Source organism: Enterococcus malodoratus (assembly GCF_027659535.1).
GTDB classification, from domain to species: domain Bacteria; phylum Bacillota; class Bacilli; order Lactobacillales; family Enterococcaceae; genus Enterococcus_A; species Enterococcus_A malodoratus.
Genome location: NZ_JAQDPG010000003.1, coordinates 57,672 through 115,342 on the forward strand (window position 1 = coordinate 57,672; position 57,671 = coordinate 115,342).

Sequence of the window (57,671 nt, forward strand, 5' to 3'; positions counted from 1 at the left end):
CAGCAGTGGCCGAATACTACGGCGTTTCAAAGGATAAAATCAAACGTGGTTTAGGTTACGATGAGAAAGTCTTTGGCCGCCAAGAAGAGTTTGAGATCGAAGGCAAAAAATGTACGCTGGTTTTAGTTAAGAATCCGGTCGGCCTGAACCAAGTCATCGATATGATTGGTTTAGCTCCTTATCCTTTCTCACTGGTTTCCTTATTGAATGCGAACTACGCAGATGGTATCGACATCAGCTGGATCTGGGACGGTAATCACGAAGCCTTCGCTGACATGGACATTCCAGCCGTGATTGCAGGCGGCGATCGTCATGAAGATATGGCGCTGCGGTTACGTGTTGCGGGCATTCCTGGCGAAAAATTGACCGAGACAGAAAGCTTGACGGACGTGATTGAAAAGATCAAACTATTGCCGACGGAACATGTATATATCTTAGCGACTTACACAGCCGTCTTGCAACTACGGAAAGAATTGGCCCAAAAAGGCTACATCGATGGGGGTATGGATCGTGGCTAAATACGAATTGAACTTAGCTCATTTATACGGAAACTTATTAAACACTTACGGCGACAACGGCAATCTCTTGACCTTGAATTATTACGCCAAACAAATGGGCATCGAGATCCATTCAGAGATCGTTAGTATCTATCAGGACTTCGATCCTGATAAATTCGATTTTGTTTTTATCGGCGGCGGACAAGATTATGAACAAGTTATCGTCTCAAAAGATATTCAAGATAAAAAAGAAGCATTGACTAAATACATCGAAAACGACGGTGTGCTGTTGTCGATCTGCGGTGGCTATCAATTATTAGGTCACTATTACATCGGTGCTCACGGCGAGAAAATCGATGGTATCGGCGCTTTGGATCACTACACCTTGAGCCAAGATAATCATCGTTTTATCGGCGACATCGAGATCCACAACGAAGAATTTGGTGAAACCTACTATGGTTTTGAAAATCATAATGGCCGTACCTTCTTAGGTGAAGGTGAACGTCCGCTGGGTACAATCGTCAAAGGCAACGGCAATAACGGTGAGGACCAAGGTGAAGGCGTCATTTATAAAAACGTCTATGGTTCTTACTTCCACGGACCAATCCTGGCCCGCAACAAATCTTTGGCAGTGCGTTTACTCCACACTGCTTTAAAAAATAAATACGGTGAATCAGTAGAATTGCCGCAATTACCATAAAACAAAAATGCCCATCAGCTGCTGGCTGATGGGCATTTTTTATTGCTTTATTTTGTGCCTGGAGTGGAAGCAATGATCTTCATTTCACCTTCAACGGTCCATTCCGTTACTTGTGCTGGCAAAATGCAGCTTGTGCCTGGTTTCATTTCGTAGCTTTGACCGTCAACGATCAGATTGCCATAGCCCTCAACTACCGTTACTAAAGTATAGTCCCCTGCTTTTTTAAGAGAAAGTTCTCCAACAACATCCCATTCATAAACATTGAAAAAGTCTGTCTTCAGGTAAGTGATCACTGAGGAGTCGCCTTTTTTACTTTCAGACACTTCTAACTCAGGACTGATCGCCGGAACGGTAGTCACATCGACTGATTGTTGGATGTGCAATTCACGGGTGTTGCCTTGATCATCTTTACGATCGTAATCATAGACACGGTATGTCGTATCCGAACTTTGCTGCGTTTCTAAAATCATGATTCCTTTACCAATGGCATGAATCGTACCGCTTGGTACATAGAAAAAGTCGCCTTTTTTAACTGGAACATGACGTAATAGATCATCCCAGCGTTCATCTTTAATCATTTCCGCTAATTCATCACGATTCTTAGCATTGTGTCCATAAACGATTTCTGAACCGGGCTTAGCATTGATGATGTACCAGCATTCCGTTTTTCCTAATTCGCCTTCATGTTTCAATCCATAGCTATCGTCTGGATGAACTTGAACAGACAAATCATCTTCCGCATCCAAAATCTTGGTCAACAATGGGAACACATCTCCTTCCGCGTTGTCGAATAATTCACGGTGTTCATTCCAAAGATCACTGACTTTCCAGCCTTTGTATGGACCGTTTTCTACGATACTGACCCCATGAGGATGGCCGCTGATCGCCCAATCTTCTCCGATTTTATCGTTGGGAATATCAAAACCAAATACAGTGTGCAGTTGATTGCCGCCCCAAATTTTTTCTTGAAAAACTGGTTTTAAAAATAATGGTTCCATGCTTCTTGCTCCTTTTTCGTTTTAATGTATTTTATTTTCAAGCCGTCTATCATCCAATTAGGTCTTTGTGACTTGATTTGTGAAGACATTTTTATCTTCGCGCTAAGTAACCGGCGAAAGAATGATCAACTATTTTATAGAAACGTTCCTTTATATTCGATAAAGTCTTGCCCGCTCATTTAAATAGCAGCTTAAAATCTCATCCCGCTGGGCCACATAGCTAGCCCGATGGTCTTCGGGGTGAACGCGATTTGACAGAAAAATGAATGCGGATTTCTTTACGACATCCAACAAAAGAAAGGTGCCCGTATAGCCCGTATGAAAAAGCAAAGGCGATTGATCAACGGGACTTGCTTTTAAATCCCAGCCGATTGAACGTTTTCCTTTTCCAGTCGGTGTTTGATCCTTCAGCAGCTCTTGAACTGTCTTGTCATGCAAATAAATCATATCTCTTACGCGCCCAAGATTCAAATACATTTTTGCAAATTTACTTAAATCTTTCAGATTGGTAAAAAGACCCGCATTGCCAGCATGTTCTGCTAAGACTCGCGCTTTCGGATCATGAGTTATGCCCTTTAGAACCGTACCATCTGCTTGTTTTTGCGTTGGCACGATCCCATCATATGGCGGCTGAGGTAAAAAACCGCTGTCAGTCATCTCCAAAGGTGCTAAAACTTCTTCTTTGAAAACTTCAATCAGGTCTTTCTGATAAAGCTCCTCGATTAAAAAGCCCAATAAAATTGTTCCTGCATCTGTATATTTTACAACCGTTCCAAGTTCAGCGCCCGGCTGCAAAGTCAAATAGGCCGCCCTCAATTCCTCCGCATTCAACTGATCACGGTTAGGAATATACGTCTGGATATCGGACGTATGAGTCAATAAATGCCGTAAAGTAATTATTTCATTTTGAAATTCCGGCAGCAGCTCATGAAGCGGCTGATCCCAAGCAAGTTTGTCTGCTTCCTCTAATTTCAGCATAACCGTCGTTGTACAGACAACTTTCGTTAATGAGGCGACGTCAAAAAGATCTTCTTCTCGCATCGCTTCTGTTGTCGGCTCGACCTGTGCATTTCCTAAAACATGAATTCCATCCTCTTGCCCTTCAATAAAACCAAGGACGGCACCAGGAAAAACGCCCTCTTGCATTTTTTTTTCAATCAATCGAAGTGTTTCAGGATACATGACAATCCTCCTTAAAAATAGTACCTCAAAAAGTATAGCATAAAAGAGAAAATGAAAACTTTTTGAGTATTTAAAAAATATGAATCGAATGAGAAAAAAATTTGGCGTAAACTATTAAGAAAGCTCATTCTCTCAAAGGGAGCTCTTCGCTATGAAACGAAGAAGAAAAAAATTCTTAGAACGAATCACACAGCCTCAACGACTAGTGCTCCTCGCCCTTTCCTTGTCAGCACTTCTTTCTTTGCATCAATTCGTAACTGACTGGCAGCTCCAAACACTAGGTTTATTTCTAGTGCTAGTATGTGACAATCTGTTCATCTATTTTTACACGGACGACTTTATCGAGGACGGCATTTTTACTGTGCCAGTCTACAACCTCGTAGCAAGTCTTGCTGGTAATGTCTTGATCTGTCTGGCGCTTTACTATAGCCAACTGCTCTCTCCCTTCAGCCGCTTTTCCAATGTGAATTTACCTTTTCTGCTCACAAAATTATTTTTTGTTTTTGTAACCTTGATAGATGAAAAATAGCAGCCAACTACAATATCTAGCTGACACTTCCACATTTTAATCGAAAAAAAAAGCCGCGATTTCTCGCGACCTTCTCCATTACTATTTTAATACGAACCACCATTCGATCCCGGCAGCATCATAAAGTGTGATCAACGATTCCTTTTTGTCGCAGAAATAGTCTAACTGTTCTTCACTTAGATGCTTACACAATTCTTGCAGTTTTGCTTTTGAAACGATGAATTGCAGAAAATCCAGCCCCAGCACTTTATCTGTTGGCAGATCGATCGTGCCACCTGTCGCATTCGTCAATCCCACGTTAAATTCACCGCGGTTCAGCAATAGCTCCTCTTTACTTTCATCATGCACTTCCAACCCTAGAATATCTGCGAGGAATGCTTGCTGTTTTTTCACGTCGCTGAAATTTAAATGAATTTTGTCAAAATACGCGTCATGAATTTTTTCACGTTTCGTTGCTTTCTTCGCTAATTCCGCAAAATCAATATTGATTGGTTCAGACGTTGAACGCTCTTTACTAGGAGCAAAGAAAATCTCAATCTCATTTCCTTCAGGGTCTTCAAAAAGCAGTCCCTTTTCATCGTCAGCTTGTAGCGCCGATTTAACTGGATAGTCTTCTTTTTCTGCACGGTAATACACGTTCGCTAATTCTTCGATATTAGGGACAACCAGTGAAACTCGTTGCATTTTCTTGATTTCCCCATTGTGTTCATCGGCTCTTGGACTTTCTTCAAGCCAAAGCAATTCACTTGCTGGATCTTTGTATCCTAGAATCGCTAATTCATTTTCTTCACGCAATAGATGCAGTCCGATGATGTCGCGGTAGAAATGGATCATACCATCACGATCCCGAACGCGAATAGCGATTGTTTTTAAATTCAGTTTCCCTAAATGAAAATTTCCCATTATTCTCTTCCCTCCGTCACTACTATTTTAACGATGCCTATTGATTCGCGCAAGCAATATCCTTTTATTATTGAACAACTTTGAAACCAGCTCATTCAACAATGATTACTTAATTAACAAAAATAGATATTTTCGTCGCATTACAAGTAAAAAGATCATCAATAATTTCCTTATTTGAAAATTTTTTGAATGATTTCTTTACTTTTCATCAAAATGCTTTAAAATATCTATGATAACACTTGTAATCAGACAATAAATAGATTAAAGTTGGAATCAATCTTAAGAAAGAAAAGGCTGTTGAAAAAAGATGAATTATTCAGTTACAACGAAAGAATTTATGATGCTTGCTGCGAAAGAACCCGTGGATGTTTTAGATTTGAGAGACCCTGAATTTGTTGATTCTTTTGACTTATCAGAAGGATCGAACGTAACCCATATCCCACTAACTCAATTGCCAAATCGTTTAGGCCAACTTGACAGAGGTAAAACGTATTACCTATTTACTCAATTCGGTGGTCGTTCGAAAACGATGGCGCAATTTTTACGAAACGAAGGCTTCCAAGTGGTCAATGTCATTGGCGGTACTTCTGCGTATAAGCAATACCTTGCTAGTTAATGAAAATTGTTTTTATTGATTGTTTTGAGCAGATAAATTGTTTGTTTTAACTATATTGTGTACGATTCGTCTGTAACTAAATTTAAGGAGTGTTAGTTTTGGCAAATGTTCTAGTAGTGAATGCTCACCCGTTAGCCGCAGAAGACTCACAAACTGTAACTATCTTGGATACTTTTATTGAAGCACATCAAGCAAGTCACCCGGAAGATGTTTTCACCATGTTAGATTTGTATTATACAGATATCCCTGAGATCGACGGCGATCTTCTATTAGCTTGGAAGTCGTTGCAAAAGGGTGCTGATTTTACTGATTTGAGTAATGTTCAACAAGAAAAAGTTCGTGTTTTCAATGAATTTACCGATCAATTTTTAGCTAGTGAAAAAATCGTTATCGCCAATGCTTTATGGAACCTGAATGTTCCAACGAAATTAAAAGCTTGGTTCGATACAATCAACGTTGCAGGTAAAACCTTCAAGTATACCGCAGAAGGTCCTACCGGTTTGATTACTGATAAAAAGGCTCTCCACATACAATCAAGTGGCGGTACATATAACGGTCAAGATTTCTCAGCACAATATGTCAAAGGAATTTTGAATTTTATTGGTATCTCTGATTTTGATTCCATTTATATCGAAGGTGCGGATTACGATCCAGCTAGAGCGCCTGAGATTATGGCTGCGGCAAAAGAAAAAGCCAAATCATTGGCTGCACAGTTTTAGGAGTCTTGATTTTTCAAACGAAAAATCAGATTGCGGAAAAAAATCCTGTCGATTATTCATCGACAGGATTTTTTTCGTCGTCTTCATAAAACCTTGAGACTCTTTTATACCATTCAAATACATGGATCGCGATAACCTTCGCCACCGCATAAAACGGAATCCCCAAAATCACGCCAGCGATACCGAAAATCTTTCCGGCTGTCAATAAGACAAACATAATCGTTACTGGGTGAATTTCTAATTGGTTTCCTAAAACAAGTGGTGAAACGATCCGTCCTTCAATCGTTTGTTCAATCGCAAAGACGATAATAACTTTGACCAGCATGATCGGACCAGTAACAATGGCGATAAAGACCACCGGTACCATCGCTAAAAATGATCCTAGATAAGGAATCAAGTTCAGGAAGCCCGCTAAAATCCCCAATGTGATCGCATAATTCATACCCACCAGTGAAAATCCGATAATGAACATCACCGCCACCGCAAAAGCGACCGTCAACTGTCCGCGAATATATGAAGCCAGTTGCGAGTTCATTTCAGTCATGACCCGCAGCGTAGGTTTCCGCGTTCTAGTTGGTAAAAATTTAAGAATATAAGGCGCCAATTGATCGCCGTCTTTCAATAGGAAGAATAAAATGATTGGTGCTGTGATCAAAGCAATCACTACTGTCGCTAATGTCGAAACGACACTGCCCAATCCTTGCAAGGTCACTCGAGAGATGTTTTGCGCCGTCTCTGTCAAGGACTCTAATATCTTCTGCAAGCTGTTGTCAATGTGCTGCTGGAACGGCTTGAAAGATGGATCTTTGAAGATTTCACTCGCTTTATCACTGATCGTATCGAAATAGCCTGGCAAGCTTTTGATCATCGAACCGATTTGTTCGCGAATCTGTGGAATAATTACCACGATTCCCCAAATGATCAATGCTACCACTACAATAAACAGCAAAATAATCGCTAACGTACGATTTAGACCTTTTTTCTCTAAGAAATTGACTACCGGGTTCATCAAATAGTAGAGGATTCCCGCAATCACTATCGGCAGTCCAACGATCGCAAAAAATTGCCCGACTGGTTCAAAAAGGTAGGATACTTTTGTGAAGACCAACGCGATCAACAGCAGCAATAATACAATGATCAGTGCCACGACGACTTGGCTGTTTAAAAACCATTTCCAAAACCAAGACGTTTTTTGCGTTAATTTCTTTTTATCCACTCACTCACGCTCCTATTAAAATGTAATTTTCATCCCGACTTCCAAATCTGGAAGTACCTCTGGGGTGACATAGATCGCATTTGGAATTACGCCAACTTCTTCTTGAAAGAAAATGGTCGCATGTCCGATCTCATTTAAATTTTGATTAGCCAATGGTCCTACACCGTTTATTTGATAGGTTTGGTCGCCAAAAATCAGTTCTCCGCCCTCTTCTATCGCAATTGGCTCATCGCTGATCGTTTTTTGAACGATCGAAACGTCCAACAAATCTGGTGTAATAGTTTGACCAAAAAGGACTAAAATGTTTTCATCATTAACCGCATTTTTTCCAATTTGAGTAATTTCTGTTACTGTCATATGTCACGCTCTTTTCTAGTTTATTTTTCAATTATATCATAAAGTTAGCGCTATCCAAGCGGGAATAAACTTGCTAAAATGGACTTATAATGAAGGAGGTTTTTCCATGATCCACAAAATAATCTTAGGAACCTACACACGACGCGTCAGCGAAGGCATCTATCAAATTGATTTAGATACTGCGACTGAAACGTTAAACAATTTGGAGTTGGTAACAAAAGAAAACAGTCCGACCTATCTTGCAAAAAGTAATGAAAATTTTCTTTACTCAGTAACAAGTCGCGAAGGTCAGGGTGGAATGGCGAGTTACGATCCCCAAAATAAATTTTTGAATGCGGTGACAGAAGAAGGCGCTTCGCCTTGTTACGTCGCTGTCGATGAACCGCATCAATTAGTCTATGGCGCCAACTATCACAAAGGCGAACTGAATACCTATAAGATCCAACTTGACGGCTCTCTTGAGGCCGTGGCTACTCTTTTCCATAAAGAACCGACTGGACCTCATAAAAACCAAGACAAGGCTCATACACACTATACAGACCTTGCTCCAGATCAGCGCTTAGTTGTCTGCGATCTTGGAACGGATCGGGTTTACACTTATGATGTGACCGAAGCGGGCGAAGTTGAAGAAGTCGCTGTCTACGTGGCAGAGCCAGGGACTGGCCCTCGTCATTTAGTTTTTCATCCAACGAAAAGAATCGCTTATCTTTTTGGTGAATTAGACAGCAGCGTCAGCGTCTTGACCTATGACGAGACTGATGGCAGCTTTACTCAAAAACAAAAAATTTCTACCTTGCCAAAAGATTTTGACGGTGAAAATGGCGGCGCAGCGATTCGTGTATCCGCTGATGGTCGTTTCTTGTATGCGTCAAATCGTGGCCACAACTCGATCGCTGTCTTCTCTATTGACGAAGACGGCTTGAGCATTGACTTGATCCAATCGATTGCAACAGAAGGCGACTTCCCAAGAGATTTCGCTTTGAGTCCAGATGATGCTTATGTCGTTGCCGCCAACCAAAACAGCGACAACTTAACACTTTATCGTCGTGATAGCGAGACTGGCTTATTGACGATGATCCAAAAAGATGTTTTCGCACCAGAAGCAGTTTGTGTTTCTTTCAACTAAAAGTTTGTCATTGACGTCGCAGCAGAAAGGAGATGTCTATGGATAAAGAGGCAGTCATCGAACGCCTGAAAAAAGATTTGGATTTGCCAAATTTTAAAGGCCGACTAGAGGAAAAAGAATATACCGAAGAAGAGTATCAGAAAATCAAAAAAGATCTGAACGATTACTTTGAAAATTATGTACGAAATATCGAAAATTAGGAATACAAAGAAGCGGCTGAATTTAAAATTCGGCCGCTTCTTTTATTGATCTATATAATTTCCTTAGCTCAGATTATCTTTGCGTCGAAAAGCAGAACTGACAGCTATCTCGTTTACAAGGAAATCATTTCCCCAAAACCGGGAAAATGAATTTATTCTCGTTGCGCATATGATTCTACTTAGCCAGCTGAAGCTGGCAGTAGAACTCACAAAAAAGCACCGATCGGCAAATCGGTGCTAAAGGAGTATTACCTAAATGCAATGAAAAAGAAAAGGTTGTTATTGGTTATGAGTTAATCATACTCGATTCTTTTTCATTTGTATTTAAAATAACGTTACAATAAAATTAGAAAACCTTTGTTCTCTTTGAATTTTTGGCTTGTTTACTATTTCAATAACAAATTAGTAATTTTTTGAATTGTTTTATAAATGATATCCGTTGCAGCGTCTTGTTTTTTTTCAGCAGCATCAAAGGCTTCTTCGTTTACTTCCGGCAACAAACTATCCGTCATTTCTTGACAGCCCGCTACATATTGAGTATAAGCTTTCTGGAAGCTTTTGTGATTTCCCATCACTTTGGCCGGTGCTTTTAACATCCCGATTTTTTCCAGATTTAATTGGTAAAATTGAGTCCCCTCTTTGAACAGTTCATGAATTTCAGATAAATGTTCTTGATCAAAGTCGGCCATTTTCTTTTCATCTAAGGCCGTACGGATTTCTTCATAACTTGGATGCAGACGCTCACCCATTTTTTCTGTATTTTGGACGATTTCATTGATTTCTCTCGCATAAAAACCTGTGTTAGATCGCATTGATCGATTCCTACTTTCTTTCATTTGATACCTTCATTTTACCGATTTTCCGCCAATATGCAAAGCTGCTCAGAAAACATTAAAACTTTCCTTCATTTTTGATTTATTTGATGTTACGGTGAAAGTAACAGCTTTTATAGGAGGAACGACTATGGATAAGATTATCAGAAAATGGCGTACGGAAGATGCGGAGCAATTAGCGAAAATCCTGAGTAATAAAAAAATTCAGGATAATCTGCGTGACGGCCTTTCCTACCCGTATACAGAAAAGGACGCGCAGGACTTCATTAACAGCATGCTGGAAAGCGATGCGACAAAAACATTCGCCTTTGCGATTGTTAACAAAAAGGATCAGGTAATTGGCAGCATCGGGGCCTTTCGCTGTGAGAATATTCATCGCCAAACGGCCGAAATGGGCTACTATTTAGCTGAGGATTACTGGGGACAGGGCCTTGGGACAAGCGCTGTGAAGCAGCTGACAGACTACGTTTTTAAAGCGACTGATATTATGCGTATTTTTGCGGAACCTTTTACAACCAACCGAGCTTCTTGTCGCCTACTAGAAAAATGCGGCTTCCAATTAGAAGGGACGTTGCGTAAAAATGCGGTGAAGAATGGTGAAATAAAAGATATGTGCATGTATGCTTTAATCAAATAAAAAAACTTCGCATGACGATCAACAGCTGATCGCATGCGAAGTTTTTATTTCTTTATTTTTTTAGTGCACTTCGTTGGAAAACTTTTACGATTTCAACGATTGGAATGATCGCAAATGACGCTCCGATCACGATTCCCCATTGATATAAATCAAGATGAGCAACTCGGAAGATATCATTCAGTCCCGGTACAATGATGATGATCATCATCAATGCAAAGGACAGTAAGATCGCCCAGTTGAAGCTCTTATTGCGGAAAGGTCCAACTTTAAATAATGATTGGTGAACAGATTTCACGTTGAAGGCATGGAACAGCTGCATTAATCCTAATGTCGCAAATGCCATCGTCAACGCGTCTGAATGAATGTCGCCGTAGCTTGTGTGAACTGGCCATTGAATCGCAGACCAATAAACGAACAACACCGTTGCAGCTTCTAAGATCCCTTGATAAATGATACTTGAGAAGACGCCTCCTGAGAATAAGTTTGAGCTGCGGCCGCGTGGTTTATGCTGCATCAAATCTTTTTCTGCTGGTTCCATCCCTAGCGCAATCGCTGGGAACGTATCGGTTACTAAGTTGATCCACAATAAGTGAATTGGCAGCAATGTATCCCAGCCAAGCAGTGTCGCGATAAACAGAGTCAATACTTCACCCAAATTGGCTGCTAATAGATATTGAACCGCTTTTTGGATATTTGAGAAGACTTTACGTCCTTCTTCCACCGCAACAACGATTGTCGCGAAGTTGTCATCCGCAAGAACCATATCAGAAGCGCCTTTAGAAACTTCCGTCCCTGTGATCCCCATACCGATACCGATATCCGCTTGTTTCAATGCAGGCGCATCGTTAACACCATCACCGGTCATGGCAACTACTTTACCTTCTTTTTGCCATGCTTTTACGATCCTTACTTTATGTTCTGGAGAAACCCGCGCATAAACAGAATAGTGTTCCACTTTTTGTGCGAACTCATCATCGGACATTTCATTTAATTGTGCTCCGGTTAAAACAGAATCATCATCACCTTTTTCAATGATTCCTAAACGAGCAGCAATTGCTTCAGCTGTATCCTTATGGTCACCAGTAATCATGATTGGACGAACACCAGCTTCTTTAGCGACACGTACCGCTTCAGCAGCTTCCGCCCGTTCTGGATCGATCATGCCGACTAAACCAGCAAAGATCAAATCATTTTCAACCATTTCCGATTCTAACTCAACCGGCACTTGATCTACGTATTTATACGCCATCCCAAGAACACGCAGTGCTTGTTGCGCCATGTCTTTGTTGTTAGCTAAAATGTCTTGTTTTTCTTTTTCGGTCATTGGAACAACTTGACCGTTCAATAAAATTTGTGACGCACGATTCAATAGAACATCCGGTGCACCTTTCACGGCGACTAAGATTCTTCCATCTTTTTCTTCATGCAAGGTACTCATTAATTTACGATCTGAGTCGAAAGGCAGTTCACCTACACGAGGTTCTTCTGCTACTTTTTCACGCACGTCGAAAGCATTGTTTAAACCAAATTGCACCAACGCTGTTTCTGTCGGATCACCGATCAAGCCGCCCTCTTGCGTAAATTTCGTATCATTCGCATAGTTCATAACTTTCATCGCCATGCTGTCGACAGGTACTTCGCCGCTTGCAGCATATTGTTTGTTATCAACATATAATTTTTCAACGGTCATTTGGTTCAGTGTCAAAGTCCCAGTTTTATCAGAAGCGATAATATCTGTTGAACCTAATGTTTCAACAGCAGGCAGCTTGCGGATCACAGAGTTCCGTTTTGCCATTACCTGAGTACCTAAAGCCAAGATAATTGTCACGATCGCCGGCAAACCTTCTGGAATCGCAGCAACAGCTAATGAGATAGACGTCAATAACATATCAACCCAAGAAGTATTATTGAAGAAAATCCCTACGAAGAACATCACAACAGCGATGATAATAATTGCAAAGGTCAAGAATTTGCTCAATTGGTTCAGATTCGTTTTAAGCGGCGTTTCAGTTTCATCCGCTTGCGCCAGCATACCGGCAATTTTTCCGACTTCAGTGGTCATCCCCGTATTAACGACAACACCTTTTCCTCGGCCGTAAGTCACATTACTATTTGAATAAGCCATATTGACGCGATCCCCAATAGCGACTTCGCCTTCATCAATAACGATCAGTTCTTTTTCGACTGGTACCGATTCACCGGTCAACGCAGCTTCTTCGATCTTCAATGAAGCCACTTCGATCAAACGTAAATCCGCCGGCACGACATCGCCTGCTTCCAGCATCACGATATCCCCAGGAACTAGATCCGTTGATTTCACAGAACTGATATGACCATCACGCAGAACATTCGCATTTGGTGTCGACATTTCACGTAAAGCTTCAATGGCTTCTTCCGCTTTAGATTCTTGTACCACACCCATCACCGCATTAATGATAACAACGGCTAAGATAATGATTGAATCCACTACTTCGTGAGAGACGACAGCAGAGATGATTGCCGCAAACAATAAGACAATAATCATTAAATCTTTAAACTGCTCCAAGAAGCGAGCGAGCATACTTTTCTTTTCGCCCTCTTCTAATTCGTTCAAACCAAACTCGCCTAGGCGTTTTTCTGCCTCAGCAGATGTCAGCCCTTCTTCCGTTGTTTGAACTTCCGCTAAAACCTGTTCTGTTTCTTCTGAGTAAAAAGGTTTTATCAGTTGTTGTTTTTTCTCCTCCGACATTATTATCCTCCTTAAAATTAGCGTTCCTTTTGGGAATAAAAAAAATAGACTTGTGTATGCGAAAAACACATACATAAGTCTCACTATTTAAGACAACACCAGAAAATATTTTTTCTTGCTGGTGGCGTTGCCACAGCTTGCGCTGCTAGTTACTCCCTCATGAATACAAAACGAATTATAGCATGAGAAAAGGCTGGAATACAATCACTACTTTCAAATTAATGGGTTGTAAGAGTTTCCATCAGAGACTTTTATCCAAAAATCTTCAGCTGTTCCTTGTTCCATGCCCATTATAAACTTTTCCCGGATATCTGGGTAGTAATTCGCAAGCCCAGTCACCAAATGTTTGATCTCTTCCCGCTTTGTCTTTTTATCCACAGGACAAGGATTGAAAATCACCGGCAGCTCTTCGCGTTTCACAAGACGAATGATTTGTTTTTCCTCCAAATAGATCATCGGACGGATTAACGTCACGTTTGTTTTAGATAAATAACTTTTCGGTTCAAAACTGTTTAACCGTCCGTGAAACAAAAAGTTCATAAAGTACGTTTCGATCGCATCATCGATGTGATGACCTAAAGCGACCTTTTGACAACCTAGTTGACTAGCTCGATTGTACAAGATGCCTCGACGTAGCTTTGCACATAACGAACAAGGCGACTTTTCTTCACGAATATCAAAAACGACTTTGGCGATATTGGTCGGTACGATCTCTAATTGATAGCCCAAACTTTCGACGAATTGCTTCATCGGTGTGATATCGCAGCCTTCAAACCCCATATCTAGAGAAATCGGCACAATCTCAAAATCAAAGCCTAATCGTCTTTGCCGCCGAATCCGGTCCAATAAATAAAGTAATGTCGTGCTGTCTTTCCCGCCGCTCATACCAACCGCTACCTTATCGCCCGGTTCGATCATTTGATGATTCAGTACTGCGCGGCGCAGCGGATTGTAATAATTTTGATTGTCTTTCTTTTTAAATCCCATGTGTGCTCCCTTAGTTCATCTGTTTATTCAAAGAATTTTTCTTTTAGGCTGTACTGATTGCCCGCCGTGATATCGTATTGGATCATTTGATAATCTTGATAGATTTTTTCCTGTTTCTTATTCAGCCGAGCCTCTTTGGACCACTGACCAGCTTGATAGTACATCCCTTTTTCAAAAGCCGGCAGCTCCTTTTGCAGATCGCTCAATAAGGTTTGAAAGCCAGTTGTTTGCAGGCGGGCCTGTTGAAATAGGTCGGCTCCAAAATAAAACGGACTAGTCGTAACCTGTTGATTGTTCAATTCGTGGCGATTGTCATACATTAGAAACTCCGTCTCATGCAATTGATGCCCTTGGTTTTCTTTTTGGATCTCATCCGAATAAATCCCCGGCAAATGATCGCCCCAAAATACGACCAATGTTCTTTCCGGCAGCTCATCCAACTCGTTTAAAAAGTTTTTCAAGGCTTCACTGCTATAGGCAATATCCTGTAGATAGCTTTTCACCGACAGACTGTTATCACCTTTGACCATATAAGGCAGGTCCGCATATTTGTTCTCATAAGGCATATGCGTCTGCATCGTCACGAGATGCAGAAATTGCGGCTTTTTATTCTTTTCCAATTGATCAAAGATTTCTTGATACGCCGCTGCATCCGAGATGTACGGATTATTTTCAAGCTTATCCGTATGCTTCATACTGCTCTCATCTAAAAACTGATCAAAGCCAAACGTTTTATACACGTCTTTTCGCTTGTACATCGAAGTATTGTACGGATGGATCGCCGTTGCTTCATAGCCGCGTTGCTTCAATGTCGATACCATTGAGGGAAACGACTTGAATTCTGACATCAGCATTGTATACGGCGTGGTCATTTGTGCATTAAACAATTCCATCGAGAAACCCGTCAAAGCCTCAAATTCGATATTTGCGGTCCCACCGCCATAGTTTTGCGACAGCATTTGCCCGCTATAGGTTCGATCCGCGACTTCACGATAAGCCTCCAAAGGATCACCGCCCAATACCTCTAAGCCGCTCAAACGACTAGGGTCGGAAAAACTTTCACTCATGACGTAAACGATATTTGGCTTTTCATCCGAAGTTTCATTGGTTCCTTGATACTCTTTGGTGATTTTTTTAACATTGGCCTCAGAATAATTCTCCGGCTTTTCCATCGCATCGACGGGCAGATTATAGAGGAATCCTCCCATAAAACCGGTATTGTAATAGTTCATCTTCTGACTGTAAGGAATCCACAAAGCCGTTTTATTGTAGGCTTTGCGTAATAAATTGTTCTGCTGGTTAAAGCTTCCGATATACAGCAGCAGACCGCTAGCTAAAACGAAAAGGCCGACACGAACCCATTGTTGTTTCTTTCCTAGCTTCAAACTTTTCCTCAAGCTAAAAATGATTAAAAAGATTCCAGCCGCCAAAAGCAGAAGGAACAATAAAAATACTGGTGTCCCGACCATATCACGGATCATTCCGAATTCAGTGATCATCTTCAAATCATCTGGATAGATCGGCTCCATCCGATATTTCATTTTCAAGAAATTAGCGATCCCCACGCCAATCACTACCAGCACATAGAATAAACTGCCGGTTTTTAGCGAACCTAAGAAACTGCTGATCCAACCATAAAAAATAAACAGTACCAGACACCCCAAGAAAAACTTTTCCGTGTGCCATGAAAAAGCAAATTTAAACGCGAGATTGAATGAAAACTCGTTTTGTGTTAATTGGAAAAAAAGATTTGAAACTATAATTAAGCCTAGTACGCCGATAACTGTCAAAATCGGGCGCCAAGGAAGCTTGCGAAATTTTTGCATAAACCTCTCCTATTCATGAACTCCTAAATAGTTTAGCGAGAAAACAGAAGAATGTAAAGAAGTCCACAACGAACCTTAACCATTGAAAAGAAAGTTGCTCTTCCACATCAATAAATGCACAAAAAAAGCCTAGCGAAGACAAAGTCTCGCTAGACTGCATGAATCGATTATTTCCAAAAATCATCGAAAATTGTGATTGGCAAATGGCGCTTATGCTGCGTCTTGTTCCACCAGTTTTCGATTGTAGCTTGTGCTTTCGCATCGATCGGCTTCCCTTCTAAGTAATCGTCGATATCATCATACGTTACACCCAAGGCCACTTCGTCCGCGATCAATGGTTTGCCATCTTCTAAATCGGCTGTAGGAATTTTCAAATACAAGGCTTCAGGCGCCTCTAATTCCTTCAGCAGCATTTTCCCTTGTCGTTTGTTTAATCGGAACAACGGCAAGATATCTGCTCCGCCATCACCAAATTTCGTAAAAAATCCAGTGATATTTTCAGCGGCATGATCCGTTCCGATAACAGCGCCTTGATTATCGCCGGCGATCCCGTATTGAGTGATCATACGTTGACGCGCCTTGATATTGCCCTTATTGAAGTCGCTGATCGTTACACCGGCTTCTTCTAATGCCGCAACCTCCGCATCAACCGCACCTTTGATATTCACACTCAAACTAACGTCAGGTTTGATAAAATCCAACGCTCTTTTGGCATCGGCTTCATCCGCTTGAGCACCATATGGCAGGCGGACCGCGATAAATTTGTACGTATCATCGCCCGTTTCCTGGCGCATTTCTTCCATTGTAAGCTGTGCAAGCCGACCAGCCAATGAAGAATCTTGTCCGCCGCTGATTCCTAAGACAAACGTTTTTAAAAACGGATATTTCTTAAGATATGTTTTCAAAAATTCGATACTTTTCCGAATTTCTGCTTGCGGATCGATTACGGGATTGACCCCTAATTCTTTAATGATTTCTGCTTGTAGCGTCATGACACATCCACTCCTTTAATCTTCTTGTTCCGTTTTTACCACAGATTTACGTACTTGGTCCATAATTTTGTTTTTATGGTTCCAACAATCCGTAGAAAGATCGACTGGATATTTTTGTGGATTAAGGTCACGTTTGTATTCTTCCCATAAGGAATCCAAATGGTCCTTAGCCGCTTGTTTAACCATTTCTAGATCCGGTAATTCGTAGACACGTTGGCCTTTTACAAAAATATCTTTTAGAACAGGACGCGCCTCAAAATTTTTCACTGTTTTATTAATGTAGGGATACACTGGATGGAACATGAAGATTTCCTTTTCTTCTCTTGGATCTTCATCCCACAAGGTCACGTAATCCCCTTCTGACTTGCCGTCAGATTTACGAGTAATCCGCCAAACTTGCTTCTTCCCTGGTGTGGTAACTTTTTCCGCATTGCTGGAAAGTTTGATTGTATCAACCATCTCGCCTTGCTCATTTTCGATTGAGACTAGCTTGAAGACTGCGCCAAGCGCCGGTTGATCGTAAGCAGTGATCAACTTCGTTCCGACACCCCAAACATCGATTTTAGCATGCTGCATTTTCAAGTTTTGAATGGTACTTTCATCCAAATCATTAGAAGCATAGATTTTCGCATCCGGGAAACCTGCTTCATCCAATTGCTGACGCACACGTTTTGAAATATAAGCCATATCTCCGCTATCGATCCGGACACCTAAGAAATTGATTTTATCGCCCATTTCCTTCGCGACTTTAATCGCATTCGGTACCCCTGAGCGAATAGTATCGTAAGTATCCACTAAGAAGACACAGTCACGATGGGTCTCCGCATAGGCTTTAAATCCATCATAATCGTTGCCATAAGATTGGATCAAGGAATGAGCATGGGTGCCGCTGTCAGGAATTCCAAAAATTTTGCCTGCGCGCACATTGCTCGTCGCATCGGCCCCGCCGATATACGCGGCTCTAGTTCCCCAAAGTGCCGCATCCATTTCTTGGGCACGGCGTGTACCAAATTCTAACAATGGATCATCACCAATTACCGATTTGATGCGGGCGGCTTTAGTAGCGATCAGCGTTTGGAAATTAACGATGTTTAAAAGCGCTGTTTCGACTAATTGACATTGCAGTAATGGGCCTTCCACTTGGATGATCGGCTCATTATTGAAGACCAACTCCCCTTCCACCGCTGAACGAACCGTGCAGGCAAATTTGAAATCTCGCAAATACGCGATAAAATCTGCCGGGTACTCCTCTACCTCAGATAAGTACGCCAAATCACTTTCGCTAAAGGTCAATTTTTCCAAATACTTAACCAGACGCTCTAATCCAGCAAAGATGACATAACCGTTATCAAACGGCATATTACGGAAATAACACTCAAATACGGCATGAAGATCCGCGCGGCCCGTCTCCCAATACGTTTTCATCATATTGATTTGATACAGATCCGTATGAAGCGTTAAACTGTCATCTTCGTACAACTTTTTCATAGTCATGCTCCTCATTTGTTTTTAGTAATTTAAACTATTTCATTTATTATATCACAAGAGCTTTGAGGGAGTACTCTTAGTCTCCTTACAATCGTTGAAATTCTCGGTACTCTCGTTCGGAAAAAGATCAATCGATTTTCTACAAAAAAAGAAAGGTCAGCGACCTTTCTTCATTTATTATTCTTCTTTCGGTACTTTGTATTCCACCGCAATGATATCTTTATATGACTCTTTCGGCCGCAAACCGGCTTCCATGATCTGTTTCTTGTAACCAACATCTACAACGACATCTTTACGTTCGACCTTCAACAGACGACGGATGATCGTATCGACTTCTTTGTGGCTGATTTTACGATGGCGATTTAACAACAACAAATCGATCGTATCAAATCGATCAGCATAAATGATCTTTGTCCGGTCATAAGCATATAGTTTAAGCAGCTTCACAGCCTGACGTTTATCAAAAAAATATTTTGTTAGATTAGGATATAAAGTTTCTAAGTTAACGTTACTATTCAAGGGTGTTTCGATTAATTTCATTTAACTATCTCCTATCTCTATGTATTTTTTTTAAGTAAAAAGATTTGGTTTCCAATAAATATTTTAACATAGCGAAGAAAAATTTTTGTGTAGAAAGAAAATAATTTTGCAAAAAAGAAAAAAATCCCGAGACAACTGTCTCAGGATCATTTTTCTTATTGTACGACATACTCAACTGCGACTGTTTTATGAACCTTTTCTGCTGCCAATTTTCCAGAAGTTAATGCCCATGCGTTATTTGCGCCAGAAGGGGAGTCGCTTCCCATCACGCCGCCGACCAGTTCTCCAGCAGCATAAAGGCCTTCGATCACTTGATCGTTACGGTTCAACACTTGCAGTTGGCTATTTGCGACCAAACCACCCATCGTAGTCGCAAACCGCGGTTTCTGTTCAATCATGTAATAGGGACCTTCACCGACCTTTTCCTGTAAAAACTTCAATTGACGACCAAAATCTTCGTCCGTTTGTTTTTCTACCCAGCCATTATAGCGAGCGACCGTATTCACTAAGCTTTCACGAGCCATCCCAGCTTTTTCTGCCAATTCAGCTAGCGTGTCTGCGCGGAAAATTTGCGGCGTCTCATTTTCATTTTCGATCCACCGGGCCAAATCTTCCCGCGTAATTCCACCCTCTTCGACTGCCTCTGTAAAGATCTCAAAGTTTTTCGCATCCATCAACAAGAACAGCATTTGCGGATCTTGCTTCAAAAGCACGTTCAGAATTTCCTTATTACTTGCTCGTTCATTGATTATTCGTTCTCCAGCCGTATTCACTAATAAACCGCTGCGTTTCATTACTTCGATATTTCCGCCGATCGTCGATTTCGCATACCCTTGCGAAACCTCCACACCATTTGGATAAATCTTTCCATATTCCATCAAACGCGTTGCCGCATTCAATTCTGGAGTCGTCGCCATCAGAATCCCATCGCCTGTTGACGATTTCGTCCCATAGAATAAGATATTATTTAACTCGTGGTTCAATAAATTGGAATTGTTGCCATAGCCGCCAGTCGTCAAGACCACTGCCTGTGCATGAATATTATGACGCTTGCCAGTATCTTCAACTGCTGTTAACCCAGTGACCTTCCCATTCCCATCGGTTAACAAACTTTCTGCCTTAGTTTGCAGATAAATCGTTACGTTGCTTCGCTCTAAGGCCTTTCTAGCACTCGCCGCAAATCCGTGACCGCCATCTTCGTAGGCTAACTCGCGATTTTTACGGTATTCTGCTAAAATGTGCAGCCCATTCTCCATGTCGTATTCAACACCCATGTACTCGTGGACCCAGTCTGTTGCCTCGCCCACATTTTCTGCCAAGGTGGTCAGAAGTTCAGGAACATTTAAGCCGCTCCCATTTGCTAAGAAGTCTTCGACCATAGATTCTACTGTATCGTCACAAACACCTGCACGTGCTTGCAATTTCGAGCCCATCACTACTTGGTTTCCGCCGCTGATAGAGATAGCTCCGCCGACAAAGCTTAATTTTTCTAGCAAAATTGTTTTTAGACCCATTTGGTCTGCTCGCAAGGCCGCAGAGATACCCGCAGCACCAGATCCAACAATCACCACATCGGCTTCTTCTTCAACGACTTCCTTAGACCATTGAACAGTCGGTTTCGGACGCGCCTTCAAGACTTCAGAGCTGGCTCCCGCCAGTTCGACTGCCTCTGCCACACCATCAATCAATCCTTGACTGGATGCTGAAGCACCTGAGATTACATCAACATTCAGCGTTTGACTATCAATTATTTGTTGCGGTAAACGAATAAAGACCTGATCAGATAAGCCTTCTGATTCATTGCTTTGATCTGCTTCAATTTTTTCGATCAGTTCTTCCGAGAAGGTCACATTCATAGCCAGCTCGCTATTATGTCCCTTTGCTTCAACCGTGTATGTCCCTGGTTTGAAGGTCAATTTTACTTTTTGTAATTCTTTTAGCCGTTCGTGCTTGCGTTTTTCCTCTTCGGGATCGATAACCATGTATGCCATGAAGTCCCATAATGGTGTAGGGATCAGTAATTTCCGTTGAGCATTGATATGGGCATAATCGATTACTTCTTGGTTTTCTTTGATTAAATTGACCCAGTTAGGCTCGATCAAGAATCCTTTTCCAACTGCTAGAAGATCATAACCTAATTTCAGCGCATCTTCCGCATCTGCTCGCTGCAAGATCGAGCCGACACCCATGATTGGAATTTGTGCCAAGGCAGAGGAACGATGCGCCAAATATTTCGTGATCAACGGTTCCGGATTGTCCGACTCAACGATCGATGGACGTGTATATGCTCCCATTGAGAAATGGAAATAATCTGGCTTCAATTCTGCAAGCGTATTCAATAAATACATCGTGTCTTCAAAATGAATTCCCGGTTCTTCTAACTCTTCCGGCGAAAAACGATAACCAATGATAAAGTTTTCCGCTTTTTGTGCTTCGGCAACACGTTGAACCTCTTTCATCACTTCTAAAGGAAACTTCGCCCGTTTTTCACGACTGCCGCCCCATTGATCCGTTCTGCGATTTGAGTGAGGGGAAAAGAATTGCTGCAAGATAAACGTATTGGCTCCGTGAATTTCGACGCCGTCAAAGCCAGCCTCAATCGCACGACGCGTTGCATCCCCAAACATCGTGATCATTTCTAAGATTTGTTCTTCAGTCATTTCTCGAGGAACCGGAGCGTTTGGCCGCAATGCCGCAACTGGACTTGCTGAGATTGGTGTCGCCCCACCATTGATTTCTGGCCAAGCCATCCGTCCCGCATGATAAATCTGCATGATTGCTTTTGAGCCTTTTGATTTGATTGCCGTGGCTAATTCGGTCAGTCCCGCAACTTTCTTATCCGTATCGACTCCTAAGGCTCCCGGAAAACCGCGTCCTTTATCTTCAACAAAACAGCTTTCAACGATAACCGCTGCCGCATCGCCAGAACGAAACGCATAGTAATCAATAATTTGCTGTGTGATCTCCCCATCATAAAAGGCTGATTGGGTCGTCATCGGCGACATAAACAAACGATTCTTAAAGCTTGCTCCCGATGCTAATGGAATCTCATCAAATAAATTTCTTAACATGTGGTTCTCCTTTCAAAATGAACGCTCTATTCATCAATTCCGCTTGATATGTAACAAATTTCACATGAGTGTCTCTGCGTGTGACAAATTCTATACGTTGTTATCATTCATCCTCACTAGGAATGTTCCATTTGTATCTAATCATTTCTTTGATAATTTCTGAACAAGGATCTCTAGTTCCTTCTTACGCTCATTGTAAGAAATTTAATCGATAAATTCCAATAGTTTATTTTCATAAAATCAATAAATTTTATACATATATCAGTCAACTTAGATATTATATGATAAGCAGGTGCTTCTATATAAATTCAAACTAACTGCACACAAAAAAGCCATCGGAAAAATTTCCGATGGCTCATTGTTTATAACTGGTTTACATCATGCCGCCCATCATTGATGGGTCCATTGCTGGTGCAGCGGCTGCTCCACCTTCAACAGGTTTGTCAGCAACGACTGCTTCAGTTGTTAATAATAAAGCAGATACAGAAGCTGCGTTTTGTAGCGCTGAGCGCGTAACTTTGGTTGGGTCAACGATACCAGCGTCAATCATATTGACATATTCGCCAGAAGCCGCGTTGAATCCAGTACCATGGTCCGCATTTTTCAATTTGTCGATAACGACTGATCCTTCGAAACCAGCATTTTCAGCGATTTGACGAACGGGTTCTTCTAAAGCACGTACGACAATCTTGATACCAGTAGCTACATCACCTTCAGCATCTAAATCAGAAACCTTCTTGATAACGTTGACTAATGCTGTACCACCACCAGATACGATTCCTTCTTCAACCGCAGCACGAGTTGAGTTCAAAGCATCTTCAATGCGTAGTTTTAATTCTTTCAATTCTGTTTCAGTTGCCGCACCAACTTTAACCACCGCAACCCCGCCAGCAAGTTTTGCTAAACGTTCTTGTAATTTTTCACGGTCAAAATCAGAAGTCGTTTCACCAATTTGGCGTTTGATCATTTCTACGCGGTCAGCTAAAGCAGCTTTGTCGCCAGCGCCCTCAACGATCGTTGTATTGTCTTTATCAACAACTACTTTTCCAGCAGTCCCTAAGTTTTCAATCGTTGCTTCTTTCAAGTCTAAACCTAGGTCTTCTGTAATTACAGTCGCACCAGTCAAGACTGCGATATCTTCAAGCATTGCTTTACGACGATCGCCGAAGCCAGGAGCTTTGACTGCTACAACGTTGAATGTTCCGCGAATCTTGTTCAAGACTAATGTTGGTAATGCTTCGCCATCCACATCATCAGCGATGATCAATAATGAACGAGATTGTTGTAAAACTTGTTCTAACAAAGGCAAGATATCTTGAATATTCGAGATTTTCTTGTCAGTGATCAGGATGTAAGGATTTTCTAAAGCTGCTTCCATTTTATCGTTGTCAGTTACCATGTATTGAGATAAGTAACCACGATCAAATTGCATTCCTTCAACGACATCTAATTCTGTGTCGATCCCTTTTGACTCTTCGATAGTGATAACGCCGTCGTTACCAACTTTTTCCATTGCTTCGGCGATTAATTTGCCGACTTCTTCACTACCTGAAGAAACAGCAGCAACTTGTGCGATCGCGTCTTTTGAATCAACAACTTTAGAAATGCTGTGTAATTCTTCAACCGCAGCTTTTGTTGCTAATTCGATCCCACGGCGAATTCCCATTGGGTTAGCACCAGCAGTTACGTTTTTCAAACCTTCACGAACAATTGCTTGGGTAAGAACAGTCGCTGTTGTAGTACCGTCACCAGCGATATCATTTGTTTTAGAAGCTACTTCAGAAACAAGTTTCGCACCCATATTTTCAAAATGATCTTCTAGCTCAATATCTTTTGCGATGGTTACACCGTCATTTGTAATTAATGGAGAGCCATAAGATTTTTCTAAGACGACATTACGTCCTTTTGGTCCTAATGTTACTTTTACGGTATCAGCTAATTTGTCCACACCACGAAGCATTGCTGCACGTGCGTCTTCAGAAAATTTAATATCTTTTGCCATGATTCTTTCACCTCATTATTTTTTTATTCTACGATTGCCATAATATCTTTAGCAGCAATAATCAAGTATTCACTGCCTTCATATTTCACTTCTGTACCTGCGTATTTTTCAAACATTACCATATCACCAACAGCTACTGGCATTGGACTTTTTTGACCGTTTTCCAGTACATTGCCTTCGCCAACTGCTACGATTTTAGCAGTTTGTGGTTTTTCTTTTGCTGCAGAAGCTAAGACTAAACCTCCAACTGTTTTTTCTTCTTCTTGAGTGACTTCAAGAATGACACGATCACCTAATGGTTTTAACACGATAAATCCCTCCAACTAGTAATGATTTTTCAAATCGTTAGCACTCGATAACCAAGAGTGCTAACTCACATGTATTATCATACCATTTTTGTTTCTTTTTGCAAGTCCTTCGTTTGCTTTTTTGATTTTTCTTCCACTTAGTTTTTAAGAGAATTATGGTATACTTGGGAACAATAAAAGTTTAGGAAGGAAAAATAATGAACGAAAAAAAATATAGCTTTATTACCATCTTTACTTACGGATTAGTTCTGTTTTCTCCACTATTATTTTTACGTGTTTTTCAGGCAAGTTCATCGCAGATTATTCAGTTAACCACACTGTCTTATTTTATTGGAGCTGTCTTGATGATCTTTTATCGCATCAAATCACAGTCGTTTGAGTTAGAAGGCCGCAAAAAAAGCCTGCTTATCTCTATTTTGATCGGAATCGTAGGCATTCCTGCTTCCTTATTACTGCAAATGCTCATTTTACAGATCGAGCAGCGCTTGCTAGGTCAATCTGTTGCTTCACAAAATACGCAAAATATCGTTCAACTGATCATGAACAATATGATTTTTATTTTAGCGACAACAATTGCTGGGCCAATTATGGAAGAATTCGTTTTTCGGCGTGCGATTTTTGGTTCACTGGAAAAACGATTTGGCTTCATTCTGCCTGCGTTGCTAAGTTCTGTTCTCTTCGCTTTCGCTCACAACGATGGGCATTATCTTTTGTATGCTGGACTAGGTTTCCTATTCTGCGGCATGTATCGCTATAGCGGACGTATTTGGACATCAATGATTACGCATGTCGGAATGAATCTGCTGGTTATTCTGACTCAGCTAGCCCTTCAATCTTAAAACGAATCTTTTGCCTTTTTAAAGAAACCTCCTTAGACTGAAAGTACTATCAGTTTAAGGAGGTTTTTAAATGAAAGTAGCAATTATCGGCGCTACTGGAAACGCCGGATCACTAATCCTAAAAGAAGCTTTAGACCGTGATTTAGCGGTCACAGCGATTGTCCGCCATTCAGAAAAATTAACGACAAAAGTTCCTATTTTAGTGAAGGATTTATTTGAACTGACAAAAAAGGATATCGAATTCTTTGATGTGGTAGTTGACGCCTTTCGCCCACCAGCAGGCCAAGAAGAACTGCATCAAACTTCTCTAAAGCATCTCATCAGTCTTTTACGTGGAACCGACACCCGCTTGATCGTTGTTGGAGGAGCATCCTCATTATTTATTGATGAAGCTCATCGCATGATTGATGTCTCTGATCCCAATGCCATTTATTATCCAACTGCCTATAACATGTATCAAGCATTTTTAGATTTAAAAGCAGCATAGCAGTTGAACTGGACCTATTTAAGTCCTGCCGCAAACTTTGTACCTGACGGCAAACGTACTGGACATTATCATGTCAGTGATGACCATCTGCAAAAAAATGCGGAAGGTAAAAGCGAGATCAGCATGGCAGATTACGCCATCGCGCTAGTCGATGAAATCATCGAACCAAGACATTTGAACCAACATTTTAGTGTGTATAGTTAACAAAAAATGGCAAGCCTGCAATAAGCAAGCTTGCCATTTTTTAGATTGCAAATAATTCCGTTGCACTATCAGGGTCGGTATCGAAGATTTGAAATTGATAATTTACCCCTAGATCATAACGTGTCAAAGTTTCTTCCATCGTCATATGTGCTAACTCTTTCATATTATTCTCTTTACTCAAGTGTCCTAAGTAAATTCGTTTTGTCCGATCTCCAAGAATATCAGTCATCACTAATGCTCCGTCATCATTGGATAGATGCCCGCGATCACCTAAAATCCGCTGCTTCAAACTCCAAGGATAAGCGCCCATCCGCAACATCTCTAAATCGTGATTACTCTCGACTAAGTAAGCATCTGCATCACGAATCGTTCCTCTGACATGTTCACTGGCATACCCCGTATCCGTCAGCATCACAAACGAATGACCATCTTTATAGAAACGGTAAAACTGTGGTGCGGCCGCATCATGAGAAACACCAAAACTCTCGATGTCTAAATCACCAAAAGTTAGTACTTTTCCCATTTCAAAAATATGTTTCTGCTCTACATCCACTTTTCCAATCAAGGGAGCCATCGCTTCCCACGTTTTTTCATTGGCATAGACAGGTAATTTGTATTTTCGTGCCAAAACCCCAACACCATGTATATGGTCGCGATGTTCGTGGGTGACTAAGATTGCATCTAAATCCTCAGGTTTTCGATCGACCTCTGCTAATAGTGAAGTGATTTTTTTCCCACTCAACCCAGCATCAATCAAAATTCTTTTTTGCGGACTCTCTAAATACAAAGAATTCCCTGTACTTCCGCTAGCTAAAATGCTGATATTGAATGCGTTATTCATTTCTAACATGAGCAATTGGTCCCCTCTTTTAAAACTGTCCTCAGTATACAACCCTTTTTATGGATTTTCCACCTTTGGAACTAAATTATTCGTAATCACTTGATTGTTCAATGCATTGACCTTTTCAATCTGGGTCGTCTTGTCAGAGGTCTTTATTTTCACAAACCAGACCGGGACATACACATTCTTTTCCCGCACCTCAAGCGTTCGGAAGTAACCTAGATAAATGTTTGTAATCGTTGATTTGCTGGGAATATTGTTATTGATGTATAACGTATTTAAAATTTCTTTCTCAGAATAAAGCGTCATTTTTTCCCGTAACGGCTCGATCTCTTTCAAACGAGTTTGAGTATATTTCGAAACTCGTTCCTGATCATCATCACTTTTGACGATGTCCAACGTCACTCGAGAAGTCTCATCAATAAAAGGAATCCCTTCGTAAGATTGCGCACCGATAATTTTACCCAGCTCGTCATCCTTCTTTGAAATATCCGGCATGTAAGTGTACTCTTCGCCGTCCATGATAAATTCCTTATTTTTCATCAGTCGATTAAAACTGCTGGTAGATTTTTTCAAATCAAACTCTGTGTCTGCATTGGGATAGCTGTTCGTCAAAACTTTATCTGAAATACTCCAATTGCCTTTAATCGTTGGATTCGCTCCTTCATTCAATAATGAATCAAAGGTATCCTGTTCAGCACTTAGATAATAGCCTTCTTGTTGTTTATCAGAAACTTGTCCCTTAACTTCTATATCATCGTTTTCCAACCGGTGAATGATATCTTCCCGTTGATTTGAATTTGTAACAAGGCTTTGCTCATGCTGGTTATTCCAGTAAATACTGAAAAGAAAAATGTTCAACCCGATAAAGACGAGAAAAAAGATCCATTCGATTTTTCTAAAATCCAATTAGCTCGCCTCCGTTTCTAGGTTTCCCTGCATCAGCTGATTAGCTGAATACCAAGTGTTGTCATACTTAACAAACCATTCTGGAGTCAAGGCAACTAATTTATTTACACCATCGATATCTTGCCATGTATAACCGATGATAAAGCTCTGAATTTTATCAAGATCAATCCCTACTGCGGCCAAATTGTTTTCAATTTCTAAAGTGCTCGGCAATTCCACCTCTTCGTCAGAAGGAATTGGTACTTGGACCGTATCCATACTTGTTTCGATCTTAACCTGCGGCAGCGACGCATTGGGTGCATGCTCGATCTTCACACTCATTTTGCCCTTCGATGATTGACTAAAAATAGGATAGCCTTCAACAAATATTCGATAATTGACCTGTCCATCATGGTGATCAAAATAGCGCAGATTTCCCACCGCTGTACCTAAACGACTAACATAATTAAAACTTTGGCTATAGACGCTTTCCTTCGCTAAGTCCTCAGGCAGTTCGCCATCAAATGTAACCAAACGTTTTTGCTCGTCCATCATAAGTTCCTCATGCCCGCTGACAAAAGAACGCGATCCCTGTTCTTCCTCTTCACCTTTTGCTTGATCAGGATTTTGGAAAAATGAATTGCGGAACAGCGAATAGGATTGTGTCGTCAAGATATAGCTGTATTTTTTTAAACGAACACGATCCTTTGTGCGCAGCAAGCGCGGAACTAATGGATTCTCATCAGACATCGGCAAATAGCGGCTTTGATTTTTTTGATAAATCGTTTCGAGGCCGGTAAAATCTGCGGAGATCGTCGCTTCGTATACCGTATCTTTGCTGTAACTTAAAAAACGAATTTTCTTTTTAGAAAAATCAATTTGAATTTTTGAAAAAGTAATCTTATCTGACTCCTTCAGTGAATTTAAATTGATCGGCATATCAAAAACCTTGATGTACTCGGTTAAAGAAAAGCCCCCTTCGTAATTAAGCTCAATTCCGTTGTCTAAACTATAATAGTTTTTGATCTCTTCTTCGCCTTGAGCAACTTCTTGCAGCTGACCATACGTACTTTCCGTCAAACGAGCTTGGGTTGTAGCTAATAAATTCTCACTGCTGGTTTGAAACTTGCCTTCTGCTAAATCCCAAATACCGCGAATCGGCAAAAAAGCATCTGTTGCTTTCGCATAACTTTGGTCATTCTTCACCGTCTGTTTACTGGTATTGACCTCTGCTGTTTTTGAGGTAGGACTAAGCCAAATGGCATAAGTGAGGACGAGACTGAGCAAGATCAGAGCAAAAAGCGCTACGCGAATGATTTTTTCTGATAATTTCATTCCCAAATATCCTCCTCATAAGGTTCATATGGTAAAGAAATATAGAAGGTCGACCCTTTTCCTTCGACACTTTCGACCCAGATTTGACCTTTATGGGCCTTCATGACTTCTTTAGAGATTGCCAGACCAAGTCCAGTTCCGCCTTGTTGACGCGCCCGCGCCTTATCTACCCGATAAAAACGCTCAAAGACTTTCTCCAAATCTTTCTTCGGAATTCCTAAGCCCTCATCAGAAACACTTAAGACGACATTGTTATGAGTTTCCATCAAATGGACTTCGATTTTGCCGCCATCTGGTGAATACTTAATGGCATTGTTCATGATATTATCAAGCACCTGCATGATCTTATCCGTATCAATCTCAACCCACAGATCACGTTCCGTAAATTCGCGGACAATCCGATAATTTTTCTCTTGGCTATTCACCATCATATCGAAACGATCCAAAATGTAATCGACGAGTTCATTGAAATTGACCAATTCAAGATCCATTTGCTGTGCACCCGAATCCATGCGGGAAAGATTCAGCAGATCATTGATCATGCGAATCATCCGGTCTGTCTCACCTAATGTCACATGAATAAATTCTGGTGCAACCGCCTTATCTTGCCAAGCACCTTCTTCTAGCGCTTCTAAATAACTGCGAACACTGGTTAACGGTGTCCGTAATTCATGAGAAACATTTGAAACGAATTGTCGGCGTTCTTCTGCCGTCTTTTCCTGCTCGGTAACATCATGTAAAACAACTACTAGTCCGCTGATAAAGCCCGATTCACGGCGAATCATGGCAAAGTCTGACCGTAAAGTTCTGCGATCTTCATCAGAATCAGATTTCGAACGATCAATCAAAATCTCTTCTGGTGTTTCTAATAATTTACGCAGTGTATACTCTTCCTCTAAATCAAGCAAGGTTAAAATTGATTGCCCAATTGCCTGCTCATTCGTAGTATCCAAAAGCGACAAAGCCATCTCATTAATAGTAATAACTTTACCACGCCGATCTGTAGCAATAACCCCATCGGTCATATGAGTCAAAACGCTATCTAATCGATTTCGCTCGGCTTCCATCGTATCTTGAGCATCCTCTACTCGATCGGATAATTTATTGAAGGTTCTGGCTAATTGGCTTAATTCATCGTGGCCTTGCACATCAACCTTTTCAGAATAATCGCCCTGTGCAATACGAACCGCCTGTTTCTGCATCTCCTTGATGGGCTTGGTGATGGAACGAGCCACCAACAATGCCACCACGATCGAAATTAATCCTGCAATCAAAGAGGCCGAGAAAAAGATCAAGGCAGTATTGCCAATTTCGGTATATTTTTGCTCAATGTCGCTCTTAACATAAAGAGCCCCGATCACAGCCGAATCGCCGGTCGGGGACTGAATAGGTTGGACATTGATATATACCCGTTTGTTATTGTCATCAAGCGTTACATATTGTTTCATTGAAAAATCATCGATATCGCTGTACTCATTTTTCTTACCAACGATAGAATCTTTTTGTCCCACATCATTGGTGGCAACAACAATTCCCTTGTCGTCGACTACCCACATATCTGTGATATCAGAAGCCGTATTATTTTCAAGAATACGCTGCAATTGATCCGCTTCATTTTCACTATCCTCTGCCATTGTCGCACCGAGGGTCGTACTAAGAAGTGAAACTCGCTGATTCATGTCTTTAGTAAAGTTATCGATTGTTGATTTTTCAAGTCCTCGAATAAAATAAGCACCGATGATCTCTATCGAAATCAACAAGATCAAGATAAATGAAAAAGCGATCTTGAAATTGACTGATCGGTAAAAACGGACTTTTTTTTCCATACTTACTCTCTTTACTCCTGTTCAGGGTTGCGTAAATAATAGCCTACGCCACGTCTCGTTACTAAATAGGTTGGATGGCTTGGATTGTCTTCGATTTTCTCACGCAGACGGCGCACCGTTACATCAACTGTTCGAACATCACCAAAATAATCGTACCCCCACACTGTTTGCAGCAGGTGTTCACGAGTCATCACTTGACCAATATGTTTTGCTAAATAATGCAGCAATTCAAATTCACGATGGGTCAATTCGATCGTATCACCGTGCTTAGTTACCATGTAAGCATCTGGATGGATCGTCAAATCACCAATCGTCAAATCACTTTGCGTTGTTTGTTCTTCTTCCTTCGGTGCTTGTCCGCCGCGACGTAAATTTGCTTTTACACGAGCGACTAATTCCCGATTGGAAAACGGTTTTGTCACATAGTCATCTGCCCCTAATTCCAAACCTAAAACTTTATCGATCTCAGAATCTTTGGCCGTAACCATAATGATCGGCATTTCATGGGTCTTGCGTACTTCACGAGCCACTTCCAAACCGTCCTTTTTAGGCAACATCAAATCTAATAAAATCAAATCTGGATTGACTTCTTCGACTTTTTCTAAGGCTTCTTCACCATCATATGCAGTAAAGACTTCGTAGCCTTCTTTGGTTAAATTGAATTTCACGATGTCCGAAATCGGTTTTTCATCGTCAACTACTAGAATTTTTTTCACTAAGAGTCACCTCATACCTTTATAAGATTGTATGTACGCCTTACCATTATACAATAATTTCAATGGTGTTTCATCTTTTCAAACAGGCAACGATTTTTTTACAACTATTACTTAAGAAAAAATGAAAAAAAGAGACGAGCTCTGCTCATCTCTTTTGTAGATTAATCAAGTACTTGACAGACAACACCTAGCGACCCAGGCCCCGTGTGTACCGACAATGCCGGTGAAACCTTACCAAAATAAATATTTTCAGCTGTTGGAAAGATTTCCTGCAATCGCGCTCGAATCTTTTCGGCTGTTTCCAAAGCATCCGCTTGAGTCACCGCCAAATTAAAACGCTTATGATTCCCAACATGTTCTTTTACCAGTTGAATGGTTTTGTCGAGACTCTTATTTAACCCCCGTACCTTCGCAACAGTGTAATAAATCCCATCAGAATTACACGAAATGATCGGTTTCAATTTCAAAGCGCTCCCTAGCAAGGAAGAAACTAGACCGATTCGGCCGCCCTTTTGTAAATACTCTAGGGTGTCCACATTAAAAAAGATTTTGGTTTTTGTAATTTTACTTTCGACTTCAGCAATAACTTCCGTGAAGGATTTTCCCTGCTTAACCAAGTCTCCGGCATAAATCGCTAAAATTCCGGCACCGATCCCAACATTTTTCGTGTCGATTGATTGGAAAATCAAGCCTTCGTAATGTTCACCTAACACACGCAATGCATTGTACGTTCCGCTCAATCCGCTAGAAATCGTTACGATGACAACATGTGTGTACCCTTGTGCTTTGATTTCATCAAACACTTTATGAATCAACTCACCATCAGGTAATGAAGTTGTTGGTAATTCTTTTTTGATCAATGGAAAAATCGTATCCGAACTGATATCAATTCCATCTCTATATTCTCGGTCACTAAAAATTATTCGCAGCGGTACCATAAAAAATGGCCCATTGTCGATGACTTCTTGGGGTACATCTGTCCCAGAGTCAACTAGGATCGCAATTTTTTCACTCATCATTTTCGCCTTCTTTCTCTTTATCCAATTGAATTATTTTTTCAGCTAGCATCTTTTGTGTAAACGATGCGACAGCGCCTTCCATAGCTAAATAGTAAAAATCTTTGTTGCTTCTTGTCAATTTAACCTCTTCGCCTAAAGTAATTTTAGCTATTTGTACAAGTGATTCTTCCTGGACGGTACAAAAGCTGTTGTAAGCATCTTTAGGTTCGTTGATTGCTAATTGCATGCGTATCAACTCATTGATATCTGGAATCGCAAAAACCTGTTTTAACAAAGTAATCGCTATCAAATATGCCAGATGATTACGATTGTATCTCTTTTTTACTGGCGGTGGTACTAATTTATGCTTAACGTAATTGTTGACCATCGCGCTCGATAGAAGCTGATGTTTCTCGTCTTCTATCAATGGTGATAAGTAACGATCAACAAGAGTAATAACTTGATCCATGTACAATTCCAATTCAGGTAACTCTTCCCAGCGAGGCAAGCGTAAATCTTTTAATCCTTCTGCCCATGATCTGAGTCTCGTTTCTTCCATTATTTGCACCCCTTTCATCGATAGTTTAACAAAATCACGATAATTATACAATATAGTTTCAAAAACTAGATAATTGCCGTTCTTTTTGATAAAATTTTTTTTAGTTTATTCTTGCTTTTTTATTTTCTCAGTGCTAACATATGAAAGTACTTTGTTTGGGCCGTTAGCTCAGTTGGTAGAGCAGCTGACTCTTAATCAGCGGGTCGCGGGTTCGAGCCCCTCACGGCCCATTGGGTGCCAAACCCACGTCACCAGTGCATTCTTGGCTACTTCGGTAGTTTAGAAAAGAATGCGCGTGGTGGCATTTTTTTGTTTCAGGGGCAGGTTTTAAAAACGGAAAATCATTTTTCTTTAAAATGGCCGATAAAAACAACACTTACCTAATCCATATTTGTTAAACCGCTTATCCAAAATGTAGCTACAGCTCCTATTGCTCCGGTCATAGAAAAAATGAAAGGAACAAACAAACTCCGCATCTCAAAAAGAGTATCCAAAAACCAGTGAACGCAGAACTTGCATTCTTGACGATCATTGGAAGCATTGTATTCTCAATTGCAAGTTTAGTTATCCTAAAACGACGTATTCATTTAAAATAAGGCACAGTAATTTCTATTGCTACTGAATTAAATTGAATGTACTTCACCAATAAATAAAAAGCCAAAGCAGATTTTTTTTAAATTGCTTTGGCTTTTTCAATTAAACTACAATTATATGTTCGCCCTAAAAAAACTTTTTTTATTTTTTTCACCTTCCTAGTTTACAAAAATATTTCTTATGTTACAATTGTGTTACAGAAATATTAAGGAGTGATTATTGTGAAAAAAATGGTTGTGTTTAGTTTGTTGGTCTTGAGCTTCCCCCTTGTCGCATTTGCCGACACTTCTGATAGTGTCTTAGATGTCCCCACTGCTTCCAGTCAAGAACAAGTGGTTGATAGCGCCTCTGTTACTAATGAGGCAATAGCTGAAAAACCAGTAGCAGATTCAAGTAAAACTCGGCCTTCCGAAGAAGGAACAGTCGAAAGTAAAAAAACCTCAAATGAAGAAGTTTCAGCAGCGGACAAGACGATGAAAGAAGATCCAACAGCCAAAACAGCCACTAACGAGTTTGCAGAAGTTGAAAAGACAACAGACTCGAACACAGTTGAAAAAATGCTTCTACCGTTGCACCTCAGCAGACGACGGGAGAAGCAGCAAACTCACCAGCAACGCTCGAAGAAAAAATCATTAATGAATGGACCGCTGAAGATATTCGTAAAAATTTAACCAGTGCTGATTTTGGTATGAATCAAACAGAATTGAAGGGATACACTGATCAAGAACTAACGAATGCTTTCAAGTTATTCGCACGTTATAATTTCGACATTACTGGTATGGATTTTGGCAGCTATGTGCGGGTTCTGCGGATGGTTTATAAAGATCAAGTAATTTCCTGGGCAGACGCTGAGAAAGCATTGGCCTTCAATCCAAATAATTACACGACAACTGCGGAGTTAGCTAATAATGTCGATCAGTTGCAGGCCTATCTGAGAATTCTTTATTCAAGTAAAGAAGGCTTCTTGCCGCTTCGTCATTTCACAAATGAAGAAATGCTTCATATTTTAAATCATCTTAGCGGTGCAGAAGACGAACTAAGTGCTGCAAATGGATTGTTCTCTGGTCTGGTCCACTGGCTGTACAACTCTCAAGAAGGAAATGGTCCAATCGAGAATGGCTCTAGACCTGTTCTGCCAATTCAAAATACGGCGACAGCGACTAAACCAATTGTTGAAAATGTCGCTAACGTTCCAACAGATCAAAAGAATCTGTCAGCACAAACTATTCAAAAAGAATACCCTAAAACCGGTGAAAATCGTAATCTAGCTCTCACTTTCACTGGAATTACATTATTTATTATTGCAGGTGTCGTGATTTTAAGAAGACGCGTGCGTTTATAATAAATAAACTCTCTCTCAATCAACATAAAGAGGAGCCGAGGCAGAATTAATCTCTGTCTTGGCTCCTCTTTATCGAGTTAAACCGCTACGGCTTTCTCATTTTTTAAATGCTGCAATTTTTTCCTATAGTAGGCAACTTCGTCTTCCGAAGAATAAATGAAATGGCCTGGTGCAATTTCTCGCAATGATCGAGCTTTTCCGTCATGCGGTTCTGTTTGATATTTGATCCGTCGACGTTGGCGTTCATGGTCAGGATCTGGCATTGGAATTGCCGACAACAAGCTTTCGGTATATGGATGTACACCATAATGATAAATTTCATCACTCGTTCCGACTTCCAATAAATGACCATTATTCATGACACCGATTCGATCACTGATGTGTTTCACCATTGAAAGGTCATGGGCGATAAACAAATAGGTTAAGTTATGCTCTTTTTGCAAATCCTGTAATAGATTCACGACCTGCGCCTGAATCGATACATCTAATGCAGAGATTGGTTCATCACAGATAATAAAACGTGGACGTACGGCCAAGGCACGAGCGATTCCGATTCGTTGGCGCTGTCCGCCGGAAAATTCATGCGGGTAACGCGTCCCATGGCTTGGGTTTAGCCCCACCGTTTCTAATAATTCGTTGACTATCTTGTCCCGTTCTTTTGGTGTTCGCGCTAAGTCATTCACATCGATACCCTCTGCAATAATATCCTTTACCTTCATTCTAGGGTTCAACGAAGCATAGGGATCTTGAAAGATCATTTGGACATCTCTGCGAAATTCGCTCAATGCTGTCTTCCCATGAATCTTCGTAACATCCTCACCATCAAAAAGAATCTCACCATCGGTCGGCTGATTCAGTCGAATAATCGTACGACCTGTCGTTGATTTTCCACTACCTGATTCTCCAACCAAGCCAAAGGTCTCCCCTTCATTAATATGGAAGCTTACATCATTTACGGCACGGACTTCATTTTTAGTGCCAGTATTAAAATATTGTTTTAAATTATTTACTTCTAGTAGTCGTTTCTCCATCGTAACCCTCCATTTTCTTCACTAAAATTAAGCGGAATATTGACTTTGTTTCTTGCGAAAAATATCCCAACGTCGTTGAATCTCAGCTGGAGGTGTAACTGCTGCTACCTGAGGTGCCAGCAGCCAAGTCGCTGCTTTATGTGTGTCAGAAAGTTCAAAGAAAGGCGGTTCCATTTCCGCGTCTATTTTTAACGCAAACTCATTTCGTGGATAAAAGGCATCTCCTTTAGGCGGGTTCAACAAATCCGGCGGTGAACCTGGGATTGCGTATAAACGATCGTTTTCACTTTCCAATGTCGGCATTGAGCCCAGTAATCCCCATGTATATGGGTGCTGCGGGTTATAGAAGATTTCTTCTGCTGTTCCCACTTCTACGATTTTCCCGGCATACATTACAGCTACTCGGTCTGCGACATTCGCCACAACACCCAAATCATGCGTAATAAAAATGATCGATGTTTCAATTTTTTCTTGAATTTCTTTTAGCAATTCCAGAATTTGTGCTTGAATCGTTACATCAAGTGCGGTCGTCGGTTCATCAGCAATCAAGATCTCAGGATTACAAATCAGCGCAATGGCGATCACGATCCGTTGGCGCTGTCCGCCAGAGAATTGGTGCGGATAGTTTTTCAGCCGTTTTTCAGCCTCTGGAATACCAACCAGATTCAGTAAATCTAATGCTGCCTTTAAGCTTTCCTTTTTAGAAACATTTTTATGTTTCCGTAAAGATTCCGCTACTTGTTTCCCAATTGTCATTGTTGGATCCAGAGAAGTCATCGGATCTTGAAAAATCATCGCGATTTCGCGACCACGGATCTTTTGCATTTCCTTTTCAGTCTTATCGACGATGTTTTGCCCTTTGAATAAAATTTGCCCCTCGTCGATATTGGCGTTACTAGATAGCAAACGCATAATCGTGCGGGTGGTAACTGATTTTCCGCTACCAGACTCCCCTACGATGGCTAATGTCTCACCTTTATTTAAATCAAAATCTACACCTCGAATTGCTCGAACCTTCCCGGCATAGGTATCAAACGAAATATTTAAATTGTTCACTTCTAAAATTTTTTCCATAATTCGTCACTCTTTCATTTTCGGATCGAATGCGTCACGTAGACCATCGGCTAACAGATTGAAGCAGATCATAATCAGTGAGATCGTCACTGCAGGAATCCACAATAAGTATGGCAAATACAAGAATGTTTTGTATCCATCGTTCAATAAAGTACCTAGTGAAGCAGCCGGCGGTGTCAATCCAAGCCCGATGAAACTTAAGAAAGCCTCGAAGAAAATCGCCGTTGGGATACTGAACATCATTTGAATGATAATCACACTGGAAATATTGGGGATAATGTGTTTAAATGCGATTTTCCATTTCGATTCACCCAAAGTCATCCCTGCCAAAACATATTCTTGGTCTTTTAGTTTGAGGGTTTGGGCTCGGACGATCCGCGCCATCGGTATCCAGTTCGTGATAGCCATGGCCGCCACAATCGAGAAAATTCCTGGTTCAAAAACGACCAGCATCAAAATCATTACTACTAAGTTTGGAATACCAGAAAGAATTTCTAAGAAACGCTGCATCGCATTATCGACTTTTCCACCCAACATTCCGGAAATCAAGCCATAAGCAACACCTAGAGTGATATCAAATAGTGCTGCGATAAAGGCGATCAATAATGAGATTCGCGTCCCCATAAACAAACGGCTTAACACATCACGCCCCAAACCATCTGTCCCTAACAAATAATTTACATTACCGGGAACATCAGCCTGCGCGTATTTATCTACTAGTTCACCGGCGACCATGGTTTTCCCGTTTAACCCATCAATGTTTAAACCAGGCACCCGCGGCGGTAAATTAATGTAATCGACATTTTGTTTACTTGGGTCTTGTGGTGAAATAAAAATTGTTACGATCGAAACTATAATGATCACTGCTAATAGGATCATTGAAATGACTGCCGCTTTATTTTTTTTCAAACGGCGCCATGAGTCTTGCAGGAAGTTCAGCGAAGGGGCCGCGATTTCCTCGCGTTCCTCTTCGGTATTTTTTTGTAAAGGTTGAAATTCATCAGCGGGAATATCAACGATTGAAGGATATTTCATTTCCATTAGCTTTTACTCCCTTCTGATAGACGAATCCGAGGATCAACCAGACCATATAATAAATCGACAACTAAAATGACGAAAACCAGCATGAACGAATAAAGAATCGTCACAGCCATAATCGTTGGATAATCATTAGTCATGATTGATTTAACGAACTGTTCTCCGATACCAGGAATCGCAAAAATATTTTCTACTACAAGCGAGCCGGTCATCAAAGCAACTGCTAATGGTCCAAGCAAGGTCATCAATGGGATTAAACTATTCCGCAACCCATGTTTGAATGCGATCTCCCAACGACTTAAGCCTTTCGCACGAGCCAGTTCGACATAGTCGCTATGCAGAACTTCCACCATCTCGGTTCGAATAAAACGAGCCGAGTCGGCTAGCGGCGACATGGCTAATGCCAGGGTCGGCAGGATCGTATACGCGAAACCTTCCCATTTTGCGATAGGCAAGATTTGCAATTTCATAGCGAAAATATATTGTAGTAGTACGGCGAAGACGAAGTTGGGAATAGAACGTCCTAAAATCGCAACTAATGTTGAAGCCGTATCTGCCCATGAATTTTGTTTCATGGCAGAAATGGTTCCTAATACGATCCCAACGAAGGTTCCGAAGATGATCGCCTGAACCCCTAATTGTAATGAAGGTCCAATTCGGCCAGCCAATAATGCAGCAACCGCTTGGTTTTTGAATTGGAAAGAAATTCCGAAGTTTCCTTGTACGAGATTCGATAAGTAAATTCCATATTGAACGATCACTGGTTTATCTAAACCAACTTGTTTATTCAGCATCGCGATCGTTTCAGGACTTAATCGTTCTTGGTTGGTATATGGTGTACCAGGTAATAATTGCATCAAGAAGAAAGTGATCGTTGCAATCAACCATAGTGTTATCACCATGAAAAAGACACGCTTTAAAAAATATTTCAAATAACTGCCCATGAGGTGCCTCCTAATTCGCTTCAATGTATTCATTTTTATAAAAATGATTTCAGTGATTCGTTCTTAAATTTTGACTTCTACTTTTGTTATGGTTTAGAGTAGAAAGACATTGCGTTTGAATTTTTATCTGGATAGCTTTGTTAAGCTATTAATTATTGGAGTGTATGTATGAAAAATAAATTATTTCCCATTGGAATCGGTGGTGGCTTATTGGTGATCGTTGTGATCTACTCGATCATTCAAGGAACTGTCTCTCCACTGGCCTTATCAAACCGATTTTTCTTGACCGGATTACCTTTTTTTATTATCGGTATCCTGCTTTGGATTTTTTCTTCAGGCTTCTTCGATCACTTTCAGCATTCGATGCACCAAACGTTTAGCAGAAAACAAAAGAAAAAATCAGAATTCCAGTCCCTTTCTCATGTTGGTCAAGGACGTTATTCTTTTTGGTTGATCATCGCAGCCATCTTAATCGGTGCTTCGATCATCTGTGCTTTGTTAACAATCATTTAAAAGGAAGTTGGAACGATAAACGTTCCAACTTCTTTTCATTTAGCAAACTATTTTTCTACGTAAGTCCATTTGTAATCCCAAGAAGCGCCGGCTGGATGGTGAACGATGCCTTTGACTTTCTTATTGACCAAATGAGCTTCAGATAGTTGATACAATGGTGCGACACCGGATTCTTTAGAAATAAGCTCGTTCGCTTTTTGTAAATCGTCCCAGCGTGCTTCTTCGTTACTTGCGTCTTTGTTACCAGAAGCATCCACTGCTTTGTCGTACTCTTCATTGCTCCAACGGCCACGGTTATAAGAGTTTCCTGTTACGAACAAGTCAGTGAAGCTAGATGGATCGGCATAGTCAGCTCCCCAACCGCCAAGTAGAACATCAAAGTCGCCCGCATTTGAACGATCCAAACGAACAGAGAATGGTACAGGTGTTGGTTTCACTTTGATACCCGGCAAGGTTTCTTCTAACGCACTTTGCATATATTCAATAACTTTCTTAGACGAGTCGGTATCGGAAGCCATCAATTCAAATGAAAGTGAATCGATTTTCAATTCTTTCTTAGCTTTATCCCAATACTCTTTCGCTTTTTTCTTATCATAAGGTGCTAAGTTGCCTGCTTCTTTAGCAAAATCTTCATCAGTCTTAGGATTTTTTGACATCCCTGATGGCACTAGACCAGTAGAAACCACTGAACCGTCACCTAGAACTTGATTGACTAAAGATTTACGATTGATTGCATAAGAGATTGCTTTACGCAGGTTTTCATTTTTAAACGGTGAATCTTCTTTCCGCTGGTTGTATTCAAGATAGCTTGTACGCGCTTCTTTAAATGATTTGTATGCTGGATCATTGGCGTTTTGCTGCGCTAACTCACCAGATAGAATCACGTCATCCGCTTCGCCGTCTTTGAACAAATTCAATGAAGTGGAAGATTCTTTTACTACATTGACTTTAACTTTGGATAGTTTCACTTTGTCTTTATCCCAATAAGTATCATTTTTCTTATATTCCCACTCAGTATCTGTACCCGGACCATCAAAGCCCTCTAATGTGAACGGACCATTGTAAACTGACTTGTCACTCTTAGTCGCATATTCTTTTCCGTTTGCTTCCACTACTTTTTGATTTTGTGGGAAGAATGAAGGAAAGGCTAATAAGTAATCAAAATATGGTGTTGGTTTCGATAACTTGATTTCTAGTTCGTGATCATTAACGGCTTTGATCCCTAGTTCATCTGGTGCCTTTTTGCCAGCTGAAATATCAGCTGCATTTTCAACAGGTTCGAAAAGATATGCATATTCTGAGGCTGTTTCTGGTTTAACCGTACGCTGCCAACCAAAGACATAATCTTTTGCTGTTACTGGATCACCATTGGACCATTTTGCATCTTTACGTAATTTAACAGTATAGGTCTTGCCGTCATCACTGACTTTGACTTTTTCACTCGCGCCAGCTGGTTGAGGCTTATTATCTTTGTCTAGACGGTAGATACCTTCATAAACATTATTTAGTGCAGTAAAACTAATTGTGTCGGTCGCTACAGATAGGTCAGCAGTAGGCATTTCTTGTTGGACCACTAAATTAAAAGTGCCATTATCTTTTGCTTTCGTGCTTGAACTGCTCTCATCAGTTGAAGCACTGCTGCCGCCATAACACCCCGCCAAAGCGAGCCCGCAAACCGCGATGATACCATAAGCTAATTTGTTCCTCATATCTTTTTCCCCTTTTGATTCAATTTTCAGATTAATTACGAAGTTCTGAATATGTCGAGTAGTTTAATCATTTGTTTTTAATAAATCAACACATATGCTCTAATAAAATTTTTACTTTTATGAAAAAAACCTAAGAAAACTTGTAGATTCAACAATTAAACTAAAAAAATTTTTTATTTTGATAAAAACGACGAAATATTTTGTTAGGCACACTTTTACTGACATATTCATGATAGATATTCTACTCTCCTTATATAGTAGGAAAAATTTGCGAAATCATAAATTTCAGCCTTTCATTTGGCATCTTTTTATAACGACTGAAATTTATTAAAAAATTTTCTCATCTTTTTTTCATAATGTTATTGACATTTCAGCCTTTTTTTTATACGATGATTACAACAATTTTTTAAAAATTCTGAAAATAAACGGGTGGTTGCCATGATGAAATCAAACATATCTTTCAACGCAACTTTATTATTATAGCTGGGACTTTCTGAAAATTATTTCATGAAGTCCCTATTCGCATTGCATCGGAGAAGAAAATGGTTCTTTTCCGATGGGGTGCTTTTTTTATACCCGTTTTTAAACGAAGGAGGAGCAAAAATGAGAAGTATCCAGTTTTTTGACACCACATTAAGAGATGGTGAACAAACCCCAGGAGTAAATTTTAATACTAAAGAGAAGGTTCAAATTGCACTTCAATTAGAAAAATGGGGAATCGATGTCATCGAGGCCGGATTTCCAATTGCCTCCCCTGGTGATTTCGAAGCCGTTCAACAAATTGCACGTCAAGTAAAATCCATGACCGTTACAGGTTTGGCTCGCTGCCAGAAAAAAGATATCGATCGAGCGTATGAAGCATTAAAAGATGCCGTTGATCCGCAGATTCATGTTTTCTTAGCGACGAGTGATGTCCACATGCAATACAAACTGAAAATGACAAGAGAAGAAGTCCTTTCTTCTATTAAAGAGCATGTTGGTTATGCTCGCAGTTTGTTTAAGAAAGTCCAATTCTCACCAGAGGATGCCTCGCGAACAGAAAAAGACTTCCTATTAGAAGCTGTACAAACGGCGATTGATGCAGGAGCAACAATTATTAATGTTCCTGACACCGTCGGCTATTCTAATCCAACTGAATACGGTGGAATTTTTAAATCGCTGATTGAAAACATTCGAAGTGAAGAAGAAATCAGTTTTTCTTCTCATTGCCATGATGACTTGGGAATGGCGACTGCAAACGCACTGGCAGCCATCGAAAATGGAGCAAATCGTGTAGAAGGAGCCGTAAATGGGATTGGGGAACGTGCAGGCAACACTGCTTTGGAAGAAGTTGCGTTGGCACTAGCGATCCGCAAAGACTTCTATCAATGCGAAGCAAATATTGTATTAAATGAAACAAAACGAACCAGCGAACTGGTTTCTCGGCTCTCTGGAATTCCTGTTCCGAAAAATAAAGCGATCGTTGGTGACAATGCGTACGCCCATGAATCTGGGATTCACCAAGATGGAGTGCTAAAAAATCCTGAGACTTACGAGATCATCACCCCTACCCTTGTAGGCGTCAATCAAAATTCTCTACCGCTAGGAAAACTATCGGGACGTCATGCCTTTAATGCAAAATTAGAAGAATTGGGCTACCAATTAAATGATGCCGACAGTAAAGAAGCCTTCAAACGTTTCAAAGCTTTAGCCGATAAGAAAAAACAAATTACTGACAAAGATTTGGTCGCTTTGCTTGCCGATCAATATAGAGAAGAAACCGAGACATATAAACTGGCAGACGTGCAAGTTCAATACAGTTCAAATGGGTATCAAGGAGCGATCGTTTCGATCGTGAATGAAGAGAACGAAACAAAAGTTGCGTCGCGAATCGGATCAGGCAGTATTCAGGCCATTTACAACGCGATCGATGAATTGTTCCAGCAAAATCCCGAATTAACCGAATATGAAATTCAGGCATTAACCGGCGGTGAAGATGCCCAAGCGGAAGTTCGAGTTACTTTATGGGATGAAAAAACGAAAAACGACTATCGCGGAATTGGTGTAGACTTTGACGTTTTACAAGCCTCAGCTAAAGCCTATGTCCAAGCAAGTAATCACTTAAAACAAAATGTATAACGAAAATAGCATGCGTAACAATATCTAGTTAAACCTAAAAAGAAGATAGGAGTATGTAAATGAATAGTAAAATTGTTGTATTAGCCGGTGATGGCATTGGACCAGAGATTATGGATAGCGGGTTGAAGGTATTGAGGGCTGTCGAAGATACTTGCAGTAAAACATTCGAACTTGAAAAATTTCCTTTCGGCGGTGCTGGAATCGACGAAGCTGATGCCTCACTGCCTGAAGAAACTTTAGCCGCCTGTCAAACCGCCGATGCGATCTTACTAGGAGCAATTGGCGGACCTAAGTGGGAAAAAATGCAGGATACACCAGAAAAAGGGTTATTGGCTTTGCGAAAAACATTGAACCTATTTGCGAACATTCGACCCGTTTCCGTCTCCTCCGCTTTGCTGCATCTCTCCCCTTTAAAACCGGAGATTATTGAAGGGACAGATCTGATCATCGTTCGGGAACTGAGCAGCGGTATTTACTTTGGGGAGCCGCGAGAGCTAACAGAAACAATGGCTTTCGATACAGCTCGCTATCAAAAAGACGAGATCGAACGAATCATCCACTCTGCTTTCAAAATTGCTCAAGGACGCAGTAAAAAAGTCACTTCTGTAGATAAAGCGAATGTATTAGCTTCGAGTAAACTATGGCGAACAACCGCAGAGGAAATCGCGAAGGAATATCCTGATTGTCAACTGGAGCATCAATACGTTGACTCTGCGGCAATGAAATTAATCCAAAATCCTAAAGCCTTTGACGTAATCGTCACAGAAAATCTTTTTGGCGATATCTTAAGTGATGAAGCTTCGGTACTGCCAGGATCATTAGGGGTGTTGCCGAGTGCTAGTCACAGTGATGGCGGACCATCTCTTTACGAACCGATTCACGGCTCGGCACCGGATATCGCAGGTAAAGGAATTGCGAACCCGATCTCGATGATCTTGTCTGTGGCTATGATGCTGCGTCAATCATTCCAAGAAGAACAGGCCGCTCAAGCAATTGAAAAGGCCTGCGATGCAGTGCTGTCAAACGGATTATTTACCCATGACCTAGGTGGTCAAGCATCAACAGCAGAATTTACCGACGCTGTGATTCAAGAATTGAAAGGAGCATAAACGATGGGAAAAACACTATTTGATAAACTATGGAATCGCCATGTCGTCCACGGCGAAGAAGGTGCTCCACAATTACTTTACATCGATCTGCATTTGATCCATGAAGTTACTTCTCCGCAAGCTTTTGCGGGCATTCGTGAAGCTGGCCGAACATTGCGCCATCCAGAACGGACTTTTGCAACGATGGATCACAACACACCGACTGTTGATATTTTTAATTTCAGTGATCTAGTAGCAAAAAAACAAATCGACACCTTAAGAGATAATTGCCAAGAATTTAATGTCCGACTGTGTGACAACGGCAGTGATCGTCAAGGGATCGTTCATATGGTAGGACCAGAAACTGGTTTGACTCAGCCCGGCAAAACGATCGTCTGCGGCGATTCTCATACTGCGACACACGGTGCATTTGGTGCCTTGTCCTTTGGTATCGGCACTAGCGAAGTGGAACATGTTTTTGCCACTCAAACGCTTTGGCAAAATAAACCGAAAAATATGGGAATCAAAATTACCGGAAAACTGCCAAAAGGCGTTTATGCAAAAGACATTATTTTGGCATTGATCGCAAAATACGGCACGGATTTCGGCGTAGGTTACGGAGCAGAGTTTTATGGAGAAACTATCGAAAGTCTATCAATGGAAGAACGTATGACGATTTGTAATATGGCGATCGAAGGCGGCGCGAAAATCGGCCTGATCGCCCCTGATGACAAAACTTTTGATTACGTCGCAGGTCGCGAATACGCTCCGAAGAATATGGAGGCAGCCATCAAAGACTGGCAGGAACTATATACCGATGAGGATGCCGTGTACGATAAAGAACTAACATTGGAAGTTAGCGACTTGGTTCCATTTGTAACATGGGGCACCAACCCTGAGATGGGCGTTCCTTTCGATGGTGCATTCCCGGCAGCAACTTCCCCTGAACTGCAAAAGGCCTACGACTATATGGATCTAAAACCAGGGCAGACACCCGCAGATATCCCAGTGGGCTATGTATTTATCGGCTCATGTACAAACGGACGTCTTTCAGATTTGCAGGAAGCCGCCAAAATCGTGCAAGGCAAGAAAGTTCACGACAACGTCACAGCTATCGTAGTTCCCGGCTCGCGCCCTGTTCGCAAGGCTGCAGAAAAAATTGGGCTCGATAAAGTGTTTAAAGAAGCTGGCTTTGAATGGCGCGAACCTGGCTGTTCCATGTGTCTCGGTATGAACCCTGACCGTGTCCCGGCAGGAGTTCATTGTGCTTCAACGTCTAATCGTAATTTTCAAGGGCGTCAAGGCAAGGATGCTCGTACACATCTTTGCAGCCCGGTAATGGCCGCCTTGGCCGCCGTTCATGGAAATTTCGTCGATAGCCGCAAGGAGGTCATCTAATGGAAAAATTTACGATCTATAAAGGAAAATCCGTTCCTCTAATGAATGATAATATTGATACGGATCAAATCATTCCAAAAGGCTTTTTGAAGCAAGTTGATAAGGCCGGTTTTGGTAAACATCTTTTTGATGAGTGGCGTTTTTTAGAAGACGGCTCGCCTAACCCTGAGTTCATTTTAAACAAAGAGGAACGCAAAGACGCGACAATCTTGATCTCTGGTGAAAACTTTGGTTCCGGTTCTTCGCGCGAACACGCAGCCTGGGCCATTCAAGACTATGGATTTAAAGCAGTAATTGCCGGCAGTTACAGCGACATTTTTTATATGAATGCGCTAAAAAATGGACTGTTGCCGATTCGCCTAGATCAAGAGGTTAGAGAAATTTTGAGCCGGCTCCCTGCGGATCAGTCAATCACGATCGATTTGCCAAAACAGGAGATTCGAACCGAAGAGGCTAACTACGCCTTTCAAATTGATCCAACTTGGAAAGAGAAATTGGTCAACGGTTTGGATGATATCAGTATCACCATGCAATACGAAGATGAAATTACGGCCTACGAAAACAAAATGCCGAATTATTCATAAAAGAAATACCCTTCGAAAAATTTTCGAAGGGTATTTTTTAATTCACAACTTGTTCTTGTACATATTGTGCGTATAAAGGATGCGTAGCAATCAATTCACTATGAGTTCCATGACCCGTTACTTCACCTTTTTCAATGAAGTAAATGTGATCAGCATCTACGATCGTTGATAGGCGGTGAGCAATAACTAAGGTTGTCCGTCCTTCCATCAATTGATCCAAAGCACGTTGAACTTTTTCTTCAGATTGTGAGTCTAGACTGGCCGTCGCTTCATCCAGCATCAAGATTTTTGGATCGCGTAAGAAAGCACGAGCAATGGCAATCCGTTGTTTTTGTCCGCCGGATAATTTCACTCCGCGTTCCCCTAGCTCTGTTTCCAATTGATCAGGAAAATCACGGACAAATTGATCGGCGTACGCTAATTCCAAACCGTGCCATAGCTCATCCTCAGTTAATGTCCGATCCAACCCGTATTGAAGGTTCTCACGAATACTTCCGGCAAAAACAGCACTGTCTTGTGAAACATACCCGATTTGCGAACGCCAATTGGTTAGGCTGAGATCATCAATCGCATCCTCACCAATTTTAACTACGCCCTCTGACGGTTGATAGAATCGTTCTAACAATGCAAAGATTGTAGATTTTCCGCCACCGCTTGGTCCAGCAAAAGCAATCACCGTATTCGGTTTAGCTTCAAACGAAACATTCTTCAAGATTGGGCGATCAGCCACATAATGGAAGGAAAGATTTTCCGCTTGAATCGTTTTGCCTGCAACATCAACCGTTTTCCCAGTTTCGATTGGTTCTAATTCTGTTTCCAAGATTTGCTCAATCCGTTCTGTTGCCCCCATCGCTTTTTGGACTTGCGAGAAGAACATCGCGAAGCTGGCTGCCGGCATCATGATATTAAATAGATACAATAGGAAAGCAACTAAATCCCCACTAGTTAATGTGCCCGCTTGAACACGAACGGCGCCGTAACCCAAAATCCCTACGAATAGACCTAACATAACGGTCGTGATGATCGGTTGCAGCATCGCTTCAACCTTTGCATCTTTGATTCCTAAGTTAAAGATCTTATTGATAAATGAACCACCGCTGGTTTTTTCAAAAGTCTCACCATTACTTGACTTGATCAAACGAATTTCTGATAACTTTTCACTAGCTTCTGCATTAAAGTCGGCCGTTGCTGCTTGCAGCTGACGTCCTAGACGCGACATAATCCGACCGATCGGCATCATGATCAATGCCATGATCGGAACAGCCAAAAACATCATCGCTGCCATTCTCCAATCCATTACAAACAAAATGATCATTGATCCAACAAGTTGGATCGCACCAGTAATAAAGTTTGGAAATTGAGTGGCTACTAATTCTTTAATCACAGTCGTATCATTAACCAGACGCGAACTGCTTTCCCCCGATTTATGGTCATCATAATAATCGACAGGCATTTGAAGCAAATGTCCCCATAATTTTTCCCGCAATGTTTTAACGGCACTTTCCCCGACAAAACGTAACAAGAAGCTGCCAATTGCACCAAATGCTAATTGTGCTACAAAAGCGAGTACTAAAACAATCAGCATTTTCTTATCGATTTGCGCCAATTTGCTGGTATCGATCAACCCTTTTGTTAATTGCGGTACGATCAAACTAGCACCACTTGTCAATAAACTCAAAAACAATCCAATCGCAAAAAGTGTTTTCTTAGGATTGACACTCATGATCAATCGAATGAAATCTTTCAATTTGTAGGTACTTTTCTTATTGTCGCCTTCACCTGTTTGTTCAGGCGCCATACTCATATCCCGATCCATAGTTGGTTCCTCCTAATTCTTTGTAATGAAATTAAATTCTCCATTAATTATTTCACTACCCGTTTCTTATGATTATTTCGATGGGTATTAAAAATCTTCCCATTCTTTATCATCGTGGTCTTTGGTTTTTTCTGGTTCTTCAAAGCAATCACGATTGTCCCAAAAATTTGGACGGAAATCATGTTTGAAATTGCGGGAAAAATCTCTTGAAGCATTACGCATCTCACGTTTCATTTGATTGCGCATCCGATGCTGCTCTTCGCGAGAAAGATTTTGCCAGTCCTCTTGCCAGTTTCCAGCAAATTGATCACGCATCGCCTGCATTTGGCGCAAACGCTCCATTGGATCAACAAAACGTCCTGCTTGTTTTTGGACTTCTTCTTGCCAACCTGCAGAAATCTTTTGCAGATACTCACTAAAGTTTTGTTGTTCTTCATCCGTTAGGCCTGCAAAGAAGGCTTCACTCATATCTTCGCCAGCAAAACTAAATTTCTGGGCTTTTTTCTTTCCCTTTTCGGTTAAATAAACCCTTTTGATTCGCTTATCCTGTTCTTCTTCTTTTCGTAAGACATCGCCGCTTTTTTCCATCTTCTTCATTAATTCAGCCAATGAACTTGGTCGAATGTCTAAAATTTCAGCTAACTGACTTTGGATCAACCCGTCTTCTTTAGCTAAAATCGCTAGGACCCGCTGCTGACCGTTTAATTTCTGTCTTTTATTCATAAAGGCATTGCTTGCTGAACTGATAAAACGTAATTGACGCATCAAGTCTTTGGTAAATTCACTCATTATAAAGATCTCCTAACTTTTAATATTGGACCAATAGTCGTTTCCATTTGATAAAGTTCGGTACCGAACCTTATTTCGTTTGTAATTATAGTTCGGTACCGAACGATTGTCAACAACTATGTTGCTCTTTTTTTTAAATATTTTTATAGAACCTGTTGTCTCAACTATTACGAACTGTTTCATCCATATCATTTTTCTAGTCTTACCAGTCGAAAAGGTCAAAAAAAAGACCCGGCGAAATTCGCCGAATCCTATGATTTAATGTTTGTGTTGTTCTTCTTTTACCGGACAACCACTATCGCAATCTTCACAAAAACTGCCATTTTTGATCCGCCGATAAACGATCACTCCGGCACCGCCGAAGATCAAAACACTTAATATTATAGTTGCCATTCTTTCACCTCTTTGATCTCTTCAATCGTAATTGTCGGTGTTTGTTTAGCAGGTCTTCTAACGACAAAGTAAATCATCGCAATAAGTACAAGGGCCGCTAAAATAAATCCAATACCGATCTCACCATTCTCGAAAATCACATGGCCAAATTGATAAACAATGAAGCTTACCGCATACGCTAATCCGCATTGGTAGCCAATTGCACGCCAAGTCCATTTGATATCGCCCATTTCACGATGAATCGCGCCGATTGCCGCAAAACATGGTGCACACAGCAAGTTAAAGACTAAGAATGAATAACCAGCGATTGGTGTGTAAGCCGCTTGCAATGATTTCCAGATTTCAACACCATTTTCTGCGACTTCAGCATGACGATATAAGATACCAAAAGTGCCGATTACATTTTCTTTTGCTACTAGACCTGTAATGGCCGCAACTGCCCCGCGCCAATCGCCCCAACCTAATGGTGCGAACAACGGAGCAATCAAACCGCCCAACGCTGCCAAAATACTGTCATTTTCGTTCACCGATTGTAAGGTGAAGTTGTAGCTAGAAATAAACCAGATTACGATACTAGAAACAAAAATGATCGTTCCTGCACGCTTAACAAACGCCTTGCTATGGTCGTAAGTATAGCGGATCGTATTGCCGATTCGAGGCATATGATACAACGGAAGTTCCATGATAAATGGTGCAGGATCTCCCGAAAATAGTTTTGTTTTCTTTAATGCAATCCCCGATAAGACGATGGCTCCCATTCCAATAAAGTAAGCAGACGGTGCTACCCAGCTGCTATTTGGGAAAAAGGCGCCGGCAATTAAAGCGATAATCGGCAATTTCGCCGAACAAGGCATAAAGGTCGTCAGCATCGCAGTCATCCGTCGATCTTTTTCATTCTCGATCGTCCGACTTGCCATAACGCCGGGCACCCCGCACCCTGTCGCGATCAACATCGGAATAAATGATTTACCAGACAAGCCAAACTTACGGAAAATCCGATCCATAACGAAGGCGATTCGAGACATATAACCGCAGTCTTCCAATAGCGCCAAACACAGGAAAAGGACCATTAATTGCGGAAGGAAGCCTAAAACAGCCCCAACCCCGGCAATGATTCCATCTAAAATCAAGTTTTGCATCCACTCAGCCACATTCCAAGATTGCAGCGTCGTGCTGACAAAGTTGGGTACGATATCACCAAATAGATTCTCATTCACCCAATCGGTTCCCATCGCCCCGATTGTTTGGATAGCGATGTAATAAATCAGCCACATTACCAAAGCAAAGATCGGCAACGCTAAGAAGCGATTCGTGACAATACGGTCAATTTTATCCGAAATCGATAATTTAAATTGATCCTCATCAACTACGCATAATGTTTTTAAATCCGTAATAAAATTATAACGCTCGTTGATCACTAAACTTTCCGCATCTTCACCAAAGATCTTTTCTGTAATCTTGATGATTTCCTGCAGTTCTTTTTGTTGGATCGAACTTAAATCTAGATCACTTTGCGCACGTTCATCTCGTTCAAATAATTTCAAACTATACCAACGACTGTATTTAGCAACCGCGGTACTGCCAAGAACTTCTTCGATTTCACTAAGTGCAGCTTCTAATCGCTTATCATAATGAGGAAAATTGATTTCCTCCACACCTTTTTTAACTAGATGAAGAGCTTCATTAACTGCTTTATCCAAACCCCAATTTTTTAATGCACTGATTCCAACGACCGGAACCCCTAAGGCATAAGACAATTTATCTAAATTGATTTGCTTGCCGCTTTTCTTGATGATGTCCATCATATTTACAGCAACAACAACAGGAATTCCTGTCTCAATCAGCTGGGTCGTCAAATAAAGATTGCGTTCAAGGTTTGTTCCATCGATAATATTGACGATGGCGTCCGGTGTACCTGATAGCAAATAATCCCGCGCCACTACTTCTTCCGGTGAGTACGGTGAAAGAGAGTATATCCCCGGCAGATCATCGATGATTACTTCAGAATCCTTTTTGTAGACCCCTTCTTTACGCTCAACGGTCACCCCAGGCCAGTTTCCAACAAATTGATTGGTTCCTGTTAGGACATTGAAGGTACTCGTTTTCCCACTGTTGGGATTTCCTGCTAAAGCAATATGAGTCTTCGCCATCTATTCCGCCTCCTTCGATACGACAACCATTTCTGATTCGCTTTTCCGTAAACTTAGTTCATAGCCGCGAACCCGAAGCTCGATTGGGTCACCTAAAGGAGCCAGCTTAACGACCTTGACCTCAGTTCCCTTAGTTAGACCCATGTCCATAAGACGTCGTTTGATTGATCCGCTTCCGTGAACGTTCACGACGACTCCTTGTTCACCAGCTTTTAATTGATCCAATGAAACCCACGTCTGCTGATCTTCCGTTAGGTCTTTCACAAGTATTTTCTTTAATAAAGACTGGGATAAAGCCAGCCGTGTATTATGTAATAAAATAATTCCGTTATCCCCAGAATGATTCACGACGGCAACTTTTGAGCCGACAATCATTCCCAAATCTTGCAGTCGATGCTTTAACTCATTTTCTAAAGTCATTTCGTCAATTTGAACGACATGGTTCAATGAGACATCTGCCAAAGTTGTCATATCTTTCTCCACCTTACTGTTCGACTTCTGTATCTAATTAATAATGAGAATCTTTCTCACTAAGAATAGCTTCATTTGATAGCAAAGTCAATAAATGGTCGAAGATTTTTGCCTTTTCCGAGCAATTTGTTTGACAATCACTGATTTATTTGTTTTAAATCCGGATTTTTCGTTATTAAAAAAACTTATTTTCCGAAAAAAAACATCATTTGAGCTTTTTATCTACTTTGTAAAGGGATTTTTCTTTGCGGTCGTCCGTTTTCAACGTTTTTGCAAAAAACACAAAGAGTAGTATACCACTAAAACTACACCACAATATATGGTGTTTAACGATTGACTTTTCTCCCACATCTTTTATACTAGTAATTGTAGAAATCAGAGGAGGTAGTCTTATGGTAAAAGTCTATTCTAAAAATAATTGCATGCAATGCAAAATGGCCAAACGTTATTTAACTGAGAATCAAATTTCATTTGAAGAAGTCAATATCGACAATGAACCCGAAGCACTAGGTTTTCTAAAAGATCAAGGTTTCCAAAGTGTCCCAGTTATTTTCGGCGGACAGCAAGCCATCATCGGTTTCCGTCCAGATCAATTGAAAGCATTAGCGTAATTCGAAACTTTGCGATCCACGATTGCAAAGTTTCTTCTTTATTATAGATAGAAAAAATGGAAAGATGTGACGAGATGAGTTTAAAAGACCTAGGTGAAGTATCCTACTTCAAGCTGAACAATGAAATTAACCGTCCAGTAAATGGACAGATCCCACTAAATAAAGACAAAGAGGCTTTGGATGCCTTCTTCAAAGAAAATGTGGAACCAAATACCCATGCATTTTCTTCTGTACAAGAAAAGATCGACTATTTAGTAGAAGAAGATTTTATAGAAGCGGCATTCATCAGCAAATACACGACTGCTTTTATCGAGAAACTCTTCAATTACTTAGCGGAGCAAAACTTTACTTTCAAGTCATTCATGGCGGCTTATAAATTTTATTCGCAATATGCATTGAAAAACAATGCAGGGACAGAATATTTAGAAAGCTACGAAGATCGTGTGGCTTTCAATGCGTTGTATTTTGCGGACGGTGATGAAGCGCTGGCATTATCATTAGCCGACGAAATGATTCATCAACGTTACCAACCAGCTACGCCATCCTTCTTAAATGCGGGACGTAAACGCCGCGGTGAATTGGTTTCCTGTTTCTTGATTCAAGTAACAGATGATATGAATAGTATCGGACGCTCAATCAATTCCGCTTTGCAATTATCAAGAATTGGGGGCGGCGTAGGAATCAACCTTTCAAACTTGCGTGAGGCCGGCTCACCAATCAAAGGCTACGACGGTGCTGCTAGCGGTGTCGTTCCAGTCATGAAATTATTTGAAGATAGCTTCTCTTATTCTAATCAGTTAGGTCAACGTCAAGGGGCCGGTGTCGTTTATTTAGACGTCTTCCATCCTGATATTGAGATGTTCCTATCTGCTAAAAAAGAAAATGCCGACGAAAAAATCCGGGTAAAAACACTTTCACTTGGTGTGACTGTTCCTGATAAATTTTACGAGTTGGCTCGTAAAAATGAAGACATGTATTTATTCAGCCCTTACGGTGTTGAACGTGAATATGGCGTACCTTATTCTTACGTCGATATCACAAAAGAATACGATAATTTAGTGGCGAATCCTAATATTCGTAAAAAGAAAATCCGCGCTCGTGATTTAGAAAATGAAATCTCTAAATTACAGCAAGAATCTGGCTATCCATATATCATCAATATCGATACGGCAAACCGTGCCAACCCTGTCGATGGTAAAATTGTTATGAGTAATCTGTGTTCTGAGATCTTACAAGTTCAAACGCCCTCTACTATCAATGGTCGTCAAGAATACGATGTATTGGGAACGGACATTTCATGTAACTTAGGTTCAACCAACATCGTCAACTTAATGGAAAGTCCTGACTTTGGTCAATCCGTCCGGACGATGGTTCGTGCCTTGACTTTCGTTACAGACGAATCCGATATCGAAGTTGTTCCTTCTATTCAAAACGGAAACAATTTGAATCACACGATTGGTTTAGGCGCAATGGGCTTGCACAGCTTCTTTGCAAAACACTTGATGGAATACGGCTCTGAGGAATCAATTGATTTCACTAATATCTATTTCACTTTGTTAAACTATTGGACATTAATGGAAAGCAACGAGATGGCGAAAGAACGCAAGACTGTTTTCCATAACTTCGAAAAATCAGCTTATGCTGATGGTTCTTATTTCGATAAATATACGACAAACGAATTTTTACCTAAAACAGATAAAGTCAAAGAAATCTTCAAAGATATCTTTATTCCGACTGCTGAAGACTGGCAAGCACTAAAAGAAGCCGTTCAAAAAGATGGCTTGTATCACCAAAATCGTTTAGCTGTTGCACCGAATGGCTCGATTTCTTATATCAATGATACAAGTGCCAGCCTGCACCCAATCACTCGTTTGATCGAAGAACGTCAAGAAAAGAAAATTGGTAAGATTTATTATCCAGCGCCTTATTTGAATAATGAAACGTTGCCTTATTATACTTCTGCTTACGATATGGATATGCGGAAAGTCATTGATGTTTATGCGACTGCGCAGCAGCATATCGACCAAGGAATGAGTTTGACGTTGTTTATGCGTTCTGAAATTCCTGAAGGCTTATATGAATGGAAAAAAGAAAGCAAACAAACAACACGTGATTTGAATATCTTGCGCAACTATGCCTTTTATAAAGGCTGCAAATCGATTTACTACGTTCGTACATTCACCGATGACGCCGAAGAAATCGGTTCTAACCAATGTGAAAGCTGCGTAATTTAAGAACTATCTTTTACCTCTCGTACTTTTGTTCGAGAGGTAATGCTATGCGTAATTTATAATTTATCACGTTCCTTTCGTGCCTTTAGTACGTTAACAGAATGATATACAGTTGAAAATCAAATTTATTTTTCGTTTTTCGAAAAATAATTACCTTGAAGCGAAGTAGGAGGAATATTCATGGCAGAAACTTATTACGAAGCCATTAACTGGAATGAAATCGAAGACGTCATCGATAAATCGACGTGGGAAAAATTAACGGAACAATTTTGGTTGGATACGCGGATCCCGCTATCTAATGACTTAGATGATTGGCGCAAATTATCATCTTTGGAAAAGGATGTCGTAGGACATGTATTCGGCGGCTTAACATTGCTAGATACTGTTCAATCAGAAAGCGGAATGGATCAACTACGTAAAGATGTTCGTACTCCACATGAAGAAGCCGTGCTGAACAATATCCAATTTATGGAATCTGTCCATGCCAAAAGCTATTCATCTATTTTCAGTACATTAAATACAAAAACTGAAATCAACGAGATTTTTGAATGGACCAACACGAATCCTTATCTGCAAAAAAAAGCAGAACGGATCAACGAAATCTATAAAAATGGCACTCCTTTGGAAAAGAAAATCGCCAGTGTCTTTTTAGAAACATTTCTTTTCTATTCTGGTTTCTATACCCCGCTTTATTATTTAGGAAATAACAAATTAGCCAACGTAGCGGAAATCATTAAATTAATTATCCGTGACGAATCGGTTCACGGAACCTACATTGGTTATAAATTCCAGCGTGGTTTCAATGAACAACCGGAAGCAGAGCAAGAACGTTTGAAGGAATGGATGTACGATTTATTGTATGAATTGTACGAAAATGAAGAACGTTATACTGAAGAGTTATACGATGAAATTGGTTGGACGGAAGAAGTAAAAACTTTCTTGCGTTACAACGCAAACAAAGCGTTGATGAATTTGGGTATGGATCCATTGTTCCCAGACACCGCGGATGACGTAAATCCAATTGTCATGAACGGAATCTCAACCGGAACCAGCAATCATGACTTCTTCTCGCAAGTCGGTAACGGCTATCTTTTAGGTCAAGTTGAAGCAATGAATGATGATGATTATTTGATTGGTTTAGAATAAAACGAAAGCTGCCGGCGTATTTGCCGGCAGCTCTTTTTTTATTCTGACGCTTGAATTCGTTTGATCACTGTCTCTTTATTAACGATCGTCGTAGTCGCATAGGTCAGAATCAGCTGAACTATAACCACTAACAGTATCATTAACAGGACTTGGATCAACGGGTATTGATAAACTTTGATCTGCATCAAGGCATTGCTTTCAGCGTATACGTAGACCAAGTAGCCTAAGATGCTACCTATTCCTACACCCATTAGAAGGATTCCTCCGGCATAAACCAAGCCTTCTGTTTGCAGCATCCGTTTCATTTGACGGTTAGACATACCCAGCGCCTGCATGACGCCCAACTCCTTTTTGCGGCTCAAAATACTATCGATGGTCGTATTGATCAAGTTCATGATTCCAACGATTGCTAGGACCAGCATAATCGCATAGCCTGCGCCGGTCATCATTTGCATGGACCCTTCCCACTGTGCCAAAATTTCTTCATAACTTTCAAGATTGAAGAGTTCATTTTCTGCTACAAGGTTTTCAATTGCTGGTTGAATGGCTTTAGCCTGTCCTTTCGCTGCTTTGATATTGACGTAATAAATCAGATTGTTTTTGGACATTTTTTTCAAAGCTTCATTACTCATTAAGAAATTATCGTAATTACTAACAGACTCTGAAAAATTTCCACCTGCGATAATGGTCATTTCTTTTTCAAACGAACGGTCTCCATCAAAAAATTTAAAAGTCAATTTGTCCCCTATCTTGATCTCTGGATAATTAGCGATAAAATAGCCTGTGGCAATCACTTTATCGCCAGAGTTTAGTTCATCATAGTTAGCGCTGCCTTTCTTGATATCTTTTTCGATCAAGTCCATCTGCTCTTTCGAAATTCCGCCGACAGATAATCCCATCGGATCATCCGACCCAATCTCCTTAAGGTCCGGTGTTTCCCCGGTTATTGATTGAAAAGTATCCACTTTCTCAACACCATTAATTGACTTTATTCTATCAATCATTTCATCGTTCAGCGGATTATTTTGCTGGATCGCTGTCCACTCACGTTCTGGACGCATTTTATCATTGGAAACAGATTTGATACTAATTCGATAATCTTCCGCAATCGTATCTCGGGCGATCTGCTTGGGATTCGTACAGCTAAAGACAGTTGAAATGACAACAAATAGTATCCCAATCATGCCGAGTGAAAAAATAGTGATAAAGGTCCGTTTTTTATTTCTTGAAAGATTTGCACGGGCTAGTCTTTGTAAATTAAGATCGATGAAACCCTTCCGTTGTTTTTTCTTACTTTGTGCCTGTCCGGTGTAACGCATTGCCTCGATCGGCATAATTTTGCTTGCCTGTCGCATAGGCTTCAATGAAGCTAAAATGACCGTCAATAACGTAACCCCGATCGTCATGCCAACAATCCATGGAAGGACCAAAGATACTTCTCCTTTTTCAAGAACCTCCCGCATGACTTTGATCGTGGCAACCT

General features: G+C 40.8%; 52 protein-coding genes, 1 tRNA gene and 1 pseudogene (2 of these 54 cut by a window edge). 21 read left to right on the top strand and 33 right to left on the bottom strand.

Going from position 1 to position 57,671, the window contains the following annotated elements:
• Together PGP85_RS06160 and PGP85_RS06165 are read left to right on the top strand one after the other, a co-directional pair.
• Positions 1-518, top strand: partial view of a Mur ligase family protein gene (locus tag PGP85_RS06160; protein WP_010740592.1) — the end only. It extends 835 nt beyond the left edge of the window; only the last 518 of its 1,353 coding nucleotides appear in the window; its start codon lies off the left edge, out of view; the stop codon is at positions 516-518.
• Positions 496-1,197, top strand: a complete 702-nt coding sequence (locus tag PGP85_RS06165) for a type 1 glutamine amidotransferase (RefSeq protein WP_010740593.1) — start codon at positions 496-498, stop codon at positions 1,195-1,197. The genes PGP85_RS06160 and PGP85_RS06165 overlap by 23 nt, the downstream gene beginning before the upstream one ends.
• A 47-nt stretch (positions 1,198-1,244) precedes the next feature.
• Here PGP85_RS06165 and manA read toward each other — a convergent pair whose 3' ends face one another.
• Positions 1,245-2,195, bottom strand: a complete 951-nt coding sequence (manA, locus tag PGP85_RS06170) for a mannose-6-phosphate isomerase, class I (protein WP_010740594.1) — start codon at positions 2,193-2,195, stop codon at positions 1,245-1,247.
• Between the two features lie 150 nt (positions 2,196-2,345).
• Positions 2,346-3,377 (bottom strand): serine hydrolase domain-containing protein, encoded by a 1,032-nt coding sequence (locus PGP85_RS06175; protein WP_010740595.1) that lies wholly within the window; start codon positions 3,375-3,377, stop codon positions 2,346-2,348.
• A gap of 151 nt (positions 3,378-3,528) precedes the next feature.
• Here PGP85_RS06175 and PGP85_RS06180 point away from each other — a divergent pair, with 151 nt between their 5' ends.
• On the top strand, positions 3,529-3,906 hold the full coding sequence (locus tag PGP85_RS06180; RefSeq protein WP_010740596.1) for a hypothetical protein: 378 nt from the start codon (positions 3,529-3,531) through the stop codon (positions 3,904-3,906).
• Positions 3,907-3,987: 81 nt separating this feature from the next.
• Here the strand turns inward: PGP85_RS06180 and PGP85_RS06185 are convergent, their stop codons facing one another.
• The gene (locus PGP85_RS06185; RefSeq protein ID WP_270326566.1) at positions 3,988-4,809 is read right to left on the bottom strand and encodes a VOC family protein; all 822 of its coding nucleotides are present in this window, start codon (positions 4,807-4,809) and stop codon (positions 3,988-3,990) included.
• Between the two features lie 307 nt (positions 4,810-5,116).
• On the opposite strand from PGP85_RS06185, the gene PGP85_RS06190 reads away from it, so the two are divergent.
• Both PGP85_RS06190 and PGP85_RS06195 read left to right on the top strand, forming a co-directional pair.
• The gene (locus tag PGP85_RS06190; protein WP_010740598.1) at positions 5,117-5,425 is read left to right on the top strand and encodes a rhodanese-like domain-containing protein; all 309 of its coding nucleotides are present in this window, start codon (positions 5,117-5,119) and stop codon (positions 5,423-5,425) included.
• A gap of 98 nt (positions 5,426-5,523) precedes the next feature.
• On the top strand, positions 5,524-6,144 hold the full coding sequence (locus PGP85_RS06195; RefSeq protein WP_010740599.1) for an FMN-dependent NADH-azoreductase: 621 nt from the start codon (positions 5,524-5,526) through the stop codon (positions 6,142-6,144).
• A 52-nt stretch (positions 6,145-6,196) separates the two neighbouring features.
• On the opposite strand, the gene PGP85_RS06200 is transcribed toward PGP85_RS06195, so the two are convergent.
• Both PGP85_RS06200 and PGP85_RS06205 read right to left on the bottom strand, forming a co-directional pair.
• Entirely contained in the window at positions 6,197-7,360 is a 1,164-nt protein-coding gene (locus tag PGP85_RS06200; RefSeq protein WP_010740600.1) for an AI-2E family transporter, read from the bottom strand.
• A 15-nt stretch (positions 7,361-7,375) separates the two neighbouring features.
• Entirely contained in the window at positions 7,376-7,717 is a 342-nt protein-coding gene (locus PGP85_RS06205; RefSeq protein WP_010740601.1) for a PTS glucitol/sorbitol transporter subunit IIA, read from the bottom strand.
• Positions 7,718-7,823: 106 nt separating this feature from the next.
• Here PGP85_RS06205 and PGP85_RS06210 point away from each other — a divergent pair, with 106 nt between their 5' ends.
• Positions 7,824-8,843, top strand: coding sequence for a lactonase family protein (locus tag PGP85_RS06210; protein ID WP_270326568.1), 1,020 nt, complete (start codon positions 7,824-7,826; stop codon positions 8,841-8,843).
• Positions 8,844-8,881: 38 nt separating this feature from the next.
• Positions 8,882-9,043, top strand: a complete 162-nt coding sequence (locus PGP85_RS06215) for a hypothetical protein (RefSeq protein WP_010740603.1) — start codon at positions 8,882-8,884, stop codon at positions 9,041-9,043.
• A gap of 386 nt (positions 9,044-9,429) precedes the next feature.
• Here PGP85_RS06215 and PGP85_RS06220 read toward each other — a convergent pair whose 3' ends face one another.
• Positions 9,430-9,855 (bottom strand): hypothetical protein, encoded by a 426-nt coding sequence (locus tag PGP85_RS06220; RefSeq protein ID WP_270326569.1) that lies wholly within the window; start codon positions 9,853-9,855, stop codon positions 9,430-9,432.
• Positions 9,856-10,006: 151 nt separating this feature from the next.
• On the opposite strand from PGP85_RS06220, the gene PGP85_RS06225 reads away from it, so the two are divergent.
• Complete coding sequence (locus PGP85_RS06225) at positions 10,007-10,513, top strand: GNAT family N-acetyltransferase (RefSeq protein ID WP_270326571.1); 507 nt, start codon at positions 10,007-10,009, stop codon at positions 10,511-10,513.
• A gap of 52 nt (positions 10,514-10,565) precedes the next feature.
• On the opposite strand, the gene PGP85_RS06230 is transcribed toward PGP85_RS06225, so the two are convergent.
• The 9 genes from PGP85_RS06230 to groES form a co-directional block, all read right to left on the bottom strand.
• Positions 10,566-13,241, bottom strand: a complete 2,676-nt coding sequence (locus tag PGP85_RS06230) for a cation-translocating P-type ATPase (protein ID WP_251866963.1) — start codon at positions 13,239-13,241, stop codon at positions 10,566-10,568.
• 213 nt (positions 13,242-13,454) lie between these two features.
• Positions 13,455-14,228: a tRNA 2-thiocytidine biosynthesis TtcA family protein gene (locus PGP85_RS06235; RefSeq protein ID WP_010740607.1), complete on the bottom strand. Its 774-nt coding sequence runs from the start codon at positions 14,226-14,228 to the stop codon at positions 13,455-13,457.
• 23 nt (positions 14,229-14,251) lie between these two features.
• Positions 14,252-16,054 (bottom strand): LTA synthase family protein, encoded by a 1,803-nt coding sequence (locus PGP85_RS06240; protein ID WP_270326574.1) that lies wholly within the window; start codon positions 16,052-16,054, stop codon positions 14,252-14,254.
• A gap of 167 nt (positions 16,055-16,221) precedes the next feature.
• A complete protein-coding gene (gene nadE, locus PGP85_RS06245) occupies positions 16,222-17,046 on the bottom strand; it encodes an ammonia-dependent NAD(+) synthetase (RefSeq protein WP_270326575.1) in 825 nt (274 codons plus the stop codon).
• A 15-nt stretch (positions 17,047-17,061) separates the two neighbouring features.
• Positions 17,062-18,534 carry a nicotinate phosphoribosyltransferase gene (locus PGP85_RS06250; RefSeq protein ID WP_010740610.1) on the bottom strand — a complete coding sequence of 491 codons (1,473 nt, stop codon included), beginning with the start codon at positions 18,532-18,534 and terminating at the stop codon, positions 17,062-17,064.
• 177 nt (positions 18,535-18,711) lie between these two features.
• Positions 18,712-19,074: a DUF1827 family protein gene (locus PGP85_RS06255; protein ID WP_010740611.1), complete on the bottom strand. Its 363-nt coding sequence runs from the start codon at positions 19,072-19,074 to the stop codon at positions 18,712-18,714.
• A 155-nt stretch (positions 19,075-19,229) separates the two neighbouring features.
• Complete coding sequence (locus PGP85_RS06260) at positions 19,230-22,145, bottom strand: NADH-dependent flavin oxidoreductase (protein ID WP_270326578.1); 2,916 nt, start codon at positions 22,143-22,145, stop codon at positions 19,230-19,232.
• A gap of 373 nt (positions 22,146-22,518) precedes the next feature.
• Positions 22,519-24,147: a chaperonin GroEL gene (groL, locus tag PGP85_RS06265; RefSeq protein ID WP_178981678.1), complete on the bottom strand. Its 1,629-nt coding sequence runs from the start codon at positions 24,145-24,147 to the stop codon at positions 22,519-22,521.
• 23 nt (positions 24,148-24,170) lie between these two features.
• Entirely contained in the window at positions 24,171-24,455 is a 285-nt protein-coding gene (groES, locus tag PGP85_RS06270; RefSeq protein WP_010740614.1) for a co-chaperone GroES, read from the bottom strand.
• Between the two features lie 197 nt (positions 24,456-24,652).
• Between groES and PGP85_RS06275 the strand changes: the two genes are divergently transcribed.
• Both PGP85_RS06275 and PGP85_RS06280 read left to right on the top strand, forming a co-directional pair.
• Positions 24,653-25,294, top strand: a complete 642-nt coding sequence (locus PGP85_RS06275; RefSeq protein WP_010740615.1) for a CPBP family intramembrane glutamic endopeptidase — start codon at positions 24,653-24,655, stop codon at positions 25,292-25,294.
• A gap of 70 nt (positions 25,295-25,364) precedes the next feature.
• A pseudogene (locus PGP85_RS06280) lies at positions 25,365-25,985 on the top strand (NAD(P)-dependent oxidoreductase).
• A 40-nt stretch (positions 25,986-26,025) separates the two neighbouring features.
• Here PGP85_RS06280 and PGP85_RS06285 read toward each other — a convergent pair.
• From PGP85_RS06285 to PGP85_RS06315, 7 genes are all read right to left on the bottom strand, one after another.
• Complete coding sequence (locus tag PGP85_RS06285; RefSeq protein ID WP_010740617.1) at positions 26,026-26,835, bottom strand: MBL fold metallo-hydrolase; 810 nt, start codon at positions 26,833-26,835, stop codon at positions 26,026-26,028.
• Between the two features lie 48 nt (positions 26,836-26,883).
• A complete protein-coding gene (locus tag PGP85_RS06290) occupies positions 26,884-27,735 on the bottom strand; it encodes a two-component system regulatory protein YycI (RefSeq protein ID WP_090404666.1) in 852 nt (283 codons plus the stop codon).
• Positions 27,736-29,049 (bottom strand): YycH family regulatory protein, encoded by a 1,314-nt coding sequence (locus PGP85_RS06295; RefSeq protein ID WP_010740619.1) that lies wholly within the window; start codon positions 29,047-29,049, stop codon positions 27,736-27,738.
• Positions 29,046-30,875 (bottom strand): cell wall metabolism sensor histidine kinase WalK, encoded by a 1,830-nt coding sequence (gene walK, locus PGP85_RS06300; RefSeq protein WP_270326579.1) that lies wholly within the window; start codon positions 30,873-30,875, stop codon positions 29,046-29,048. Before walK ends, PGP85_RS06295 begins: the two co-directional genes overlap by 4 nt.
• An 11-nt stretch (positions 30,876-30,886) precedes the next feature.
• Entirely contained in the window at positions 30,887-31,591 is a 705-nt protein-coding gene (gene yycF / locus PGP85_RS06305; RefSeq protein ID WP_010740621.1) for a response regulator YycF, read from the bottom strand.
• Positions 31,592-31,752: 161 nt separating this feature from the next.
• Complete coding sequence (locus PGP85_RS06310) at positions 31,753-32,610, bottom strand: DegV family protein (protein WP_010740622.1); 858 nt, start codon at positions 32,608-32,610, stop codon at positions 31,753-31,755.
• Positions 32,600-33,148, bottom strand: coding sequence for a DUF1836 domain-containing protein (locus PGP85_RS06315; RefSeq protein WP_010740623.1), 549 nt, complete (start codon positions 33,146-33,148; stop codon positions 32,600-32,602). Before PGP85_RS06315 ends, PGP85_RS06310 begins: the two co-directional genes overlap by 11 nt.
• Positions 33,149-33,305: 157 nt before the next feature.
• Between PGP85_RS06315 and PGP85_RS06320 the strand changes: the two genes are divergently transcribed.
• The 3 genes from PGP85_RS06320 (at position 33,306) to PGP85_RS06330 (ending at position 35,084) form a co-directional block, all read left to right on the top strand.
• Positions 33,306-33,378 (top strand) — tRNA-Lys (locus PGP85_RS06320).
• Between the two features lie 585 nt (positions 33,379-33,963).
• A complete protein-coding gene (locus tag PGP85_RS06325) occupies positions 33,964-34,413 on the top strand; it encodes a hypothetical protein (RefSeq protein ID WP_270326580.1) in 450 nt (149 codons plus the stop codon).
• A gap of 17 nt (positions 34,414-34,430) precedes the next feature.
• Entirely contained in the window at positions 34,431-35,084 is a 654-nt protein-coding gene (locus tag PGP85_RS06330) for an LPXTG cell wall anchor domain-containing protein (RefSeq protein ID WP_270326581.1), read from the top strand.
• A gap of 77 nt (positions 35,085-35,161) precedes the next feature.
• On the opposite strand, the gene PGP85_RS06335 is transcribed toward PGP85_RS06330, so the two are convergent.
• The 4 genes from PGP85_RS06335 to opp3b are packed head-to-tail and all read right to left on the bottom strand — an operon-like array spanning position 35,162 to position 39,171.
• Positions 35,162-36,115, bottom strand: coding sequence for an ABC transporter ATP-binding protein (locus PGP85_RS06335; RefSeq protein ID WP_270326583.1), 954 nt, complete (start codon positions 36,113-36,115; stop codon positions 35,162-35,164).
• Positions 36,116-36,142: 27 nt separating this feature from the next.
• Positions 36,143-37,189 (bottom strand): ABC transporter ATP-binding protein, encoded by a 1,047-nt coding sequence (locus PGP85_RS06340; RefSeq protein WP_010740626.1) that lies wholly within the window; start codon positions 37,187-37,189, stop codon positions 36,143-36,145.
• Positions 37,190-37,195: 6 nt separating this feature from the next.
• On the bottom strand, positions 37,196-38,230 hold the full coding sequence (gene opp3C / locus PGP85_RS06345; protein WP_010740627.1) for an oligopeptide ABC transporter permease: 1,035 nt from the start codon (positions 38,228-38,230) through the stop codon (positions 37,196-37,198).
• Positions 38,230-39,171: an oligopeptide ABC transporter permease gene (opp3b, locus tag PGP85_RS06350; protein ID WP_010740628.1), complete on the bottom strand. Its 942-nt coding sequence runs from the start codon at positions 39,169-39,171 to the stop codon at positions 38,230-38,232. Before opp3b ends, opp3C begins: the two co-directional genes overlap by 1 nt.
• A gap of 168 nt (positions 39,172-39,339) precedes the next feature.
• Here opp3b and PGP85_RS06355 point away from each other — a divergent pair, with 168 nt between their 5' ends.
• The gene (locus PGP85_RS06355; protein WP_270326584.1) at positions 39,340-39,684 is read left to right on the top strand and encodes a DUF3899 domain-containing protein; all 345 of its coding nucleotides are present in this window, start codon (positions 39,340-39,342) and stop codon (positions 39,682-39,684) included.
• 47 nt (positions 39,685-39,731) lie between these two features.
• On the opposite strand, the gene PGP85_RS06360 is transcribed toward PGP85_RS06355, so the two are convergent.
• Positions 39,732-41,393: a peptide ABC transporter substrate-binding protein gene (locus PGP85_RS06360; protein WP_270326585.1), complete on the bottom strand. Its 1,662-nt coding sequence runs from the start codon at positions 41,391-41,393 to the stop codon at positions 39,732-39,734.
• 603 nt (positions 41,394-41,996) lie between these two features.
• On the opposite strand from PGP85_RS06360, the gene PGP85_RS06365 reads away from it, so the two are divergent.
• Genes PGP85_RS06365 through leuD form a run of 4 tightly spaced genes read left to right on the top strand, consistent with a single transcriptional unit; the run spans position 41,997 to position 46,581 of the window.
• Positions 41,997-43,511: a 2-isopropylmalate synthase gene (locus tag PGP85_RS06365; RefSeq protein ID WP_251866952.1), complete on the top strand. Its 1,515-nt coding sequence runs from the start codon at positions 41,997-41,999 to the stop codon at positions 43,509-43,511.
• 59 nt (positions 43,512-43,570) lie between these two features.
• Positions 43,571-44,620 (top strand): 3-isopropylmalate dehydrogenase, encoded by a 1,050-nt coding sequence (gene leuB, locus PGP85_RS06370; protein ID WP_270326587.1) that lies wholly within the window; start codon positions 43,571-43,573, stop codon positions 44,618-44,620.
• A 3-nt stretch (positions 44,621-44,623) separates the two neighbouring features.
• On the top strand, positions 44,624-45,997 hold the full coding sequence (gene leuC / locus PGP85_RS06375; protein ID WP_270326590.1) for a 3-isopropylmalate dehydratase large subunit: 1,374 nt from the start codon (positions 44,624-44,626) through the stop codon (positions 45,995-45,997).
• Positions 45,997-46,581 (top strand): 3-isopropylmalate dehydratase small subunit, encoded by a 585-nt coding sequence (gene leuD / locus PGP85_RS06380; protein WP_270326591.1) that lies wholly within the window; start codon positions 45,997-45,999, stop codon positions 46,579-46,581. The genes leuC and leuD overlap by 1 nt, the downstream gene beginning before the upstream one ends.
• 37 nt (positions 46,582-46,618) lie before the next feature.
• Here the strand turns inward: leuD and PGP85_RS06385 are convergent, their stop codons facing one another.
• The 5 genes from PGP85_RS06385 to PGP85_RS06405 all read right to left on the bottom strand — a co-directional run bounded on the left by PGP85_RS06385 (position 46,619) and on the right by PGP85_RS06405 (position 52,200).
• Positions 46,619-48,397 (bottom strand): ABC transporter ATP-binding protein, encoded by a 1,779-nt coding sequence (locus PGP85_RS06385; RefSeq protein WP_270326592.1) that lies wholly within the window; start codon positions 48,395-48,397, stop codon positions 46,619-46,621.
• 87 nt (positions 48,398-48,484) lie between these two features.
• A complete protein-coding gene (locus tag PGP85_RS06390) occupies positions 48,485-49,186 on the bottom strand; it encodes a MarR family winged helix-turn-helix transcriptional regulator (protein WP_010740636.1) in 702 nt (233 codons plus the stop codon).
• Between the two features lie 258 nt (positions 49,187-49,444).
• Entirely contained in the window at positions 49,445-49,579 is a 135-nt protein-coding gene (locus PGP85_RS06395; RefSeq protein ID WP_270326595.1) for a FeoB-associated Cys-rich membrane protein, read from the bottom strand.
• Positions 49,567-51,729, bottom strand: coding sequence for a ferrous iron transport protein B (gene feoB / locus PGP85_RS06400; protein ID WP_270326598.1), 2,163 nt, complete (start codon positions 51,727-51,729; stop codon positions 49,567-49,569). The genes PGP85_RS06395 and feoB overlap by 13 nt, the downstream gene beginning before the upstream one ends.
• Positions 51,730-52,200 (bottom strand): FeoA family protein, encoded by a 471-nt coding sequence (locus tag PGP85_RS06405; RefSeq protein WP_270326599.1) that lies wholly within the window; start codon positions 52,198-52,200, stop codon positions 51,730-51,732.
• A gap of 392 nt (positions 52,201-52,592) precedes the next feature.
• Here PGP85_RS06405 and nrdH point away from each other — a divergent pair, with 392 nt between their 5' ends.
• The 3 genes from nrdH to nrdF all read left to right on the top strand — a co-directional run bounded on the left by nrdH (position 52,593) and on the right by nrdF (position 56,188).
• Positions 52,593-52,811 (top strand): glutaredoxin-like protein NrdH, encoded by a 219-nt coding sequence (gene nrdH / locus PGP85_RS06410; protein WP_010740640.1) that lies wholly within the window; start codon positions 52,593-52,595, stop codon positions 52,809-52,811.
• A gap of 74 nt (positions 52,812-52,885) precedes the next feature.
• Complete coding sequence (gene nrdE / locus PGP85_RS06415; protein WP_270326601.1) at positions 52,886-55,045, top strand: class 1b ribonucleoside-diphosphate reductase subunit alpha; 2,160 nt, start codon at positions 52,886-52,888, stop codon at positions 55,043-55,045.
• 177 nt (positions 55,046-55,222) lie between these two features.
• Positions 55,223-56,188, top strand: coding sequence for a class 1b ribonucleoside-diphosphate reductase subunit beta (gene nrdF / locus PGP85_RS06420; RefSeq protein ID WP_010740642.1), 966 nt, complete (start codon positions 55,223-55,225; stop codon positions 56,186-56,188).
• A 38-nt stretch (positions 56,189-56,226) separates the two neighbouring features.
• Here the strand turns inward: nrdF and PGP85_RS06425 are convergent, their stop codons facing one another.
• Positions 56,227-57,671 carry the 3' portion of an ABC transporter permease gene (locus tag PGP85_RS06425; protein ID WP_270326603.1) on the bottom strand. It continues 1,036 nt past the right edge of the window, so 1,445 of the gene's 2,481 nt are visible here — the last part of the coding sequence; its start codon lies beyond the right edge, outside the window; it ends in the stop codon at positions 56,227-56,229.

Excerpts from the sequence above, each read along its gene's own strand:
- PGP85_RS06335 (WP_270326583.1), bottom strand. The coding sequence starts at position 36,115 with ATGGAGAAACGACTACTAGAAGTAAATAATTTAAAACAATATTTTAAT.
- PGP85_RS06405 (WP_270326599.1), bottom strand. The coding sequence starts at position 52,200 with ATGACAACTTTGGCAGATGTCTCATTGAACCATGTCGTTCAAATTGAC.
- PGP85_RS06395 (WP_270326595.1), bottom strand. The coding sequence starts at position 49,579 with ATGGCAACTATAATATTAAGTGTTTTGATCTTCGGCGGTGCCGGAGTG.
- leuC (WP_270326590.1), top strand. The coding sequence starts at position 44,624 with ATGGGAAAAACACTATTTGATAAACTATGGAATCGCCATGTCGTCCAC.
- PGP85_RS06315 (WP_010740623.1), bottom strand. The coding sequence starts at position 33,148 with ATGGAAGAAACGAGACTCAGATCATGGGCAGAAGGATTAAAAGATTTA.
- feoB (WP_270326598.1), bottom strand. The coding sequence starts at position 51,729 with ATGGCGAAGACTCATATTGCTTTAGCAGGAAATCCCAACAGTGGGAAA.
- leuD (WP_270326591.1), top strand. The coding sequence starts at position 45,997 with ATGGAAAAATTTACGATCTATAAAGGAAAATCCGTTCCTCTAATGAAT.
- PGP85_RS06205 (WP_010740601.1), bottom strand. The coding sequence starts at position 7,717 with ATGACAGTAACAGAAATTACTCAAATTGGAAAAAATGCGGTTAATGAT.
- PGP85_RS06235 (WP_010740607.1), bottom strand. The coding sequence starts at position 14,228 with ATGGGATTTAAAAAGAAAGACAATCAAAATTATTACAATCCGCTGCGC.
- PGP85_RS06230 (WP_251866963.1), bottom strand. The coding sequence starts at position 13,241 with ATGTCGGAGGAGAAAAAACAACAACTGATAAAACCTTTTTACTCAGAA.
- PGP85_RS06390 (WP_010740636.1), bottom strand. The coding sequence starts at position 49,186 with ATGAGTGAATTTACCAAAGACTTGATGCGTCAATTACGTTTTATCAGT.
- PGP85_RS06355 (WP_270326584.1), top strand. The coding sequence starts at position 39,340 with ATGAAAAATAAATTATTTCCCATTGGAATCGGTGGTGGCTTATTGGTG.
- nrdH (WP_010740640.1), top strand. The coding sequence starts at position 52,593 with ATGGTAAAAGTCTATTCTAAAAATAATTGCATGCAATGCAAAATGGCC.
- walK (WP_270326579.1), bottom strand. The coding sequence starts at position 30,875 with ATGGAAAAAAAAGTCCGTTTTTACCGATCAGTCAATTTCAAGATCGCT.
- groL (WP_178981678.1), bottom strand. The coding sequence starts at position 24,147 with ATGGCAAAAGATATTAAATTTTCTGAAGACGCACGTGCAGCAATGCTT.
- PGP85_RS06190 (WP_010740598.1), top strand. The coding sequence starts at position 5,117 with ATGAATTATTCAGTTACAACGAAAGAATTTATGATGCTTGCTGCGAAA.
- PGP85_RS06340 (WP_010740626.1), bottom strand. The coding sequence starts at position 37,189 with ATGGAAAAAATTTTAGAAGTGAACAATTTAAATATTTCGTTTGATACC.
- PGP85_RS06275 (WP_010740615.1), top strand. The coding sequence starts at position 24,653 with ATGAACGAAAAAAAATATAGCTTTATTACCATCTTTACTTACGGATTA.
- PGP85_RS06215 (WP_010740603.1), top strand. The coding sequence starts at position 8,882 with ATGGATAAAGAGGCAGTCATCGAACGCCTGAAAAAAGATTTGGATTTG.
- nadE (WP_270326575.1), bottom strand. The coding sequence starts at position 17,046 with ATGACGCTACAAGCAGAAATCATTAAAGAATTAGGGGTCAATCCCGTA.
- PGP85_RS06225 (WP_270326571.1), top strand. The coding sequence starts at position 10,007 with ATGGATAAGATTATCAGAAAATGGCGTACGGAAGATGCGGAGCAATTA.
- PGP85_RS06250 (WP_010740610.1), bottom strand. The coding sequence starts at position 18,534 with ATGAAAAAGTTGTACGAAGATGACAGTTTAACGCTTCATACGGATCTG.
- manA (WP_010740594.1), bottom strand. The coding sequence starts at position 2,195 with ATGGAACCATTATTTTTAAAACCAGTTTTTCAAGAAAAAATTTGGGGC.
- PGP85_RS06365 (WP_251866952.1), top strand. The coding sequence starts at position 41,997 with ATGAGAAGTATCCAGTTTTTTGACACCACATTAAGAGATGGTGAACAA.
- PGP85_RS06255 (WP_010740611.1), bottom strand. The coding sequence starts at position 19,074 with ATGAAATTAATCGAAACACCCTTGAATAGTAACGTTAACTTAGAAACT.
- PGP85_RS06385 (WP_270326592.1), bottom strand. The coding sequence starts at position 48,397 with ATGGATCGGGATATGAGTATGGCGCCTGAACAAACAGGTGAAGGCGAC.
- PGP85_RS06360 (WP_270326585.1), bottom strand. The coding sequence starts at position 41,393 with ATGAGGAACAAATTAGCTTATGGTATCATCGCGGTTTGCGGGCTCGCT.
- nrdE (WP_270326601.1), top strand. The coding sequence starts at position 52,886 with ATGAGTTTAAAAGACCTAGGTGAAGTATCCTACTTCAAGCTGAACAAT.
- PGP85_RS06165 (WP_010740593.1), top strand. The coding sequence starts at position 496 with ATGGGGGTATGGATCGTGGCTAAATACGAATTGAACTTAGCTCATTTA.
- nrdF (WP_010740642.1), top strand. The coding sequence starts at position 55,223 with ATGGCAGAAACTTATTACGAAGCCATTAACTGGAATGAAATCGAAGAC.
- PGP85_RS06180 (WP_010740596.1), top strand. The coding sequence starts at position 3,529 with ATGAAACGAAGAAGAAAAAAATTCTTAGAACGAATCACACAGCCTCAA.
- PGP85_RS06240 (WP_270326574.1), bottom strand. The coding sequence starts at position 16,054 with ATGCAAAAATTTCGCAAGCTTCCTTGGCGCCCGATTTTGACAGTTATC.
- opp3b (WP_010740628.1), bottom strand. The coding sequence starts at position 39,171 with ATGGGCAGTTATTTGAAATATTTTTTAAAGCGTGTCTTTTTCATGGTG.
- PGP85_RS06330 (WP_270326581.1), top strand. The coding sequence starts at position 34,431 with ATGAATCAAACAGAATTGAAGGGATACACTGATCAAGAACTAACGAAT.
- PGP85_RS06310 (WP_010740622.1), bottom strand. The coding sequence starts at position 32,610 with ATGATGAGTGAAAAAATTGCGATCCTAGTTGACTCTGGGACAGATGTA.
- PGP85_RS06185 (WP_270326566.1), bottom strand. The coding sequence starts at position 4,809 with ATGGGAAATTTTCATTTAGGGAAACTGAATTTAAAAACAATCGCTATT.
- PGP85_RS06220 (WP_270326569.1), bottom strand. The coding sequence starts at position 9,855 with ATGCGATCTAACACAGGTTTTTATGCGAGAGAAATCAATGAAATCGTC.
- PGP85_RS06285 (WP_010740617.1), bottom strand. The coding sequence starts at position 26,835 with ATGTTAGAAATGAATAACGCATTCAATATCAGCATTTTAGCTAGCGGA.
- PGP85_RS06210 (WP_270326568.1), top strand. The coding sequence starts at position 7,824 with ATGATCCACAAAATAATCTTAGGAACCTACACACGACGCGTCAGCGAA.
- PGP85_RS06295 (WP_010740619.1), bottom strand. The coding sequence starts at position 29,049 with ATGAAATTATCAGAAAAAATCATTCGCGTAGCGCTTTTTGCTCTGATC.
- PGP85_RS06175 (WP_010740595.1), bottom strand. The coding sequence starts at position 3,377 with ATGTATCCTGAAACACTTCGATTGATTGAAAAAAAAATGCAAGAGGGC.
- PGP85_RS06260 (WP_270326578.1), bottom strand. The coding sequence starts at position 22,145 with ATGTTAAGAAATTTATTTGATGAGATTCCATTAGCATCGGGAGCAAGC.
- leuB (WP_270326587.1), top strand. The coding sequence starts at position 43,571 with ATGAATAGTAAAATTGTTGTATTAGCCGGTGATGGCATTGGACCAGAG.
- opp3C (WP_010740627.1), bottom strand. The coding sequence starts at position 38,230 with ATGGAAATGAAATATCCTTCAATCGTTGATATTCCCGCTGATGAATTT.